The organism is Pseudomonas sp. B6001, assembly GCF_013386015.1.
In the GTDB taxonomy this organism is placed as follows: Bacteria; Pseudomonadota; Gammaproteobacteria; order Pseudomonadales; family Pseudomonadaceae; genus Aquipseudomonas.
Genome location: NZ_JACAOX010000030.1, coordinates 1 through 57,671, shown reverse-complemented (window position 1 = coordinate 57,671; position 57,671 = coordinate 1). Strand labels below are relative to the sequence as shown.

41 protein-coding genes (1 of these 41 running past the window's edge) are annotated in these 57,671 nt (G+C 61.5%); 15 read left to right on the top strand and 26 right to left on the bottom strand.

Going from position 1 to position 57,671, the window contains the following annotated elements:
* Window positions 1-425, top strand: the final stretch of a protein-coding gene (locus HX821_RS26800) for a methyl-accepting chemotaxis protein (RefSeq protein ID WP_177036901.1). The gene continues 1,201 nt to the left of window position 1, outside the view; the window shows 425 of its 1,626 coding nt (coding positions 1,202-1,626); its start codon lies beyond the left edge, outside the window; the stop codon is at window positions 423-425.
* Between the two features lie 148 nt (window positions 426-573).
* Here the strand turns inward: HX821_RS26800 and HX821_RS26795 are convergent, their stop codons facing one another.
* The 5 genes from HX821_RS26795 to HX821_RS26775 all read right to left on the bottom strand — a co-directional run bounded on the left by HX821_RS26795 (window position 574) and on the right by HX821_RS26775 (window position 5,768).
* The gene (locus HX821_RS26795; protein ID WP_177036899.1) at window positions 574-1,551 is read right to left on the bottom strand and encodes a D-glycerate dehydrogenase; all 978 of its coding nucleotides are present in this window, start codon (window positions 1,549-1,551) and stop codon (window positions 574-576) included.
* Window positions 1,551-2,846, bottom strand: coding sequence for an MFS transporter (locus tag HX821_RS26790; RefSeq protein ID WP_003214078.1), 1,296 nt, complete (start codon window positions 2,844-2,846; stop codon window positions 1,551-1,553). Before HX821_RS26790 ends, HX821_RS26795 begins: the two co-directional genes overlap by 1 nt.
* Window positions 2,847-2,901: 55 nt before the next feature.
* A complete protein-coding gene (locus HX821_RS26785; RefSeq protein WP_177036897.1) occupies window positions 2,902-3,846 on the bottom strand; it encodes a sugar kinase in 945 nt (314 codons plus the stop codon).
* A complete protein-coding gene (locus HX821_RS26780) occupies window positions 3,839-4,621 on the bottom strand; it encodes a sugar phosphate isomerase/epimerase (RefSeq protein ID WP_177036895.1) in 783 nt (260 codons plus the stop codon). The genes HX821_RS26785 and HX821_RS26780 overlap by 8 nt, the downstream gene beginning before the upstream one ends.
* A gap of 88 nt (window positions 4,622-4,709) precedes the next feature.
* Complete coding sequence (locus HX821_RS26775; RefSeq protein WP_177021196.1) at window positions 4,710-5,768, bottom strand: LacI family DNA-binding transcriptional regulator; 1,059 nt, start codon at window positions 5,766-5,768, stop codon at window positions 4,710-4,712.
* 277 nt (window positions 5,769-6,045) lie between these two features.
* On the opposite strand from HX821_RS26775, the gene HX821_RS26770 reads away from it, so the two are divergent.
* From HX821_RS26770 to HX821_RS26760, 3 genes are all read left to right on the top strand, one after another.
* A complete protein-coding gene (locus HX821_RS26770; protein ID WP_177023332.1) occupies window positions 6,046-8,037 on the top strand; it encodes a hypothetical protein in 1,992 nt (663 codons plus the stop codon).
* A gap of 144 nt (window positions 8,038-8,181) precedes the next feature.
* Complete coding sequence (locus tag HX821_RS26765) at window positions 8,182-10,215, top strand: hypothetical protein (protein ID WP_087694387.1); 2,034 nt, start codon at window positions 8,182-8,184, stop codon at window positions 10,213-10,215.
* A gap of 232 nt (window positions 10,216-10,447) precedes the next feature.
* The gene (locus tag HX821_RS26760) at window positions 10,448-12,715 is read left to right on the top strand and encodes an autotransporter outer membrane beta-barrel domain-containing protein (protein WP_177036893.1); all 2,268 of its coding nucleotides are present in this window, start codon (window positions 10,448-10,450) and stop codon (window positions 12,713-12,715) included.
* 87 nt (window positions 12,716-12,802) lie between these two features.
* Here HX821_RS26760 and HX821_RS26755 read toward each other — a convergent pair whose 3' ends face one another.
* The 7 genes from HX821_RS26755 to HX821_RS26725 form a co-directional block, all read right to left on the bottom strand.
* The gene (locus tag HX821_RS26755; RefSeq protein ID WP_177036891.1) at window positions 12,803-16,651 is read right to left on the bottom strand and encodes an Ig-like domain-containing protein; all 3,849 of its coding nucleotides are present in this window, start codon (window positions 16,649-16,651) and stop codon (window positions 12,803-12,805) included.
* A gap of 125 nt (window positions 16,652-16,776) precedes the next feature.
* Window positions 16,777-17,376: a LysE family translocator gene (locus HX821_RS26750; protein ID WP_008431228.1), complete on the bottom strand. Its 600-nt coding sequence runs from the start codon at window positions 17,374-17,376 to the stop codon at window positions 16,777-16,779.
* 188 nt (window positions 17,377-17,564) lie between these two features.
* Window positions 17,565-21,761: a YncE family protein gene (locus HX821_RS26745; protein WP_177036889.1), complete on the bottom strand. Its 4,197-nt coding sequence runs from the start codon at window positions 21,759-21,761 to the stop codon at window positions 17,565-17,567.
* A 125-nt stretch (window positions 21,762-21,886) separates the two neighbouring features.
* Window positions 21,887-22,726, bottom strand: coding sequence for an AraC family transcriptional regulator (locus HX821_RS26740; protein WP_008431232.1), 840 nt, complete (start codon window positions 22,724-22,726; stop codon window positions 21,887-21,889).
* 82 nt (window positions 22,727-22,808) lie between these two features.
* Window positions 22,809-23,450: a DUF1345 domain-containing protein gene (locus tag HX821_RS26735; protein ID WP_003214055.1), complete on the bottom strand. Its 642-nt coding sequence runs from the start codon at window positions 23,448-23,450 to the stop codon at window positions 22,809-22,811.
* 43 nt (window positions 23,451-23,493) lie between these two features.
* On the bottom strand, window positions 23,494-26,586 hold the full coding sequence (locus tag HX821_RS26730; RefSeq protein WP_177036887.1) for an efflux RND transporter permease subunit: 3,093 nt from the start codon (window positions 26,584-26,586) through the stop codon (window positions 23,494-23,496).
* A gap of 12 nt (window positions 26,587-26,598) precedes the next feature.
* Window positions 26,599-27,756: an efflux RND transporter periplasmic adaptor subunit gene (locus tag HX821_RS26725; protein ID WP_177036885.1), complete on the bottom strand. Its 1,158-nt coding sequence runs from the start codon at window positions 27,754-27,756 to the stop codon at window positions 26,599-26,601.
* Between the two features lie 305 nt (window positions 27,757-28,061).
* Here HX821_RS26725 and HX821_RS26720 point away from each other — a divergent pair, with 305 nt between their 5' ends.
* The 4 genes from HX821_RS26720 to nudC all read left to right on the top strand — a co-directional run bounded on the left by HX821_RS26720 (window position 28,062) and on the right by nudC (window position 31,938).
* The gene (locus tag HX821_RS26720; RefSeq protein ID WP_008430287.1) at window positions 28,062-28,763 is read left to right on the top strand and encodes a response regulator transcription factor; all 702 of its coding nucleotides are present in this window, start codon (window positions 28,062-28,064) and stop codon (window positions 28,761-28,763) included.
* A 3-nt stretch (window positions 28,764-28,766) separates the two neighbouring features.
* A complete protein-coding gene (locus HX821_RS26715) occupies window positions 28,767-30,062 on the top strand; it encodes an ATP-binding protein (RefSeq protein ID WP_003214046.1) in 1,296 nt (431 codons plus the stop codon).
* 223 nt (window positions 30,063-30,285) lie between these two features.
* Entirely contained in the window at window positions 30,286-31,098 is an 813-nt protein-coding gene (locus tag HX821_RS26710) for a crotonase/enoyl-CoA hydratase family protein (protein ID WP_177036883.1), read from the top strand.
* Window positions 31,099-31,104: 6 nt separating this feature from the next.
* On the top strand, window positions 31,105-31,938 hold the full coding sequence (gene nudC / locus HX821_RS26705) for an NAD(+) diphosphatase (RefSeq protein WP_008430294.1): 834 nt from the start codon (window positions 31,105-31,107) through the stop codon (window positions 31,936-31,938).
* On the opposite strand, the gene HX821_RS26700 is transcribed toward nudC, so the two are convergent.
* The 3 genes from HX821_RS26700 to HX821_RS26690 all read right to left on the bottom strand — a co-directional run bounded on the left by HX821_RS26700 (window position 31,906) and on the right by HX821_RS26690 (window position 34,672).
* The gene (locus HX821_RS26700) at window positions 31,906-32,685 is read right to left on the bottom strand and encodes a TSUP family transporter (RefSeq protein ID WP_003208505.1); all 780 of its coding nucleotides are present in this window, start codon (window positions 32,683-32,685) and stop codon (window positions 31,906-31,908) included. The two genes, nudC and HX821_RS26700, sit on opposite strands and share 33 nt — an antisense overlap.
* 195 nt (window positions 32,686-32,880) lie before the next feature.
* Window positions 32,881-33,597 carry a phosphatidylcholine synthase gene (gene pcsA / locus HX821_RS26695; RefSeq protein ID WP_003208507.1) on the bottom strand — a complete coding sequence of 239 codons (717 nt, stop codon included), beginning with the start codon at window positions 33,595-33,597 and terminating at the stop codon, window positions 32,881-32,883.
* A gap of 148 nt (window positions 33,598-33,745) precedes the next feature.
* A complete protein-coding gene (locus tag HX821_RS26690; protein WP_102369233.1) occupies window positions 33,746-34,672 on the bottom strand; it encodes a class I SAM-dependent methyltransferase in 927 nt (308 codons plus the stop codon).
* 191 nt (window positions 34,673-34,863) lie between these two features.
* Here HX821_RS26690 and mdeB point away from each other — a divergent pair, with 191 nt between their 5' ends.
* Complete coding sequence (gene mdeB / locus HX821_RS26685) at window positions 34,864-37,542, top strand: alpha-ketoglutarate dehydrogenase (RefSeq protein ID WP_177036881.1); 2,679 nt, start codon at window positions 34,864-34,866, stop codon at window positions 37,540-37,542.
* 124 nt (window positions 37,543-37,666) lie between these two features.
* On the opposite strand, the gene HX821_RS26680 is transcribed toward mdeB, so the two are convergent.
* Both HX821_RS26680 and HX821_RS26675 read right to left on the bottom strand, forming a co-directional pair.
* Entirely contained in the window at window positions 37,667-38,155 is a 489-nt protein-coding gene (locus HX821_RS26680; RefSeq protein WP_003208512.1) for a DUF1289 domain-containing protein, read from the bottom strand.
* Window positions 38,156-38,207: 52 nt separating this feature from the next.
* Window positions 38,208-39,458, bottom strand: coding sequence for a ribonucleotide-diphosphate reductase subunit beta (locus tag HX821_RS26675; RefSeq protein WP_008432895.1), 1,251 nt, complete (start codon window positions 39,456-39,458; stop codon window positions 38,208-38,210).
* 333 nt (window positions 39,459-39,791) lie between these two features.
* On the opposite strand from HX821_RS26675, the gene fae reads away from it, so the two are divergent.
* The 4 genes from fae (at window position 39,792) to HX821_RS26655 (ending at window position 44,327) form a co-directional block, all read left to right on the top strand.
* Window positions 39,792-40,304 (top strand): formaldehyde-activating enzyme, encoded by a 513-nt coding sequence (fae, locus tag HX821_RS26670; RefSeq protein WP_003212394.1) that lies wholly within the window; start codon window positions 39,792-39,794, stop codon window positions 40,302-40,304.
* Between the two features lie 10 nt (window positions 40,305-40,314).
* On the top strand, window positions 40,315-41,349 hold the full coding sequence (locus HX821_RS26665; RefSeq protein ID WP_102606526.1) for an aldo/keto reductase: 1,035 nt from the start codon (window positions 40,315-40,317) through the stop codon (window positions 41,347-41,349).
* Window positions 41,346-42,779, top strand: coding sequence for an NAD-dependent succinate-semialdehyde dehydrogenase (locus HX821_RS26660; RefSeq protein ID WP_177036879.1), 1,434 nt, complete (start codon window positions 41,346-41,348; stop codon window positions 42,777-42,779). The genes HX821_RS26665 and HX821_RS26660 overlap by 4 nt, the downstream gene beginning before the upstream one ends.
* Window positions 42,780-42,953: 174 nt before the next feature.
* Window positions 42,954-44,327 (top strand): MFS transporter, encoded by a 1,374-nt coding sequence (locus HX821_RS26655; protein WP_177036877.1) that lies wholly within the window; start codon window positions 42,954-42,956, stop codon window positions 44,325-44,327.
* Here HX821_RS26655 and HX821_RS26650 read toward each other — a convergent pair.
* The 8 genes from HX821_RS26650 to HX821_RS26615 form a co-directional block, all read right to left on the bottom strand.
* Complete coding sequence (locus tag HX821_RS26650; protein WP_008432889.1) at window positions 44,274-45,149, bottom strand: LysR substrate-binding domain-containing protein; 876 nt, start codon at window positions 45,147-45,149, stop codon at window positions 44,274-44,276. The genes HX821_RS26655 and HX821_RS26650 overlap by 54 nt on opposite strands.
* A gap of 143 nt (window positions 45,150-45,292) precedes the next feature.
* On the bottom strand, window positions 45,293-46,462 hold the full coding sequence (locus HX821_RS26645) for a hypothetical protein (protein ID WP_003218578.1): 1,170 nt from the start codon (window positions 46,460-46,462) through the stop codon (window positions 45,293-45,295).
* Between the two features lie 84 nt (window positions 46,463-46,546).
* Window positions 46,547-48,184 (bottom strand): ABC transporter ATP-binding protein, encoded by a 1,638-nt coding sequence (locus tag HX821_RS26640; RefSeq protein ID WP_177036875.1) that lies wholly within the window; start codon window positions 48,182-48,184, stop codon window positions 46,547-46,549.
* Between the two features lie 2 nt (window positions 48,185-48,186).
* Window positions 48,187-49,023, bottom strand: coding sequence for an ABC transporter permease (locus HX821_RS26635; RefSeq protein WP_177036874.1), 837 nt, complete (start codon window positions 49,021-49,023; stop codon window positions 48,187-48,189).
* Window positions 49,020-49,973 carry an ABC transporter permease gene (locus tag HX821_RS26630; RefSeq protein ID WP_087693498.1) on the bottom strand — a complete coding sequence of 318 codons (954 nt, stop codon included), beginning with the start codon at window positions 49,971-49,973 and terminating at the stop codon, window positions 49,020-49,022. The genes HX821_RS26635 and HX821_RS26630 overlap by 4 nt, the downstream gene beginning before the upstream one ends.
* Window positions 49,974-50,041: 68 nt before the next feature.
* On the bottom strand, window positions 50,042-51,667 hold the full coding sequence (locus HX821_RS26625; protein WP_177023318.1) for an ABC transporter substrate-binding protein: 1,626 nt from the start codon (window positions 51,665-51,667) through the stop codon (window positions 50,042-50,044).
* A 389-nt stretch (window positions 51,668-52,056) separates the two neighbouring features.
* Window positions 52,057-53,283 (bottom strand): Xaa-Pro peptidase family protein, encoded by a 1,227-nt coding sequence (locus HX821_RS26620; RefSeq protein WP_177036872.1) that lies wholly within the window; start codon window positions 53,281-53,283, stop codon window positions 52,057-52,059.
* Between the two features lie 50 nt (window positions 53,284-53,333).
* Complete coding sequence (locus HX821_RS26615) at window positions 53,334-54,215, bottom strand: hypothetical protein (RefSeq protein ID WP_177036871.1); 882 nt, start codon at window positions 54,213-54,215, stop codon at window positions 53,334-53,336.
* A gap of 114 nt (window positions 54,216-54,329) precedes the next feature.
* Between HX821_RS26615 and HX821_RS26610 the strand changes: the two genes are divergently transcribed.
* Window positions 54,330-55,244 carry a LysR family transcriptional regulator gene (locus HX821_RS26610; protein ID WP_134326764.1) on the top strand — a complete coding sequence of 305 codons (915 nt, stop codon included), beginning with the start codon at window positions 54,330-54,332 and terminating at the stop codon, window positions 55,242-55,244.
* On the opposite strand, the gene HX821_RS26605 is transcribed toward HX821_RS26610, so the two are convergent.
* Window positions 55,182-56,414 carry an MFS transporter gene (locus HX821_RS26605; RefSeq protein WP_177036869.1) on the bottom strand — a complete coding sequence of 411 codons (1,233 nt, stop codon included), beginning with the start codon at window positions 56,412-56,414 and terminating at the stop codon, window positions 55,182-55,184. The genes HX821_RS26610 and HX821_RS26605 overlap by 63 nt on opposite strands.
* 280 nt (window positions 56,415-56,694) lie before the next feature.
* On the opposite strand from HX821_RS26605, the gene HX821_RS26600 reads away from it, so the two are divergent.
* A complete protein-coding gene (locus HX821_RS26600; protein WP_003218560.1) occupies window positions 56,695-57,624 on the top strand; it encodes a LysR substrate-binding domain-containing protein in 930 nt (309 codons plus the stop codon).
* Window positions 57,625-57,671 lie beyond the last annotated feature (47 nt).

Sequence of the window (57,671 nt, the reverse complement as noted above, 5' to 3'; positions counted from 1 at the left end):
AAGCCGGGCGTGGTTTTGCGGTGGTGGCGGACGAAGTGCGGGCCCTGGCCCATCGCACGGCGCAATCGACCCAGGAAATCGAGAAAATGGTCGCCGGCATTCAGAGCGGTACGGGTGAAGCGGTGCAGTCCATGCAGCAGAGCAACCAGCGCACCCAAAGCACCCTGGAAATGGCGCGGGCTGCCGGTGTGGCCCTGGAGCAGATCACCCAGTCCATCAGCCTGATCAACGAGCGCAACCTGGTGATCGCCAGTGCCTCGGAAGAACAGGCTCAGGTGTCCCGCGAAGTGGATCGCAACCTGGTGAACATCCGCGACCTGGCGACGCAGTCGGCGGCGGGTGCCAACCAGACCTCAGCCGCCAGTCACGAACTGTCGCGCCTGGCAGTGGATTTGAACGGGATGGTGGCGCGCTTCGTCATCTGACCTGAAATACGATCAAAAATGTGGGAGCGGGCTTGCTCGCGAAAGCGGTGTGTCAGTTGATGCATTCGGTGGCTGACACACCGCCTTCGCGAGCAAGTCGAATCGTCGCACCGCCGCTCCCACATTGGCTTCTGTGGTGCTTCAGGAATCAGTGTTTCCAGGCGGCTGGGTTCACCAGGTTCTTCGGCTTCTCACCGGCCAGCGCCGCCAGCAGATTGTCCACCGCACACTTGGCCATCGCCTCCCGCGTCTCATGAGTCGCTGAACCGATATGCGGCGTCGCCACCACATTGCTCAAGCGCAACAACGGCGAATCATGCTGCAGCGGCTCGCGCACAAACACATCCAGTCCCGCCGCGCGTATCGTGCGCTGTTGCAACGCCTCGATCAGCGCCGCCTCGTCCACCACCTTGCCTCGGGAGATGTTGATAAAAATCGTCTCCGGGCCCATCAACGCGAACTCTTCAGCACCGATCAAACCTTCGGTTTCAGCCGTCAGCGGCAAGGTCAGGCACACAAAATCGGCCTCCTGGAGCAGGTCCGGCAGGCTGCGGTATTGCGCGTCAAACCGCGCCTCCACTGCAGGTTTTGGCGAGTGGCTGTGGTAGATCACCGGCATGCCGAACCCGAAGTGCCCACGCTGGGCCAATGCTTCACCAATCCGGCCCATGCCGATAATGCCCAGGGTCTTGCCATGCACGTCGCTGCCGAAATGCAGCGGGCCGATGTTCTGGTTCCAGTTGCCGGCGCGCACCATATTGGACAGCTCCACCACTCGCCGGGCGGTCGCCAGGATCAGGGCGAAGCCGGTATCGGCGGTGGTTTCGGTCAGCACGTCGGGGGTATTGCTGAGCAGGATGCCGCGCGCGGTCAGGTAGTCAATGTCGTAGTTGTCGACACCGACCGACACGCTGGCCACGGCCTCAAGGTTTGGCGCCAGATCCAGCAGTTTGGCATCCAGGCGCAGGCTGGCACCCAGCAACCCCTGGGCCGTCGGCAAGGCTTCACGCAGTTTGGCCAGGCCGCTTTCGTCCAGCGATTCAATAAGCGTGACCTCGGCCTGTTCATGCAGGCGGGCCATCAGCGGTGCAGAGAGTTTCTTGTAGAGCACGACAGACTTTTTCATCAGGTCTTTACCTTCAATTCAAGGGATTGCAGCGGGGCGCGTTCGCGGTCACTGGCGCCGGGCTTGAGAAAGATCGTCAACACCACCGACACCAGCAGCGCACCGCTCATCAGCAAGTACGAGGCGCCGGGCGATCCGGTGCTGCTGTTGAGGTAGCCCACCAGATACGAACCGCCGAACGAACCGAGGGCGCCCATGCTGTTGATCAGCGCCATGGCGCCGCCGGCGACGTTGGCCGGGAGGATTTCCGGGACGATTGCGAAAAACGGCCCGTAAGGCGCGTACATACAGGCCCCGGCGATCACCAGCAGGGTGTACGACCACCAGAAGTGTTCGGCGCCGAGCACGTAGGACGCATAAAACGCGATGGAGGCGATCAGCAACGGTGGCCACACAAAACGTTTACGTTTTTGCAGTTTGTCCGAGCCCCAGGACACCGCCAGCATGCCGATCACCGCCGCCAGGTACGGCAGCGCCGAGAGCCAGCCGGCCTCGACCATGTCCATTTTCAGGCCGGCCTTGAGGATCGACGGCAGCCACAGCACGAAGCCATACACGCCAATGCTCCAGCAGAAAAACTGCAGCGCCAGGATGATCACCTTGGGTGAGCGAAAGGCCTCGGCGTAGTTCTTTACCGCCTTGATGCCCACTTGTTCTTCGGCGAGGGCGGTTTCCAGGTCTTTTTTATGCTGGGCGCTCAGCCATTTGGCGTCTGCGGGTTTTTCATCCGCCAGCTTCCACCAGATAAACGCCCACAGCACCGCCGGCAAACCTTCGATGATAAACATCCAGCGCCAGCTGAAATGCTGTACCAGGTAGCCCGAGACCACCGACATCCACATCATGGTCACCGGGTTGCCGAGGATCAGGAAGGTGTTGGCCCGCGAGCGTTCCGCGCGGGTGAACCAGTGACACAGGTACACCAGCATCGCCGGCATCACGGCGGCTTCGACCACCCCGAGCATGAAGCGGATCACGATCAGCATGTAGGCGTTGGACACCATGCCGGTCAGGGTGGCCAGGCCGCCCCACAGGATCAGGCTGACGAAAATCAGCTTCTTCACGCTGCGTTTCTGCGCGTAGATCGCACCGGGCACCTGGAAGAAAAAGTAGCCGAGGAAGAACAGCGCGCCGAGCAATGACGACATGCCCGGGGTGATCATCAGGTCTTCGGCCATCCCGGAGGCGGCAGCAAAGCCGTAGTTGGCGCGGTCCAGGTACGCCAGGCTGTAGGTGATAAACACGATGGGCATGATGTACCACCAACGGCGGGTGGCGAGTTTCAACGGTTCCATAAGGTTGCTCCTGAGCTTGTTGTAGTTGTGGCAACAGGTAACTCGGTGATGCTGATTAACCGGCTTTCTGGGTGTGGGCCAGATCGGTCCTGAACGGCAAGCCTTCCATGTCGCCACGGCTCTGCACCGCGCGGCTGCCGATCCAGTTGCCGCGCTGCACGGCTTCGCTGAAGCTCAGGTTTTCCAGGAGCGCGCTGATCATGCCCACGGCAAATCCATCGCCGGCGCCGACCGTGTCGACCACCTTGGCCACTGGCACGGCGGCGACAAACCCCTGGTCCAGCTGGGTGCGGTAATACGCGCCGTGGGGCCCGAGCTTGATGGCCACGGCTTCCACGCCCTGGTCCAGGTAAAACGCGGCGATGTCGGCCGGGTCTTCAAAACCGGTGAGCAAGCGGCCTTCGCCCAAGCCCGGCAACACCCAGTCCGCCAGGCAGGCGAGGGCGTTGATTTCGCTGATCATGCGTTGCTCGTTCGCCCACAGGGACGGGCGCAGGTTCGGGTCGAAGGACACGCTGCGCCCGGCCTCGCGCATTTGCGTCATCAACTGGCGCGACAGGTCGCGGGTGGCATCCGACAGCGCCGGCGGAATGCCGGTGGCGTGCAGGTGCCGGGCTTGCAACAGCTCAGGCTTGATCGCCTCGACCGACAGATGGCTGGCGGCCGAGCCACGGCGGAAGTACTCCACCTGCGGATCATCGCCGGCTTCCTCGCGGGACTTGAGTTGAAAACCCGTGGGGTGCAGCGGGTCCACCGCCACATGGGTGCAGTCCAGGCCTTCGTTCTGCAAGGTGTCCACCACGAAGCGCCCGAGGGAATCGGCACCCACGCGGCTCAGCCATGCGACGTTGAAGCCCAGGCGTGACAGGCCGATGGCGACGTTGCTGTCGGCGCCGGCAATGCGCTTGTGAAACTGGGCAACCTGGGCCAGGTCGCCGGTCTGTTCGGCGACAAACATCGCCATGGTTTCACCAAACGACAGGATATCGATCTCAGACATGTGCGTTCTCCACGCGGGGCTGGCCGAGGACGGCGAGGGCGGCGACCTGCTGGGCGGTGACCGGCACCAGGTCATTGCCTTGCAGCGGAAATTCCACGGCCCGGGTAATACCTTGAGTCATGTGCTTGAGCAGTTGTTCCCACAGATGCAGGTCGGCGGCGCCCGGCGGCAGGGCCACCAGCTTGCCGTCGGCGCGGCGGGCCACGGCCTTGCAGTGCAGGTAATCCACGTGGCGGCCCAGCAGGCGTGCAGCGGTGGTCGCCGACTGGTCCTGCCATTGCCAGTTACCGATATCGAAGGTCATTTTCACCGGCACCGCCAACCGCTCGATTTCGTTGAAAAAGCGCTGCATCGGCTCGATGCGCCCGCCGTGCAGGGTCTGGTCGTTTTCCACCAGCAGCTTGACCGGATGCCGGTTGAGCAGGGCGCTCAAACTGTCGAGGTCGTTGGTGTCGGTGAAATAGCCCAGGGAGACTTTCAGCCAGCGGGCGCCGAATGCCTGGGCGCGGTCGAGGGTGACGGCCAGTTCGGCATTGGGCTGCGAGCGACCGGCCACCCAGAGTTCCAGGGGCGATGAGAACACGCACTCCAGGCCTTGATCGGCTGCAGCTTGCGCCAGCTCATGGGGTTGTTCGGTGGTCAGCAGCTCTTCGCGCCATTCGATGCGTTGCGCGCCGGCGGCAGCCAGCACCTCGACGAAACTCAACTGGCCTTGCTGGCGGACCAGGTCGGCGCCGTAACTGGAAAGGCTGATGGAGACGGGGTATTTATGCATTGTTGTGGACCTCTGAAACCGGTTTCATTTTTATTCGCAACATAAACGTGTGGGAGCTGGCTTGCCTGCGATGGCGGCGGTCAGCCGCCTACTGCTTCGCCGGAGAAACCGTTATCGCAGGCAAGCCAGCTCCCACAAGGGATTGGGTCGAGCCCCGGATAATCAGTTGTGGCAAGAAGTCCAGGGTGCGTGGGGGCTGGCTATCGCCGCGCAAGCGCTTGAGTAAACAGTCAAACGCACTGGCGCCGATGGCCTCGGTGGGCTGGGCGAGGGCAGTGATGCCGTTGCCCACCAGCGGGTACCAGTCGAGGTCATCCAGGGCGATCAGGCCCACGTCATCAAACAGGTCGCAGCCTAGATTTTTCAATGCACGGGTACACGCCAGTGCCGCGATTCCGTTGGCGCAGAACAACGCCTTGGGGCCGGATTTGCCTAGAAACTTTTGCAGACGCTGTTCCAGTTCGCCGTCCAACTCCAGTACGGCGCCGGTCAACGTCGGACGGTTGGTCATCTCCGCCTTGAAACTGTCCAGGCGCTCAAGCCGCGAGCTGGTGCCGTCGGTGGCTTCAGTCACCAACAGCAGGTCGCGATAGCCTTGCTGTTCCAGATGCTCCACGGCCATGCGCACCGCCACCCGGTTGTCCAGCCCTACCAGGTCGCTGTGCAGCGGTTCGACCTTGCGGTCCACCAGCACCAGGGGCATTTCCCGTTGCAGTTCCAGCAATTGGTCCAGGTGATGGCCGAGGGTATTCACGATCAGCCCTTCGATATTGTAGGCACGCAGGGCCGCCAGGTGCTGGCGCTCCTGCTCGTCATCGCGGTCGGTGTTGCACACCACCAGGCTGTAGCCGTGCTGGCGGCAGGCGGTTTCCACGCCATGCATCACGGCAATCGAATAGGGGTTGCGGATATCGGCTACCAGCATGCCGATCAGGCGGGTGCGCCCGCGTTTCAGGCCGCGGGCCATCTGGTTGGGGCGATAGCCCAGCTCATCGATGGCCTGCTCGATGCGCAGGGCGATGGCATCGGAGAGCAGGGCACGGTCGTCGCCGATAAAGCGCGACACGCTGGCCTTGGACACACCGGCGCGCTCGGCGACGTCCAGCATGGTCACGCGGCTGCGTTGGGCGGCGGAAAAAGTAGTCACGGCGGCGGGCCTTTCTTATTGGATTTATCTGGGTTCCAAGGCGAAACCAATTGCTGAAACCGGTTTCAGGAAACACCAAGTAGGAAATTTCGTCAAGCGCTGCTCAGTAACCGCCCTGGCAGCAAGGCCGAGCAAAAAGCGACGAATGGAGGGGGCTACCTGTTAATTCTGACAGTATCCGGCCGGAGGAATCGGGCGCTTAATTCTCTCAACGCCACTTGGTATACACACGCCGCCTGCCGGCAGGCCACTGTCCACCGTGTTGAGGATTAAACCCATGTCTGACGTCTCTGAATCCACTTACCTGATCAAACCCTTGGGCGCGGACGACGGGGGCACTGTGTTGCTGGACCCGATGGACATACCCGGCGTCGACAGTGGTGACCCCCGGGGCGTGATCCCGCGCTCGCGCCTGCAGGGCCCGCTGCAGGTCAACATTCCGATGTGGAACCCGCGACCCGAGCCGCTGCTGGATGAGCCGCACATCGTGCGCCTCCGCTGGGTGTGGGCGGGTGTCGATGAGGAGGTTGATTCGCGGCAGGTGTTTGGCCCGCCACCCCCTTTGCCAGCGATGATCTCACTGGAGGTGCCCCTGTCACGATTGACTGACGAGGGCTCCGGCACCGCGCAACTCTACTACACGGTTCAGGACTCCTTTGGCGGCGTCAGTGTGCTGAATCCCAGGAGAACACTCACCATCGATCTGGACTCGCCTGAGTTACTGAACCCTCTGGATACTGTGGATTTTGTAGTTGCCCCGACCCCGAACGTCGATGAGCAATACCTGCTCGATAACGTGCCGGTGGCGTTCAATATTCCGTTCTACACCGTGCGCGCGGACAGGGACCGGATTGAATTCTACCTGTCCAACCGGGATAACCCGCCGCTAAGCGCGGCGGACGCCGAGTACGTGATCGCGTTAGCCTCAGACCCGCTGGTTGCTTACGTGGACCCCGATATTTTTCGCAGGTTGAACAACGGTGACGCCTATATTTTCTACCGCATTTTTGACGAGGCAGGCAATTTCAGCAGCCAGAGTGCCGGACTGCTGTTTCAGCTGGCACTGACGCCGTTGCCGAGCAACTTGCCGCGTCCGCAAATTCGGCCACCGGCATACGACGACGGCCTGATCAAGCGCGATGATGCACGTCGTGGCGTGTTCATGCGCATTGACCCCGCCTACGACGATTGGGCGCCGGGGGACCAGGTAATCGCCTACTGGAATGCCCGTCCGACAGTCCCGCAGCCAGTACTGAGCTTCCCTTGTGATGTGGAAATTCCATGGCTGACCCTCAGGGGGCCTGCGCCTGTACTGATTCCCGAAGCGGCGGTGGTGCGCTACGAAATCATTCGCGGAGCCCTGCCTCCATTTCGTTCCTTATCGGAACGGTTCAATGTCGACCTGACGATTGCCGGCCAGGACCATCCCAATGCGCCCGCATTGCTTAACCCGACCCTGGCCAGCGTCACGGTGATAGGGCGCGGCTCCAAGACTCCCAATCAGCTCAATCATCTGGATCGTGGGCTGGCTGCCCAGGCATATGTTCCTTTGTTTGCAGATCCGGTTGCGGGTCAATTGCTCAGTCTGTTCTGGAACGGTGTTGGCCCGGTGGCCAGCCATCCCGTGCAGTTGGGGGAGGTAGGAGGGCAGTTGGTGTGGTTTACCGATATTCCCTGGAATCTGATCGAGGGGACGGTCAATCCACGTCTGCCGGTCCATTACCTCACCAGTAATGGGGTCAACGAACAACAGTCGCCGCCAACTTTTGTGAATGTCGATGTGACGGCGCTGATTGATTTTACTCCTCCGCAAGTTCAGCACACCCTGACTAGCGAGTATGTGACCTGTTGTTCTTCGCCTTCGCCTTTATATGGCGTGCATTGGTTGATTCCGGGCAATATCGGCCTGCAACTTAACGACGAGGTGCGTTTTCACTGGCAAGGCTATGCGCGTAATAACTGGGTTGATCCTATTGCTGGCACTGAATACGAAGAAACCATCCAAGTGCTGCAACCCCATATTGATAACGGTATTAAAGTTGTGGTGGAACCGTTCGACCGGACCTTGGAGCCTATGCGCGAATACGGTTCAGCTGTCGCCAGTTTCGAAGTGTGGCGCAACCTGGGCAAGGTGGGTGACTCCCGGCCAGACGTCAAGGGGAGCGGACATATCCGTGTCGACCTGACCTTTCCAACGGGTGGGTTTTGTAAACCCGGGGATGTCATTAGTTGCACCAGTGATGGAAAGGCAACGTTGGTCAAAGATTAAAGGACTGGATGTATTTGTTGTTGTGCAGGGAATAGTCGGCGTGTGATAGGCGTGCAAGCGCTTTGTCTCGCGACGCGAACGGCTACGTCAATGGTAGGGAAGTGTGGGTGAGATGTAATTCGTCTTAATATCTGGAGACACGTAATGAAAAAGGACACGCTCGACTTTATCCGTAACTATGCAAAGAATCGAAGTGCCAATACGAGTGATGACGCCTTGGCTGATGGTATTCTTGAAGGTGAGGTGCCTGGCTACCCTGGATTGCTTTCACGGGAGTACAACCTGCGTGAGAATTTGAATTTCTCTATTCCACTATGGCCTGACGCCGATACCCATCCGTTTTTTGACGATCAAGTCAGTGTTTGGTGGAAAAATTTCGATGACACCGAGTGGGGCGAGCCCATTTATAGGTTCACCGTTGCTGCCCCAGGGCCTGAGACAGTGGTGAACATTGCTCAAGGTCGGCGGCCCGCGGGGCGGTACCAAATCAAGTACGGAATTTACGTACGTGGCGTTGACAACCATTCCGAATCAGATCCGCAGACCATTGTCGTTGACCTGACACCACCGTATGCCATTTCCCCCGATGCACCGCCGGCGCCGATTCCGCCTGCCGACCTGCCGACACCTGCCGACCGCGACTACTTTGAAAGCAAGCCCAATGAGTCTGCAGTGTTTACGATCCCGGATTATGTGGCGCATGGTCGGGCAGACGGCGATTGGGCGTATCTTTACTATAATGGCTCCGATACGCCCTATGCACCCAACCCGCCCGATCCTTCGCCACGCTGGAATCTGCCTGCGGACCTGAGCTTTCCATTGCCATTATCCGTGGTTGACGCCAATCCGGATGGCCTGCGCAATTTGCGGTATGAGTTGTTCGACGCGGCAGGGAATTGGGCGCGGCTTTCGACTGCCTACGAGATGGACGTGGGCCTGTTTCCAGCGCCCGAGAACCTGCTGGCCCCCCTGGTTGACCGAACCTCTCCCCCCGGCGATGTATTGATTGATCGGGCGGACGTTGCGCTGGACGGCGGCATGATCGTGCGTATTCCTGAATATACGAACTTTCTGCGCGGCGTCGATGGAGATGAATTCCTCGTCACATTGAGGACAAGCATCACCACCGTTAACTTGGAGGCCCAGCCACTGGGCAACAGCCGTTTCCCGGCGGAGGTTTACGTTCCGTACAGGGTGCTGGAAATCCTGTATGGGGCCACTCGAGGGCTATTGCCGTTGACGGTTTCCTATGTGGTGCGGCGGCGGTCTGTCAACAACCCGGCGACACCGACCACCACCGTCAACCTGGACCTGTTTGTTGTCGGCCCCACTCCCATTGGCCCGGACCCGATCAACGATGACCTGCTGCCCGTAGTCGTGAACGGGGTGGACGCAACCGGTACCGAGGGCCCCGACGACGAACTGGAGCGCGACCACGCCAACCGGCCTGCAATTGCTCGGGTAACGTTATGGAGTACGGCACCCACACCGGATGCCAGCGACTTTACGATCCGCCTTTACTATTCGGGCGAACTCGTTGCTACCCAACCGGTGACCGGCGCCTCGGCTGGCCAGGTGATTCCGCTCTCAATCCCGTGGAGCTTCATTGAGCGTCATGGCAATGGCCGCAAGACGGTGTTCTACACCATTGCCCAAGGGGCCAGCACCAACCGCCAGTTTTCCCCTGACACGACGGTGACGGTGAATGCCAACTTCAAAGAGCTTGCCCCGCCGGTGGTACGACATCTGTCGGACGGAGGGGCGATCAACTGCGCTACGTTCAGGCCTGAAAATCCTCCCGGAAACGTTGTGGTGTTTATCCCGCCTTCGGAGCACTTTGAACTGAGGATGGTGGTTACGCTGCACTGGCAAGGCTACAGCGACAATGCAGGAATGGTAGCGGTCCCGGCAGCAGTGGGTCGTGTGGACTCCATACCGCTCACGCAAGCCATGATCAATTCTGGGTTCGAGTTGCTCCTGGGGCCCTATGAGACCATCTACAAACCCATCCAGCCCAACTCGGGTGCAAGGCTGGCCGGCTCCGCGCGGATCTGGTACACCATCAACCTGCCTGAAGGACCATTACCTTCCGATGAAGCGCATCCTCTTGTTCGCGGGGTTCGGATAGGTGGAACGAATGGCTTTTTCTGCGACGGTACTGCCGTCCCGCTTCCTTGATACTTGTTTGAGCCCTAATGCCAAAGAGGAGCCTTGCTCCTCTTTGGCATTTTTGCCGTTGGGTCGACTACAAACTGCATTCACTTTCAGCACAGCACCTTGGGATTAGTCCTACAGATGTTGGGAACAGCTCTGGGTACCTTGGGCGCCGCTTGATTGGCAGGGTCCACACGCTTTTCGGAACCGGCCAGTTTTTTTCCGTAAAGGAACGCCAACCCAGAGGTCCGTAAAGATGTCAGCTCCATTCAATTTCAAACCAACTCCCTTAAGCCTTGCCTTCAAGGCCAAGGCCGTCACACTGCTGATGCTCATGGCGCAGCTGTCCGAAGCGCGTGTCGTGACCGGCCCGGATGAAACGGTGGGGCCTGGCCCGCGCCCTGACACTTTTGAATTGCGTGCAGGTTCCCGCCTGACGGTTCATGGAGTGCCCACCCTGCAAATCACTGCCAATTCCGCAACCCTGATTGTCAATGCCGGCAGCAGCACCCGGGACATTGCCGCAATCAACTCCGACATCCGCATCGATGGTTCGGACGTCATTGCGCGGGATTCGGGAAGGGCCGGGGTTCATGTCACGGGCAGCAACGTGCTGATCACCAACAGCAACGTTACCCACAACAACGGAACCGGGCTGGCAGCGGCCCGTTCCCTGGGCGCCACCAATGGTTCCAGCGTCACGGTCCTCAACAGTCACATCACCGGCAGCACCCGCGGTGCCTCGGCCAGTGCCCACAGTGTGCTGGACCTGACCGATTCGCGTGTCGAGGCGACCGCAGATGATGGCGTGGGTATCGAACTGTTCAATGGCCAGGCCCGTGCGTTCAATACCAGCATCGTTGGTGGAGACATTGGCGTGAAGATGGGCGTGGATAACGACCCGACTTTGGCCAGCAGCCTGATCCTCGACCGCTCGAGCGTCGAGGGCAAGACCGGTTCGGCGATTCAGGTCGGCTCGTTCAGGCCCGGGGAATCCACCCTTGCTGATATTCATGTACTCAATGGCTCCACGCTGACCGGCGCAAACGGTGTGCTGCTGGAAGTCATGAACGGCGCCACCGCCAACATGAACGTCGACCGCAGCTTCCTGGTCGGTGACGTGGTGGTCGAAGACGGCAGCACCGCCAGGTTGCAGCTCAACAATGGCTCCTGGCTCACCGGCAAACTGCAGAACGTCGCCGAGTTGAGCGTCAATTCAGCGTCCCACTGGATGCTGGTGGATGACAGTTCAGTCGGCGACCTGGTCATGGGCGGCGGCACCGTGCACTTTGGCGGCGCCGATGAGTTCTTCCAGTTGGACGTCAACAGCCTGTCGGGTGACGGCAGCTATGTGATGCACACCGACTTCAGCACCGGCCAGACCGACTTGCTCAACGTCAACGGGGTTGCCACGGGCAACCACAGCCTGCTGTTGGCGGCGACCGGCTCCGAGTTGGCGAGTGCCTTGCCGATTCGTGTGGTGCACACCGAAGGTGGCGATGCGCACTTCTCGCTGGACGGCGACACCGTGGATGTGGGCGCCTATTCCTACGGGCTGAAGAAGGAAGACACCGACTGGTACCTCGACCCTAACCGTCGTGGCACCAGCAACAGCACCAAAACCGTGATGGCGTTGTTCAACACGGCCCCCACCGTGCTGTACGGCGAGATGTCCCTGCTGCGTACCCGCATGGGTGAACTGCGCTTCAGCGACGGCCAGAGCAACGGGTTCTGGATGCGTGGCTACGGCAACAAATACGAGGTAGCCGGGAACAAGGACGGTGGTGGCTACACGCAAAACCAGCGTGGCCTGAGCCTGGGGGCCGATGCGCCATTGTCGAGCGGAGATGGCCAGTGGATGGCCGGTGTCATGGCGGGTCACAGCACGTCCGACATCAGCGCCAACACTTCCGGCAGCGGCAAGGTCAACAGCTACTACCTGGGGGGGTATGCCACCTGGATCGACGACGAGAGCGGGCTGTACTTCGACGGCGTGGTCAAGCTCAACCGCTTGCACAACGAGGTCAAGGTGACCATGAGCGACGGCAAGCGTGCCAAGGGCAACTACACGCAGAATGCCGTGAGCGCATCGGCGGAAGTCGGCCGGCATATCAAGCTCGACGATGGTTACTTTGTAGAACCGTACTCGCAACTGAGCACAGCGATTATCCAGGCGCAAAGTTACGAGCTGGACAATGGCCTGCAGGCCAAGGGGGATCGCACCGCCTCCGTGGTGGGCAAGCTCGGCGTGACAGGTGGCAAGAATATCCAGCTGGAGAGCGGCGGGGTGCTGCAGCCCTACCTGCGTACAGCGTTGGCCCATGAGTTCAACCACAGCAACAAGGTCAAGGTGAACGACCAGCGCTTCAACAACGATGTGTTCGGTTCGCGTATTGAAGTGGCAGCGGGCGTGGCGATGTCGGTGTCGAAGAACGTCAAGCTGCACGCTGATATTGAACATGCCCAGGGCAAGAAGGTGGATCAGCCGTGGGGGGTTAATGTGGGAGTGCGTTACGATTTCTAGGAAACAGGGGTAAGAAAAAGGAAGCCGAGGCTTCCTTTTTTTGTGGGTGGGTTTTTGGGAGTTGAATAAAGCTGTCCCGGTTATTTGCTAAAACGGAGTGATGCACCATGCCGGCCAATTCGGCAGTCCGTTAATGGAGTAAATTGGTGTTCCGCTGTTTGACGCCTGAACAAAGTAATACCACCTGCCGCTAGCATCGAAATAACACAAGCCGTACGGAATTGAGCGAGCCGGAGGGGTGTAGCGTGTTTGCAGTAGCGTCCAACTGGAAACTATGCTGCCTCCAATTGATCTCATCCAATTTATTTGAGCTTGTGGAGATTGCTGTGTTTCGTTAATGCGTAGTTGAAAAATATTGGAAACAACCACTGCGTACGCTCGCGAGACGTTGTTCCTATCTCTCACAGTAATAGTCGCTTGACCGTTACGGAGGCCGGTTACTTTGCCTGTGTTGGCGTCCACAAAAGCAACATTAGGGTTGCTGGAAGCGTAGCTATAGTTACTCACGCCGCCGCTTGCTGTGCGGGTTGCTGTATTGCCTGGCCAGTCCAGCCCGGTTGCTGGCCAGTTAGTGATCACCTTAATACCATTCAAATTAAGCTGGCTTTGATCGATCCTCAGTGAAGAGATAATGCTGTAACTTGCAATGGGGAAGGTAATGGCGGCTGACTCAACACTACTGCCATCAAAAGCCACTTTGCAGGTTACGGTAATGGTGCTGTTGTTGGGTAGCCCATCCAGCCATGAGCGCAGCACAGGCTTATTCACCAAGCCGGTAGATACTTCTCCCGCCTGCAGGCTGTAGTTTGTCAGCACGTTCAAAGGCGCGCTACCGGACCTGGAGAGTTGTACCCAAACCTTCTGCCCTGCAACAGCCAACGGCCATGGTGCAACGCTGAGCGTGGCATTACCGCTGAAATTGTTCAGGTTCAGAACGCCGCCATTGGCAATCCCATTAATAGACGGCCGAGGCAGGGCCGACGACGGAACGCGGTTAACGCTCAGCTTCTGGGGCTCTGACGGGACAATATTCGTCCCTATCGTCGCCATATAACGGAGCTCGATCAATTTGCCCGCGCTATTGGCGAGGATGTCCCGGCTGATCTGAAAGTCGACGCGCTTATTGGTGTTACCGTTCTGCGCCGGGATGGTCGCCATGGTGCCGTTCGGGTAAATCCACTCGAGGGCGATGCGGTGGGCCGCGGTCATTTCGTTATAGGCCACCGCCACATAGGCGTTGTTCTGCCAGTCCTGTGGGTCGATGGTCAAGGTGGCGCCTTGTAGGTTGGCAAAGGCCGGGCGCGGCAATGTGGCGGGGATCGACTGGATAATATGCTCGCGTACACCAAACAATACTGCGGTGTTTTTATCAGTGCTTTCGGCCAGGCTGACCCAGAAGCGAATGGTCAGGTGCGACTCGTTCCTGAGACCTTGCAGCTCCGCCAACGGTATGGGTTGCGAGACACCCAGGGTGGCGCTTTCTCCAACGGGGGCGGCGATAAAAGTGTCCAGGTTGAACGCACTGCCGTCGGTGTTGGTACCCGTGTATTGCAGCCACATGAACTGCTCTTCAAAGGCCAAAGGCCAGGCCGCCACACGGATGCGGGCTTGAGCGACGAGCTCGTTCGTCGGCAGGATCACGCTGTTGCCGACCCCGTCGATGGTTGGTGTGGGTAAGCCACTCAACGGCAGCAGGTCCAGGTTCAGAGTATCCGACTCATGGAGAAACCCGCTGCGGGTAAAACTGTATTGCACACTGATGCGGTTACGCTCGTTGCGAATGCCCTTGGCAATGGTACGGGCCTCTATCGGCACACCCACTTCATTGGTGTCGGGGTTGCCCCAACCCGTTTCGACGGTGCTGCCCAGCAGATCGGCCGTCACCCATTTCACTGAAAACGATTCGCTCTCGCGCATGCGCCGGTATTTCACCAGCACCGTTGCACCCGATTGAGCCGCCAGCGGGTCAAGCCGGTCAGGGTACTGCTCGGCTTCCACGACTTCAGGCGCATCCAGTTCCACGCCACGGCCCACGGTCAGGAGGGTTGTAAACGAGCGCAAGGTGAGTTTCGGCAGCGGGGTTTCGCGTTCCAAGCTGTAGGTGATGCGCAGTTGGCCATCGAAGTTGTTATCCAGCACTGCACGGCTGACCTGCAGTACCAGTGGCTGGCCCTGTGTCGCACCGTTGATCGTCACCGAACCGCTGGCGGAACCGCCTGTGCCCGTGCCCACAATGTTCCATTGGATATGGTCGCGGCTCCTGGTTGCCGTATAGGGTAGCGTCAGCAGCACGCTGTCGCCCACTACGTCAACCGGGTCAACGTTGTCGTCAATCGCGCCCTGCAGGGTGGGGGCAGGCATGGTTTCGAGGCGTTCGTCGATGCGTACTGTCAGCACCCGTGATTTGCGTTCAATCAGCGCACCGTAGGCATGCAACTGGCTGTCTGCGCCGTCATCGACCAGGTAATACACCGCGACATCACCGAGCCCCTTGAACTGTTGCAGTATTTCGCTTGGAACCCGGCGCGTGCCACCCTGGTCCCCGGCCAGTTGCGGGTCGGAATAGCGCATTCCACCGCCCCCTGGAACGATCTGCTCGATGACCAGGGTTTCCATCGAATCGTAGGCGTGTGGCTGGTAGGACGGGATGCTGATAAACGCATCATCGTCCGGGTTGATCAGGCCCAACTCGCTCGGGGTCACGGTCACTGCCGGCATCGAGGTCGGTGTACCCACCACCGTCACGGTGACACTGCCAGACTGCCCGAGGTGCCCACCGGTGGCGGTGTGCCAGACGAATGAAGCCCTGAACGAGCCGCCGATGACGCGCTCGATCAAATCGCGGTCCACCGGGAAGATCTCTTCCCGACCGTTCCTGACTTCGACAGGATCAAGCACCAGTTCTTCGATCGTGCCGTCCGCCAGCGTGGCCGTCAGGGTAATCGTGACCTGGTTTGGGGGCAGCGGGGCCGGTGTCACCCGTGGGGTCTGCAACAGGATTTCGAACAGTGAATTACTTTGCGTGTCGTAATCGATTTGCCGGCTTTCCGCGTCATCCACCAGGAAAAACGGCGCGCTCATCAAGCTGGGGTCCAGTTCGGCGACCAGTCCATACGGCTTGGAGTACTGGTATTTTTCCCCTGAGTAATTCTGAACCACATCGAACACCCTGAAGCGCAGGGTGAGTGCGCCGTTGAGGCCGCCCTTGAGAATATTTTCCTGGCTGATAAATACCCTGATCGGCTGGATACCGGCGGCCTCGGCGGCCGTGACCAGGTGCCTGATCTCAACTCCGTCCCAATAGAACTCAATGGTGTCGTTCTTGCGCACGTTCGGATAGGGCGCAATCACGGCGTATAACCCGCGACTGATCGTCTCCATGTTGATCGTGCTGCTTTCGGGCAAGCCGTCGACACTCAGGCTGAGTTTACTGTGCCATTTGTCGTCACCATTGTTCTCAATCCCGCCGGGACGGGTGGTCTTGATCAATATGCTTTGCGGCGGCGAGGTGCTTTCCTGGCCGCTGCCTGCGCGCACTACCCGCGCGCGCACTTGAACTTCACCTTCAGGCATGCGTTCGGCGATGACGTACATGCCATAACGATCCTGGTCCATCTCGACGACACCAGACGCCTGAAGATCGTTATTGAGGTACAACTCAAAGGCGTCGAAGATGGCCCAGGTGTGCCATTTTTCCAGGACGAAATACGCATAGGGCTGAACATGCCGAATGCCCAGGCCATAGGCGTAAGGTTCATCGGGATACTGGTCAAGCGAGACCGGCGGGAACGCCGAATAGGGCGGGGCCAGGTCTTCAGCCGTGATCACCGGCAGGGGCGCGGGCTCAAGGAGGGCCAGGGGGCTGTCTGAAACAGGTACACCTGGGTCTTCAATGACCGAGGCATTGTCATCGGGGTCGATCGGTTGGTTGGGCATGCTGACCACTCCTTGCTGGAAGTCACGCACAGCGCTGGCTGTGCATATAGGCAAGGGAAATCAAACACCCGCAGCCCCGATAGCGGATAGCTGTGAAAACTGACAGTGCCGACGAATGGTTGTGTCTACACCCAGACGCTCAGCCAGCTTGAGACCAGCAACAACACCGCCATGCAGCGGTTGAACCGTTGCATGGCCTTGGGCGAGCGAAACACCCGGCTGCTTCCAACCCCCAGCAATGCCCACGCGCCGAGGCACGGCAAGGCGATCACAAAGAACGCCAGCGACAGGTACAGCACATGGCTCTGGCGTTCATCGCCATTGCCGGCAAACACGCTCACCACCGCCAGGGCCATCATCCAGGTCTTGGGGTTGACCAGTTGCAGGCTGGCGGCGCCGGCCAGGCCCAAGGGTTTTTGCACGGCAGCCGGGTCGATTGACTCGGCGGGGGCGCTGAAGATCTGCCAGGAAAGGTAGCTGAGCCAGGCGACCCCCAGCCATTGCATCGCTGCCTGCACCCGGGGCCAGTGCGCCAGCGACTGGCCAACGCCGCAGCCTACCAGCAGCACAATCCCCGCCGCCCCCGCGCATGCCCCCAGCACGATAGGCAGTGCGGCTTTGAAGCCATACCGTGCGCTGTTACTCAGCACCAGGATATTGGTGGGGCCAGGAGTGATGGAGGCTACAAAAGCGAATAGCAGGAAGGGCAACAGGGTAGGGAACATGGTGGGGCGACTCCGTAAGTGGGGCGATGGAGTCGATGGTTGCAGGGGCGTGGTGGCGTGTCTGGAAGGTTTGAGCAGGGGCGTGCGGACACGGGCAGGGGATAGTGGCGGGAGAGCTATAGGGGACAAAAAAAGGGACAAGTCCATGGTTTAGATGGACCTGTCCCGGTTATACCTCGGTTAGTTAATCAATAACGCATGACGTAGAGTCCTTGCGAGTCACTGTCGGTGAAATAAGCTTTTGAACCGTTTGGTAGTACTGCAATATTGCCAGATCCAAACCCAATGTCCACGGGTACAGTCGCTATAAGCCTGTCCGTATTTGTGTCAAATATGTTGAAGACCCTGTACCCTGCCGTATAGACATGAGGAAGTACCGGGTTGACTGCAACCGACCTTCCCCATCCCGCCCCAATCACGGTCACCAAACTGTTGGTGTTGGTGTTTATTATCGCCAAGCCATCAGTTCTCGCCAAATAGAGGCGAGGGGTGTTGGTACTTAAAGCCATGGGCCCAATCACTCCCTGAATGACAGTTACAACACTATTGTTTGCAGTATTGATAACAGTCGTATCAACCGCGTTGAAACCGCCGCCATAGGTCGTAAGATAGGCACGCGTATTATTAGGTGAGCGGGCGATGAAGCGAGACTGACCCGCTATTTGAGCTATCCGATTGCCGGTGGCGGCGTCGTAAGTATAAGCACCGCTCCTCGCAGTAACATATAGCCGAGTGCCTGCAGTATTGATCGCCAAGTCCACTATAATTTCATTTACGGTGGCATAGGTAGCAACTCTGGCGAAGGAGGTTGTACTGATTACCGCTATGCTGGTGCGGACCAGGTCCAGGTAGAGTCTTGATCCGTCCGGGTGAATTGCAAGGTGCCCACTGGACTGAATGTCATAAGAAGCCGAGTGAATAATGGCGTCCGTTGCTGTGTCGATAACGTAAATCGCAGTTCTACCACCCGCGCCAACAGCGACATAAACGCGGCGCCCGTCAGGGCTGACGACGACCCCGTTTGATGAGTGGAGGAGGGTAGGAATAAATTTGACCTCCGCTAGCCATGTCACGGTATAGGTACTTTGCAGGAGCGGGATGGCTTTTGACTCATCGTCACTGCCGTCATACGTCACTTTGCAGGTCACCGTGAACGTAGTGTTTTTCCCCAGGCTTGCCAGCCAGCTGCGGGAGACAGCTTGGTTGGTGATGCCGTTGGCCGCTTGAGCAGCAGTAATGGCGTGTGCCCTCAGCACCGACAAAGGTTCTACACCTGCCGCCTCCAGCGTGATCCATACACGTTGACCTTGCTTGCTCAATTCCCATTTGGCTATAGAGGCGTGTGCATCCCCGGTGAACGCCTGGAGGTCCAGGGTTGTGCCGCTGTTCATGTTATTGATTCGCGGTTGTGGCGGTCTGCCCGCCGGGATCCTGGCCACAGTCAATACCTGCGTTTCTGAAGGCACCGGGCTGCCATTGATGGTGGCGACATAGCGCAACTCAATGGTTTTGCCGACGCTGTCTGCCAGCACTTCATTGGTAATGACGAAATCCACACGACCGCCGTCCAGGCCGTCCTTGGCGCCAATATCCGCAACACCGCCATCCGGGAAAATCCATTGCAACTGGATGGAATGGCTTGGATTCATGCCGCCATACGCCACCGTGACACTGGCGTTGTCTACGTGGTCCAGCGGCTGAATGGTCAGCGTTGCCCCGGGCTGGTCGTTGAACCGTGGGTGCGGCAGCACGGCGGGCAGGGTTTGCACACGGTGTTCACGCACGCCAAACAGCACGGCGGTGTTCTTGTCGGGGCTTTCTGCCAGGCTGACCCAGAAGCGGATGGTCAGGTGCGAGCCATCCATCAAGCGCTGCAGTTTGTCCACTGGCGCGGGTGGCGAGATACCGTTGGCGGCACCGTTTTCGGTGACCAGGTTGGCGGTGTAGGTGTCCTCGCGGTACGGGCTGCCGTCGGCAAACGTGCCCTCCCAACTCATCCACATAAACTGCCCGGCATCGATAAACGGCCAGACGGATACACGGGCGCGGGCCTGGTCATTGAGTTTCGACAGGTCGAGCAGGGTGCTGTCGCCAATGCCGTCGATCGTCGGTGTGGGCAGCCCGGTGAGGGGAAGCAGGTGCAGGTCGACAGTGTCCGAGGGGTACGGAAAGGCGCCACGGTTGAAGTGGTATTGCACGCTGATCTGGTTGCCACCGGGGCGAATACCCCTGGCGATGGTGCGCGCCGGGATGGTCACGAATACTTCGTTGGTGGACGGGTTGCCCAGGGTGTACTCGGTGGCACTGCCCAGCCCGTCGCGGCTCAACCAGTCGACCTTGATCTGGTCGGTGGCCTGCATCGGCCGGTATCTCACGATGACCTTGGCGCCGCTCAATGCGGCCAGGGGGTTGAGTGCGTCGGGGAACAGGGTGGCGCCGTCGATAACCGGACGGTCCAGTTGCACGCCGCGGCCCACGGTCAGGTTGAGCACCTCGGAGCGCAATACCAGGCGTGGCGGGCCGCTGCGTTCGAGGCTATAGGTAATGCGCAGGCTGCCATTATTGTTGTTGTCGAGGATCGCCCGGCTCACCGGGAAAACCAGGGGCTTGCCTGCCGTGCCGCCGTTGATGCGAACAACGCCGCTGGCCGAGCCGTCAAGGCCGGAGCCGATGGCGTTCCAGTGGATCAGGTCACCTTCTTCGGTCTGCCCGTGCGGGGCGGGCAAGGTCAGGGGCAGGGTCAGCAGCAAGGTGGGCGTGGTCACATGGCTGGGGTCGATGTTGTTGCCCAGGGCGCCTTCCAGGTGTGCAGTCGGCATGTTGCCGATGCGCTCACCCACGTGGGCGAACAGCTCGCGAGACTTGCGAATGGTCAATGCGTTGCCGTCCAGGACGTGTCCGGCGCCATCGTTGACCAGGTAATAAAACGCGATGTCGCCCACGCCTTCAAACTGTTTCAGGTGCTCTTTGCTGACGTAGCGCGTGCCGCCCTGGGCGCCCGCCAGTTGTTCTTCCTCGTAGTCTTCGCCGCCGCCGCCCGGGCGGATATGTTCAATCACCAGGGTTTCCAGCCAGTCCGGGTTGTGGGGTTCGTAGAAGGGGATCTGCACGGTGATGTCCTGATCGGGCTCGATCAGCCCCACCTCGATCGGTGCGACCGTCACTGCCGGCATCGCCACCGGCGTGCCCACCACGCTGACGGAGGTACTGCCGGATTGCTCCACGCGGCCGTCGTTTTTCAGCCACTGGAACGAGACCCGGAAGGACCCGCCCACCAGTTGTTCGATAATCTCGCGGTCGACGGTGACAAATTCAACGCTGAGGTTTCTGTCCACCACCGGGGCCAAGGGGAACACCTGGGTCGAACCGTCGCCCAGGGTACCGAACAAGGTCACCGCCAATTGGTGCCGCGGCAGGGGCGCCGGGGTTTGCCGAGGCACCGTCACCAGCACTTCGAAGGTTGCCTCGCTCTGGGTATCGAAGTCGATCTGGGTCGCCTCTTCGCCATCCACCAGGAAGATCGGTGCAGAAAGCAGGTTCGGATCCAGCTCGCTGTCCAGGAAGTAGGGTTTGGAATACTGGTATTTATCCCCGGAGAAGTTTTGCACCACGTCCGAGACCCGGAACCGCAGGGTCAGCTTGCCGAAATGCCCCCCCTGCAAAATGATGTCCCTGGAGACAAAGACGCGAATCGGCCCTGAACCCGCGACTTCGGCCGGGCTGACGATATGCGTGACTAAAACCCCATCCCACGACAGCTCGATCTGGTCATTCTGGCGCAGGTTTTCATAGCGCTGGATCAGGCACCAGACCCCGCTGTTGGCATTATCTATATTAACGGTGGAGCCCTCAGGCAGGCCTTCCACCGTCATCACCAGGCCCGGGTGCCATTTGCTGCCGGGGTCGTTATCGCGGCCACCGGGGCGGGTGGTCTTGATCAGGATGGTTTGCAGCGGCGACGTACTCTCCTGGCCGCTGCCGGCCCGCACTACGCGGCCGTATATCTGGACGTCGCCTTCGGGGATGAATTCTTCGGGGACGAACAAGTCGTAACGGTCCCGGTCTTCAAGCGCAATATCGGCGGCGACTGCATTGACCAGGTCGTTGAGGTAGAGGGCGTAGAAGTCGTAATTGAAGTTGAACCAGCGTTCGAAGGTCCACTGGGCAAAGGGGCGCACGTGGCGGATGCCCAGGCCGTAGACCCCTCTTTCAGGATACAGCGTGGCATCCAGCGGGACCGACGGATAGGCTGACTTGGGTGGGTCGAGGTCTTCGACGCGGCGCGACGCCAGGCCTGACGATGGGGTATGCAGCACGAGGGCGTTGCCGGGCGGGTTGTTGTCGCCCAGCGGCGCATTATCCGGGGCTATGGGAAAATTGGGCATGGACAGGCTTCCTTGAATGAGGCGCGGCCCTGAGTGGCCGACTGCTGACAAGGAGATCAAACACCTATCGGGGGGCGTGGCGAACCTGTGAGAATTGACAGTGCCGACGAGTGGTGGTGGCGCAGCTAGCGCTGCAAAACGCTTGAACACCGCTTGCGATACGCCGCCGGCGTCAGGCCATACGCCCTCACGAACCAGCGCCCCAGGTGACTCTGGTCGGCAAAGCCCAGGGCAATCGCTACGTCGGCGGGTTGCTTGCCGTTGGCCAGCCAATGCCGGGCGCGGGCCAGGCGCAGTTGCACCAGGTAGGCATGGGGTGGCAGGCCGAAGGCGCTCTTGAAGGCGCGGGTAAGGCGAAAGCGATCGACGCCGCAGGCCAGCGCCAGTTCATCCATGCCCACGTCTTGCTGCAGGTGCGCATGCAGGTATTCCCGGGCCTTGTGCGCCACCCGTGGCAGGCGTGGGTCTTCATGGTAGCGGGTGCGCCAGTGCAGTTGCGCAGTGAGGCGTTCGAGCAGTTGGTCCATCGCCTGTTGCCGCACGATGCGCAGCTCACCTCCGTGCAAGGTCTGGAAGGCCCGGCTGGTGGCCAGGGCCAGGCGCGGGTCGCTGGCCAGGGTGCTGGCAAACCCCAGCTGGCTGTCGAGCGGCGCTTCTTCGAACACTGCGCTGACTTCCCGCGCCAACCACTGCGGGTCGAGGTAAAGCATGTGGTAGGTAAAACCGTCCGCCGTGGGCGCGTCGCCGTCGTGCAGCTCGCCGGGCTCCACCAGGAACACCTGGCCGGGCACGCTGTTATGGCGGGTGCGCCGGCAGTTGAACTGCTGCACACCTTGCTCCGTGACGCCCACCAGGTAGCTGTCGTGCCAGTGCGGGTCGTAGGCGTGGCCCTCGAAATGCGCGCGCAGGGTCTCGATGCCGGTGTCGGCGTCCTGAGCCAGGTCGATCCAGTTGTGGGCGGCCATAAAATACCTATGGGGTGGAACACTGCAAGAGCGAACAAGCTCGCTCCTGCAGGGGCTTAGCGTCTAGAAGGTTTGTGCAGCTTCATCCAAATAATCCGGCGGCAATATTGATCGAGAACCCCAGTATCGCCGTGTTGAACAGAAACCCGATCAACGATTGCCCCAGCACCACCTTGCGCATGGTACGCGTGGCAACCCCGACATCCGCCGTTTGCACCGCCACGCCGATGGTGAACGAGAAGTACAGGAAGTCCCAGTAATTGGGCGTGCGTAAATCCTCGGCAAAGCGCAGTGCCGGCTCGGGGCCGTCCCAGGTGTAATACAGGCGCGCATAGTGCACGCTGAAAATCACCCCGATCAGCAGCCATGAGCCAACCACCGTCAGGCCGGTAAAACCGTAGTGCAACAGGCGCTGGCTATCGCTCAGGTCTTTGGTGCCCACCAGGTTCAGGGTGATGGTCGCCAGGCTGGCAATCGCCGCAATGCACACCATGAACAACACCAGGCCGGCGTTCTCGTCCTCGATCTCGGCGATGCGTTTTACGTCGTCGGCCCGGGAATGGCTGGTGAGCCACAGCATCAGCACCAGGTAGGTCCAGACCCCGGCGTTCCAGCCGATGAGGATTTTGCTGATGATCGTGTCGGCGGGAGCCAGGAGCCCCACCGCCAGGCCCAGGACGGCGGCGGAGGACAGGCGAGGGTGGGTGCGTGCGAGGAAGGGCATGGCGCTCACAAATCAGGGATGTGTAAGCACCATAGCGCATTTATTACGTGTGGCGCTTGCGCACCAGCTTCATGACCACGACGAAGAACACCGGCACAAACACCACCGCCAGCGTCGCGGTAATCATGCCGCCGATCACCCCGGTACCGATGGCCTGCTGGCTGGCCGAGCTGGCGCCCGTGGCAATCGCCAACGGCACCACGCCGAGGATGAACGCCAGGGACGTCATGATGATCGGCCGCAGGCGCAGGCGTGCGGCTTTCAACGTGGCGTCGATCAGGTCTTCACCCTGGTCATACAGGTCCTTGGCAAACTCGATGATCAGGATCGCGTTCTTCGCCGACAGCCCAATGATCGTAATCAGGCCGACCTTGAAGAACACATCGTTGGGCATCCCGCGCAAGCTTACGGCCAATACCGCGCCGAGCACGCCGAGGGGCACCACCAGCAGCACCGAGGTCGGAATCGACCAGCTCTCATACAGCGCCGCCAGGCACAGGAACACGATCAGCAGCGACAAACCGAGCAGCAGCGGTGCCTGGGAGCCGGACAAGCGTTCCTGCAACGACAGGCCAGTCCATTCCTGGCCCAGGCCGGCGGGCAGTTGGCTGACCAGGCGCTGGATTTCCTCCATCGCCTCGCCGGTACTGTGGCCCGGTGCCGATTCACCGGAAATCGCGATGGCCGGGTAGCCGTTGTAGCGGGTCAACTGGGCGGGGCCCTGAATCCAGCGCGCCTCGACGAAGGCCGACAGCGGCACCATCTTCCCGGCATTGTTGCGCACATGGATCTTCATCAGGTCGGCCACCTGGCTGCGCTGATCACCTTCGGCCTGCACCACCACCCGCTGCATGCGGCCCTGGTTGGGGAAGTCGTTGATATAGGCCGAACCGATGGCCGAGGACAGCACATTGCCGATATCGGCAAAGGAAATGCCCAGGGCATTGGCTTGCTTGCGGTCAACTTCCAGCTGTACCTGAGGTGCCTCGGCCAGGGCGCTTTCACGCACGTTGGCCAGGATCGGGCTTTTCTCGGCGGCGGCCAGCAGTTCGGTGCGGGCCTCCATCAACGCGGCATGGCCGACGCCACCACGGTCCTGCAGGCGGAACTCGAAACCACTGGAGGTGCCAAGGCCATCCACCGGCGGTGGCAGGATTGCATAGGCAATCGCGTCCTTCAGCTCACTGAAAGCCGCGTTGGCACGGTCCGCAATGGCCGAGGCGGAATCCTTGCTGCTGCGTTCCGACCAGTCCTTGAGCGTGGTAAACGCCAGCGCGGCGTTCTGCCCCGAACCGGAGAAGCTGAAACCCATGATCATCGTGGTATCGCCCACGCCTGGCTCGCCGGCGTTGTGTGCCTCGATCTGCTCGGCGACCTGCACCGTGCGGTTTTTGCTGGCACCCGGCGGCAGCTGGATATCGGTGATGGTGTAGCCTTGGTCTTCCACCGGCAGGAAGGACGAGGGCAGGCGGGCGAACAGCACCCCAAGCCCCACCACCAGCACCAGATAGATCAACAGGTAACGCCCGCTGCGCTTGAGGGCGTAGGCCACCCAGCCTTCATAGCGGTCGGTGAACTGCTCGAAGCGCCGGTTGAACCAGCCGAAGAACCCGCCTTTCTCATGGTGCTCGCCCTTGGCAATCGGCTTGAGCAAGGTCGCGCACAGGGCCGGGGTCAAGGTCAGGGCGAGGAATGCCGAGAACAGGATCGAGGTGGCCATCGACAACGAGAATTGCTGATAGATCACGCCCACCGAACCCGGCATGAACGCCATCGGCAGGAACACCGCCACCAGCACCAGGGTGATACCGACAATCGCCCCGGTAATCTGGCCCATGGCCTTGCGCGTGGCCTCCTTGGGCGACAGGCCCTCGGTAACCATGATCCGCTCGACGTTCTCCACCACCACAATCGCATCGTCCACCAAAATGCCGATGGCCAGCACCATGCCGAACATGGTCAGCACGTTGATCGAGAAGCCCAGCAACAGCATCGTCGCAAAGGTACCCATCAAGGCGATCGGCACCACCAGCGTCGGGATCAGCGTGTAGCGGATGTTCTGCAGGAACAGGAACATTACCGCAAACACCAGCAACATCGCTTCGCCCAGGGTGTACACCACCTTGGTGATCGAGACCTTCACGAACGGCGAGGTGTCGTACGGAATTTTGTATTCGACGTTGGCCGGGAAGTAGCGCGCCAGTTCGTCCATCTTCGCCCGCACCAGGGTTGCGGTGCTCAAGGCGTTGGCGCCCGGTGACAGCTGCACGCTGACGGCGGTGGACGGCTTGCCGTTCAGGCGGGTGGAGAACTGGTATTCCTGGCTGCCGATTTCCACCCGCGCCACGTCACCGACGCGCACGGTGGAACCGTCCGGGTTGGCCTTGAGCACGATGTCGGCAAATTCGGCCGGGGTCGACAGTTGGCCTTTCACCAGGATCGATGCGGTGATCTCCTGGGTCTTGGTGCCTGGCAAATCGCCGATGCTGCCGGCCGACACCTGGGCGTTCTGCGCCGCAATCGCCGCGTTGACGTCGGCCGGGGTCAGGTTGAAGCCGATCAGCTTCTGCGGGTCGATCCAGATGCGCATTGCGCGTTCGGCGCCGTATAGCTGGGCCTTGCCCACACCGTCGAGGCGCTTGAGTTCGTTCATCACGTTGCGCGCCAGGTAATCGCTGAGCGCCACGTCATCGAGCTTGCCATCACTGGAGGTCAGGGTCACCAGCAGCAGGAAGCCGGCGGAGACTTTCTCCACCTGCAAGCCTTGCTGCGTCACGGCTTGGGGCAGGCGCGGCTCCACCGCCTTGAGACGGTTTTGCACGTCAACCTGGGCCATCTCCGGGTCGGTGCCCGGCTGAAAGGTGGCGGTGATGGTGGCCGAACCGAGGCTGCTCTGGGATTCGAAATACAGCAGGTGATCGGCGCCGTTAAGCTCCTGCTCGATCAGGCTGACCACGCTTTCGTCCAGGGTTTGCGCGGAGGCACCCGGGTACACCGCATAGATCTCGACTTTTGGCGGCGCGACGTTGGGGTACTGCGCCACCGGCAACTGCGGGATGGCGAGGGCGCCGGCCAGCAGGATAAACAGGGCGACCACCCAGGCGAAGATCGGGCGGTCAATAAAGAACTGCGGCATGTTTAACGATCCTTATTGGCCGGATGCCTGGGCGATGGGCGCGGGGCTGTCGTCGACCTGGACTTTCTCGCCAGGGCGGGCGTGTTGCAGGCCTTCGACGACGATACGGTCACCGGCCTTCAGGCCGCGGGTCACCACCCAGCGGTCATTGACCACCGAACCCAGTTCTACCGGCTGCTGGCTCACGGTTTGCTCGGCGTCCAGCAGCAACACCATCGGGATCCCGGCGCTGTCGCGGGTGATCGCCCGTTGCGGCACGCTGATCCCTTGCTGGTCGACGGCTTGCTCCAGGCGCACGCGGATAAAGCTGCCGGGCAGCAGGTCGAGGTCCGGGTTGGGGAACTCGCTGCGCAAGATGATCTGCCCGGTGCCCGGGTCGACGCTGATCTCGGCGAACAGCAACTTGCCCGGCAGCGGGTACAGGCTGCCGTCATCCTGGATCAGCGTGGCCTTGGCCTGGTCCTGGCCGACTTGCTTCAAGTGCCCGGCGCGAAAGGCCCGGCGCAGGTCGTTCAGCTCGCGGGTGGATTGGGTCAGGTCGGCGTGGATCGGGTCCAGTTGCTGGATCAGCGCCATCGGTGTGGCTTCGTTCTGGCCCACCAGCGCACCTTCGGTCACCAGCGCACGGCCAATCCGACCGGAAATCGGCGCAGTCACGGTGGCATAACCCAGGTTCAATTTGGCGCGCTGCACGGCGGCCTGGTTGGCGGCCACATCGGCGGCGGTTTGCCGGGCGGCGGCGCGGGCGTTGTCGTATTCCTGGCCGCTGATGGCGTTGCCTTCCACCAGTTGGCTGTAGCGCTGCTCTTGCAGGCGCGCCTGGAATGCATTGGCCTCGGCCTTGCGCAGGCTGGCCTGGGCGCTGTCGAGGTCGGCCTTGAACGGCGCCGGGTCAATCCGGAACAGCACATCGCCCTGTTTGACGTCATGGCCTTCCTTGAACACCCGTTGCAACACCACGCCGGCCACCCGGGCGCGCACTTCGGCGATGCGTGGCGCGGCAATCCGTCCGCTCAACTCGCTGGTGATGGAGAGGGGCTTGGCTTCCAGGGTTTCGATCCGCACCTTGGCCAGCGGCGCCTGGGCGGCGTCGTCCGCCGACTTGCCACACGCGCTCAACGCCAGTGTCAGGGCCAACAGGCAAAACGGCGCAAACAGATTCTTCGACATGCTCATATCCCAATATTGACTGGCGCATCCTACGGGCGCCCCCGCCACAGTGCTGTGAAGCTCTGTAGGTGGTGTGTGAAGAAATGTAAGGTGCGACCCACAGATGCACGCGGGCGTATATCCTTCATAACCGCCGAACCTTACACGATCTTCCTGACACCGAAGATCAAATGTGGGAGCGGGCTTGCTCGCGAAAGCGGTGTTTCAGTCAACGCATACGGCGGCTGACACACCGCCTTCGCGAGCAAGCCCGCTCCCACATTGGATTTGCGTACTACTCAGAAATTGTATTATTTGGAAATACCATGCCCAACATTCTTCTGGTGGAAGACGACGCCGCGCTCTCCGAATTGATCGCCAGTTACCTGGAACGCAACGGCTATCACGTCAGTGTGCTCAGCCGTGGCGACCACGTGCGTGAGCGTGCGCGGCTCAACCCACCGGACCTGGTGATTCTCGACCTGATGCTGCCGGGCCTCGACGGCCTGCAGGTCTGCCGGTTGCTGCGGGCCGACTCGGCCACGCTGCCGATCCTGATGCTGACCGCCCGCGACGACAGCCACGACCAGGTGTTGGGCCTGGAAATGGGCGCCGACGACTACGTCACCAAACCCTGCGAGCCGCGGGTATTGCTGGCGCGGGTGCGAACCTTGCTGCGCCGCAGCAGCCTCACCGAACCCCAGGTGGCCAACGACCAGATCCTGATGGGCAACCTGTGCATCGACCTGTCGGAACGCACCGTGACCTGGCGCGGCCAGCCGGTTGAGCTGTCCAGCGGTGAATACAACCTGCTGGTGGTGCTGGCCCGGCACGCCGGCGAAGTGCTCAGCCGCGACCAGATCCTGCAACGCCTGCGCGGCATCGAGTTCAACGGCACCGACCGTTCGGTGGACGTGGCGATTTCCAAGCTGCGGCGCAAGTTCGACGACCACGCGGGCGAGGCGCGCAAGATCAAGACGGTGTGGGGCAAGGGCTACCTGTTCAGCCGTTCCGAGTGGGAATGCTGAGCCATGTTTCGCGTCCTGATTCGGCTGTACCTGATCACCATCGTCACCTTCGCCGCCGCGATTTACCTGGTGCCCCGGGCGGTGATCCAGCTGTTTGAACACCGTTACATGAACTACAACATCGAGCAGTCCCGAGGCATGCAGAGCCTGATCGTCAAGGAGTATCGACGGGTGCCGATGGAGCAGTGGGCCAATGTCACCGTGCGCCTGTCGGCGGATTTCGCGCCGCTGAAGGTGCAACTGCTGCGTATCCAGGACGCCAGCTACACCCCTGAAGAACAGCGCCTGCTGGAAAAAGACCAGATGGTGATTCGCCTGGGCGAGTGGGGCTGGGCGGACGACGTCAGCTCGGCCCTGGACGACCAGTTGGTGGTCAAGGTCTCGGTACCGCCGGACCCGCTGGACATGAACCTGCTGTACTGGAGCATGAACGTGCTGATCGGCGCGGCGCTGCTGGCATGCCTGCTGTTCTGGCTGCGGCCCCACTGGCGCGACCTGGAGCGCCTGAAAAGCACCGCCGCGCAACTCGGCCAGGGCAACCTTGCGGCCCGCACAAAAATCCCGCCCAGCTCCAACATCGGCAGCCTGGCGGCGGTGTTCGACACCATGGCCAACGACATCGAACAGCTGCTCAACCAGCAACGCGACTTGCTCAATGCCGTCTCCCATGAACTGCGTACGCCGCTGACGCGCCTGGACTTCGGCCTGGCCCTGGCGCTGTCCGACGACCTCCCGGCGGCCAGCCGTGAGCGGCTGCAAGGGTTGGTGGCGCACATTCGCGAGCTGGATGAGCTGGTGCTGGAGCTGCTCTCCTACAGCCGTTTGCAAAACCCGGCGCAAACACCCGAGCGGGTGGAAGTGGTGCTGGATGAGTTCATCGACAGCATCCTGGGCAGCGTCGACGACGAACTGGAAAACCCCGATATCGTGATGGACGTGGTGCTGGACTGCGCCGTGGAACGCTTCACCCTGGACCCGCGCCTGACCGCCCGGGCCCTGCAAAACCTGCTGCGCAACGCCATGCGGTATTGCGAGCGGCGAATTCAGGTGGGGGTGAAGGTGTGTCCCAGGGGGTGCGAGATTTGCGTGGATGATGACGGCATTGGCATTCCGGTTGACCAGCGGGAGCGGATTTTCGAGCCGTTCTACCGGCTGGATCGCAGCCGGGATCGAGCCACTGGCGGTTTTGGCCTGGGATTGGCCATCAGCCGGCGGGCGCTGGAGGCGCAGGGCGGAACATTGACGGCCCAGGCTTCGCCATTGGGTGGTGCACGCTTCCGGCTCTGGCTGCCGAGTTAAAGAACACCACAAAACCATTGTGGGAGCTGGCTTGCCTGCGATGGCGGTGGGTCAGCTTGCATCTTTGCTAACTGATACACCGCCATCGCAGGCAAGCCAGCTCCCACATTTGATCTTCATTGTTCTTCAGTCCCGAATTTGGCGTTTGCACAGCCTTACCACCTCACGCGGTGCCTTGTTATAGTTCGGCCCCTATTCCAGCCGCCAGTCAAGGATCACTGCCATGTCCGAATACCAAGCCTTTGTCGTCGAACTCAGCGGCAACGTCGCCCATGTGCAGCTCAATCGCCCGGAAAAGATCAACGCGATGAACGCGGCGTTCTGGACCGAGATCATCGACATCTTCCAATGGGTCGAAGACACTGACGCGGTGCGTGCCGTAGTCATCAGCGGCGCCGGCAAGCACTTCTCCTCCGGCATCGACCTGATGCTGCTGGCCTCGGTGGCCAATGACTTCGGCAAGGACGTGGGCCGCAACGCGCGCCTGCTGCGGCGCAAGATCCTCGAACTGCAAGCCTCCTTCAACGCCGTCGACAACTGCCGCAAGCCGGTACTCGCGGCGATCCATGGCTACTGCATCGGCGGCGCCATCGACCTGATCAGCGCCTGTGACATGCGCTACGCCGCCGAAGATGCGCAATTCTCCATCAAGGAAATCGACATCGGCATGGCCGCCGACGTCGGCACCCTGCAACGCCTGCCGCGCATCGTCGGCGACGGCATGCTGCGCGAGCTGGCCTACACCGGCCGCCAGTTCGGCGCCGAAGAGGCCCGCAGCATCGGCCTGGTGAATCGGGTGTACAGCGATCACCAGAGCCTGCTGGCCGGCGTGCTGGAAATCGCCCGGGAAATCGCCGCCAAATCGCCGATCGCGGTCACCGGCACCAAGGCGATGATCAGCTACATGCGTGACCACACGATCAATGACGGTTTGGAATACGTTGCCACCTGGAACTCAGCTATGTTGCAATCCAACGACCTGCGCGTGGCCATCGCGGCCCATATGAGCAAGCAGAAACCCGACTTCGTGGATTGACTGAACATGACCCCAGGCTGGATTACCACAACGCTGCTGGACAACGACGCCCCGGGCGGCTGGGCCGTGGCCCGCAGCCGTGAAGGCTTTTTACACGACCAGAACGGCCCGCTGTTTCCCCGGGAATGGCTCAAGCGCCAGGACCTCTCGGTGTTCGCCGAGCATGGCATCGGCCACCTGGACGGCGAGCCGGTGTACCTGCTGGAACTCAACAGCCCCGCCGACGTGCCGGGCTGCGGCTGGCAGGGCCTGCGGGCATTCATGCTGCAGGGCGATCACACGCTGTACAAAGTCCTGGGCTACGCCGCGCAAATCGGCACCTGGGCCCGGGAGCATCGTTTTTGCGGCAGTTGCGGCCAGGCGATGGTGCAGGTGCCACGGGAGCGGGCGATGTTCTGCCAGGCCTGTGACCTGCGCAGCTACCCGCGGATCTCGCCGAGCATGATCGTGTTGGTGACCCGTGGCGACGAGATCCTGCTGGCCCGTTCGCCGCGCTTTGTCACGGGTGTCTACAGCACCCTGGCGGGGTTTGCCGAGCCGGGCGAGTCGGCCGAGGACTGCCTGATTCGCGAGGTGCGTGAAGAAGTGCAGGTGGAGGTCAAGAACATCCAGTACATGGGCAGCCAGTGCTGGCCGTTCCCGCACTCGATGATGCTGGGCTTTCACGCCGAGTACGCCGGCGGCGACATTGTGCCCCAGGCTGACGAGATCGAAGACGCGCAGTGGTTCAACATCCATGAACTGCCGCCGTTGCCGGCGTCGCGCTCGATTGCGCGCTACCTGATCGACCTCTACCTGGCCCGTCGCCTAGGTCACGCTGAACCAGTGCTGCCAGGCTAGGCGCACCGTCAGGCCGAGCACCACGGTGATGAACACCGGGCGAATGAACTTGGCGCCGCCGCTGATGGCGCTGCGTGCGCCAAAAAAAGCGCCGCACATCACCGACACGCCCATGCACAGGCCGACAATCCAGTCTACCGAGCCATTGAAAATGAACACCGTCAGCGCCGCCGCGTTGCTGACGAAGTTCATGCTGCGCGCCACGCCGCTGGCCTTTACCAGGTCGATGGGGTGCAACAGCATGGTACTCACGGTCCAGAAGGCCCCGGTGCCCGGGCCGGCGACGCCGTCGTAGAAACCCAGGCCAAAGCCCTGGGTGGACTGCCATTTCTTCTTGATCGGTGCGTCGTTGTCCAACGCCGCCTTGGGCGTGCCGCCGAACAGCAAATACAAACCGCAGCCGAACACAATCACCGGGAGCATCTTGTTCAGGGTTTCTGCCGGCAGGTAATGGGCCACGACCGCGCCGGTGAGTGCACCGACCAGGGTGCCGACGATGGCATGCACCCACTGGCGCGGATGAAACAGCTTGCGCCGGTAGAAGGTAAAGCTGGCAGTGGCCGAGCCGAAGGTGGAACTGAGCTTGTTGGTGCCCAGCACCAGGTGGGGCGGCATGCCGGCGGTCAGCAGGGCGGGCGTGGTGAGCAGGCCGCCACCGCCGGCGATGGCGTCGATGAAACCGGCGATAAAGGCAACCACGGCGAGGATCGCCAGGGTGGTGAGGTCAACGCTGAGTTCGAAAGGCATGGGCAAGACTTAGTCGGCAGGGCGCAGCAAGGGCTGCGCGAAAGGCCGGTATCTTACCCATAACCCTGGGTCGAGGCGATCCAAATGTGGGAGCGGGCTTGCTCGCGAATGCGCAGTGTCAGTCACTGGATAGAGTGGCTGATCCACCGCATTCGCGAGCAAACCCGCTCCCACATTTCAACCTTGCCCGCTTGGCTATTTATGTGTTTCGACCCACTCCAGTGCGGTCCGCCAGATGCAGATCCCCAGGAAGTACGCCGACATCAGCAACCACAGGCCCAGGGTCAGGCGATTGGTGTACGGGAAGTCGATCACCAGCAGCAGGCTGCACAGCAACCAGATGGTGGTCACGGCAATATTGATCGGCATGAAGCGCTTGACCCGGAACGGGTGCAGGAACTTCATCGGCGTCACGGTCAGCAACGCCAGGCCGATCACGGTGAGCAAGGTGACCCAGGCTTCCGGCTGGATGATATAGACGCACAGCGCCACCACGTTCCATGCGGCGGGGAAGCCGACGAAGTAGTTGTCCTTGCTCTTCATGTTGACGTTGCAGAAGCAGAACAGCGACGACACCAGAATCACCGACACCGTAAACAACGGGGTGAAGTCCGGCAGGGCGATATAGCGATAGATAAACAGCGCCGGAATAAACACGTACGTCAGGTAATCAATCACCAGGTCCAATACCGAGCCATCGAAGCTTGGCAGCACTGTTTGCACATTCACCCGTCGCGCGAGAGAGCCGTCGACCCCATCGACGATCAAGGCCAGGCCCAGCCACAGCAGGCAAGCCTTGGGCTGGTTGTCGAGCAGTGCCAGGGTGGCCAGGAAGGCCAGCACCACGCCGGTGGCGGTAAAACCATGGGCGCCCCAGGCCTTGAGACGGGCTACATGCAGGGTCGATATCACAGGGGCGTTCTCCAAAAGGTGAAACAGGGCAGCCGACGGGGTAGCGCCGTCGAATCTGGCCAGAGTGTGCAGGTATCGACCGGGAAGGGTGGGATAAGGTTCACCACCCGGCGTAGGTTAAGCGTAGCAAGCGCAGGACGTTTCGGCATCAGCCTTGGCGAAACACCAGTGCCTTTAATCCGCTTTGCGGGTCGATATCGGGGAATTCCGGCGGGTTTTCCAGCCGCTGGTCAAAGCGCAGGCCAGGCGCTTCGCGGGTTACGCCGTCGATCAGGAAGTCTTCGCCGAACGCCGGGTCGTTCATGCACGCCAGCACCGTACCCTGGGCCGTGAGCAAATCCGGCAGGCGACGCAGCACCCGCTGGTAGTCTTTGGTCAAAAGGAAACTGCCTTTCTGGAACGAGGGCGGGTCGATGATCACCAGGTCGTACGGGCCGCTGTTGGTGACCTTGGCCCAGGACTTGAACAGGTCGTGGCCGAGGAACGTCACCTTGCTCAGGTCGTGGCCGTTCAGGCGGTGATTGTCACGACCACGGCTCAGGGCGCCTCGGGCCATGTCCAGGTTCACCACATGCTCGGCGCCGCCTTCGATGGCCGCCACGGAGAAACCACAGGTGTAGGCGAACAGGTTCAGCACCCGCAGGCCATGAGCCTGTTCGCGTACCCAGTTGCGGCCGTAACGCATGTCGAGGAACAGCCCACTGTTCTGCTTTTTGCCCAGGTCGATCAGGTAGCGCAGGCCGCCTTCGGTGATGGTCAGTTCGTCGACCACCTCGCCCAGCAGCCATTCGGTGGTGCTTTGCGGCAGGTAGCGGTGTTGCAGCGCCACGGTATGGGCGCCGAATGACCGCCAGTCGATCTGCACCAGCATCTGCTTCAAGGCCTCAAGCTCCGCGGCTTCAGGCTCCTTGAACAGCGAGACCAGCACCACGCCTTGCAGCCAGTCCACTGTCAGTTGCTCCAGGCCCGGCCAGCAGCGGCCACGCCCGTGAAACAGGCGCCGGGTCTCGGCGGGGACGGTTTGCAGTGCATTCAGCAAATGGGTGTGCAGGGTGGCGAGTGCGTCTGGGTTCATCGGGCAACGTCGGTCATTGAGCGGGCGGCATTTTAAACACAATTGCTGGGTGTTCGGGAGTTGAAGCACAACGTGCTTTGAATTTGCTGATTGGCAGTGATTTATGCTCAAAAATCCCTGAGAGGCGGCGCACAACAGTCAAAAAATCCCTTGGCACCGACATAAACTGGAAAAAAAGCCCGGAGGTGCCCATGAACGGTTTCGCGAGTGCAGTGAGTCAGACAGCGATGGACCAGGAAGAACTGGCCGAATGGCGCGATGCCCTGGCCTCCCTGGTGGCCAACGCCGGCGCGGCGCGCGCACGGGAGATCCTCGACATGCTGGCGGATGCCGGCGGCGCGCCGCACATCGCCTGGAAACCCCGGCATGGCACGCCCTATATCAATAGCATCGCCGTGGAGCAGCAACCGCCGTTTCCCGGCGACCTGGCCACCGAAGAACGCTTGGCCTCAGTGGTGCGCTGGAACGCCCTGGCCATGGTGGTGCGCGCCAACCAGGCCTATGGCGAACTGGGCGGGCATATCGCCAGCTACGCCAGCGCGGCGGATTTGTTCGAGGTAGGCTTCAACCACTTTTTCCGTGCCCGAAGCGACAGTTTTGGCGGCGACCTGGTGTTCTACCAGCCGCATTCCGCCCCCGGCATCTATGCTCGCGCCTTCCTTGAAGGGCGCCTGACCGAGGCCGACCTGGCCCACTATCGCCAGGAAATCGGTGCCGGCAAGGCGGGTGCCCGAGGTTTGTCCAGCTATCCCCATCCGTGGTTGATGCCGGACTTCTGGCAATTTCCCACCGGGTCCATGGGCATTGGCCCCATCAGCTCGATTTTCCAGGCGCGGTTCATGCGCTACCTGCAACACCGCGGCTTGCAGGACACCACCGACCGCCACGTATGGGGCGTATTCGGCGACGGCGAGATGGACGAACCGGAAAGCATGTCGGCCCTCACCCTGGCCGCCCGTGAAGGCCTGGACAACCTGACCTGGGTGGTGAACTGCAACCTGCAACGGCTCGACGGCCCGGTGCGTGGCAACGGGCGAATTATCGACGAGCTGGAGGCGTTGTTCGCCGGTGCCGGCTGGAACGTGATCAAGCTGGTCTGGGGCTCGGACTGGGACGCCTTGCTGGCCAAGGACACCGACGGCGAGCTGGCGCGCACCCTGTCGCAGACGGTGGACGGGCAATTCCAGACTTTCGCCGCCAAGGACGGCGCCTACAACCGCGAACATTTCTTCGGCCAGAGCGAGGCGCTGTCCAAACTGGTCGAGGGCCTGAGCGACGAGCAGATCGACCGCCTCAAGCGCGGCGGCCATGACATGGTCAAGATCCACGCCGCCTATCACGCCGCACGCCGGGTCACCGGCAAGCCCACGGTGATCCTGGCCCAGACCAAAAAGGGCTTTGGCATGGGCGAGGCCGGGCAGGGCAAGATGACCACCCACCAGCAGAAGAAGCTCGACCGCGAGGCCTTGATCGCCTTCCGCAATCGCTTCCAGTTGCCGCTGTCGGATGAACAGGCCGAATCCCTGAGCTTCTACAAGCCCGCTGAAGACAGCCTTGAAATGCGCTACTTGCACCAGCGCCGCGCCACCCTCGGCGGGTATGTGCCGAGCCGTGGCCAGCAGGCGCCCACCGTGACTGTCCCGCCGGTATCGGGCTACGGCGCGTTTGCCACCCAGGCGGAGGGCAAGGAAATGTCCACCACCATGGCCTTTGTGCGCATGCTCACCAATCTGCTCAAGGACAAGGCCCTCGGCCCGCGCATCGTGCCCATCGTCGCCGACGAAGCGCGCACCTTCGGCATGGCCAACCTGTTCAAGCAGATCGGCATCTATTCCAGCGTCGGCCAGCGCTACGAGCCCGAAGACATCGGCTCGATCCTCAGCTACCGCGAAGCCACCGACGGGCAGATCCTTGAAGAAGGCATCAGCGAAGCCAGCGCCATCAGTTCCTGGGTCGCGGCGGCCACCAGCTATTCGGTGCATGGCCTGCGGATGCTGCCGTTTTACATCTACTACTCGATGTTCGGTTTCCAGCGCGTGGGGGACCTCATCTGGGCCGCCGCCGACCAGCGTGCCCGAGGTTTCCTGCTGGGCGCCACTGCCGGGCGCACCACCCTGGGTGGCGAAGGCTTGCAGCACCAGGACGGCAGCAGCCACCTGATGGCCGCCACCGTGCCCAATTGCCGTGCCTACGACCCGGCGTTTGCCGGCGAGTTTGCGGTGATCCTCGACCATGGCATGCGCCAGATGCTGGAGCACGATGTGGACGAGTTCTACTACGTGACCCTGATGAACGAAAACTACCCGCAGCCGAGCCTGCCGGAAGGCGTCGAAGCGGCGATCATCAAAGGCATGTACCGGCTGAGCGGGCAGCCTGGCGGCAAGGTCCGGTTGCTCGGCTCCGGCACGCTGGTGCGCGAAGCCCAGGCAGCGGCGCAATTGTTGGCGGAGGATTGGCAGGTTGACGCTGAAGTGTTCAGTGTCACCAGCTTCAGCGAACTGGCCCGGGACGCCCGTGACGTGGAACGCTGGAACCGCCTGCATCCGCAACAGCCGGCGCGGCGCAGCCACCTGGCGGAGTGTTTGCCCAAGGGCGCGCCGGTGGTGGCGGTATCTGACTATGTAAGGGCGGTGCCGCAGATGATTGGGTCATACGTGGATTCGGCTTACACCGTGCTGGGGACGGATGGCTTTGGTCGCAGCGATACCCGGGCGGCGTTGCGGGATTTCTTCGAGGTGGACCGCCATCACATCGTGCTGGCGGCGCTGACGGCATTGGTGGAGCAGGGGAGTCTGGACAAGCAGGTTTGCCAGCAGGCGATAGAGCGTTATGGGGTGCAGACCGATCGCGAGCCGTCCTGGACCTCCTGAGCGACAAAGATCTAAATGTGGGAGCGGGCTTGCTCGCGAATGCGGTGTGTCAGTCAATATATCCGGCAACTGATACACCGCTTTCGCGAGCAAGCCCGCTCCCACACTGGTTCTGTGTGGTTGTCTAAATACTGGCTATCAACGGCGCCCCAAACGATTCCCGCAGAAACCCCGGCGCGATATACCGCTCGTAATGCGCCTCGGACAACAGGAAAAACTCCCGGTCAATCGCATCCCGCAAATCTGCCAGATTGCGCTCGCGAAACTCCGGCAACAGCGCCAACCCATACGCATCCAGCTTCGAAATCACCCGCGCGCCCCGGGCAATCAACTGGTACGCCCAGCAATACGGCGACTGGTGGGGCACAAAGCGGATCTTGCGATCTTCCAGTTGCTGGCGCAGGCGCTGCGGGTCCAGTACCTGCAGCTTGCTGGTCATCACCTGCACCAGCAGTTGTTCCAGGCGCAGCCACACCGCCTGTTTCTCCTCGGCGTTGTAGCCGTTCCACTGAATCACCTCATGGTGATAGCGCTTGCAGCCCCGGCATACCAGGTCTCCGTAAACGGTGGAGCACAGGCCGACGCAGGGTGTCTTGATGGTTTGATTGGGCATAAAAAAACATCGACAGGTGAAACAACACGGCCCCCGAAGGGGCCGCTTTAAATCAATCCCAGCTCAGCGCGCCGCCAGTCTGGTACTCGATCACACGGGTCTCGAAGAAGTTCTTCTCTTTCTTCAAGTCCATGATTTCGCTCATCCAAGGGAACGGGTTAGTCGTCCCTGGATACTCTTCCTTCAACCCAATCTGCGACAGACGACGGTTAGCGATGAACTTGAGGTAATCCTCCATCATCGCCGCATTCATCCCCAGCACCCCACGCGGCATGGTGTCACGCGCATATTCAATCTCCAGCTGAGTCCCTTGCAGGATCATCTGGGTTGCTTCTTCCTTCATCTCGGCATCCCACAAGTGCGGGTTTTCGATTTTGATCTGGTTGATCACATCGATGCCGAAGTTCAGGTGCATCGACTCATCCCGCAGGATGTACTGGAACTGTTCCGCCACGCCGGTCATTTTGTTGCGACGGCCCATGGACAGGATCTGGGTGAAGCCGCAGTAGAAGAAGATGCCTTCCAGGACGCAGTAGTAGGCCACCAGGTTGCGCAGCAGCTCTTTGTCAGTCTCAACGGTACCGGTTTCGAACTTCGGATCGGAGATCGAACGGGTGTACTTCAAGCCCCAAGCCGCTTTCTTCGCGACCGATGGAATCTCGTGGTACATGTTGAAGATCTCGCCTTCATCCATGGCCAGCGATTCGATGCAGTACTGGTAGGCGTGGGTGTGGATCGCTTCTTCGAAGGCCTGGCGCAGGATGTACTGGCGGCACTCCGGGTTGGTGATCAGGCGGTACACGGCCAGTACCAGGTTGTTCGCGACCAACGAATCCGCAGTGGAGAAGAAGCCGAGGTTGCGCATCACGATGCGACGCTCGTCGTCGGTCAGGCCTTCCGGGTTTTTCCACAGGGCGATGTCGGCGGTCATGTTGACCTCTTGCGGCATCCAGTGGTTGGCGCAGCCGTCGAGGTACTTCTGCCAGGCCCAGTCGTACTTGAAAGGTACGAGTTGGTTGAGGTCGGCGCGGCAGTTGATCATGCGCTTTTCGTCAACGGCGACGCGGGCGGCGGAGCCTTCGAGTTCGGCGAGACCTTCGGCGACGTCAAGCTTGTCGAGGGCGGCCTTGGCCCGGATGATCGCGGCGGAGTCGCTGGCGGTCACGTTGCGGGCTTCAAGGGCGGCGGCAGCGCCGGCACCGTCGAGGCGGTCCATGTTGGCTTCGGTGGCGTGGCCGGCGTTGGCGCCCCGGATGACTACGTCACCGGTGTCTGGTTGATCTGCTTCATCCCAACTCAGCATTGAATTGCTCCTTCGTGGTCCGTCTGACGGCGTGGGCTTCGATTCACCCAGCGTGTTCAAAAATGTGCGTTTTGCAGGCTTCAAGGCATTGAAATACTGCGCATAGTGTGGTCGGTGTTCAGCGTTCTTGCACACTATGTAGTGGTTGTCTGTGTTTGTGGGCACACTATATGGGGTGTAACAACGTTGGTCAACGCACAAGACCAGGCCGATGGTCGCAGGGCCATGACTAAAACTCACAGCCCCATGACTTTTAATGGTTACGGCCGCTACCCGGGCCAGTGCTAAAAATTCGCCAACCAGCTCCCCATAACAAAAAAGAGCGTTTGCGAAATGAAAGCACTTGATCTGTACATCGGCGAAGGCTTCGAAGGCCCAGGCGTCAATGCTGCCCACATCAACATCCTCATCGGCCCGCGCAACGGTCCGGCCGGCCAGGCGTTTGCCAACAGTTTGGCGTCGCCAAGCCAGGGCCATTGCCCGTTCATGGTGATTGCCCAGCCGAACATCCCGGTCAAACCCATGACCCTCTACGTCAACAAGGCCGCCATCGGCAGCGACCTGCACGGCAATGCCACTTGGGGCGCGTCCCAGGCCGGGATCGCCAAGGCGGTGCTCGAAGCCCTGCTCGACGGCACCCTGCCGCCGGAAGCCGAGGACGAGTGGGCGATTGTCACCGCCAACTGGGTCAACCCGGCCTGCGACGACCTGGATGCGGTCTACCTGAACAACTACAACGCCTGCCGCACCGCGATCCGCGCCGCCCTCACAGGCTTGCCGCACACCGCGCAACTGGCGGATGTGGTCAACCACATCAGCAACCCTTTCTACACGCCAAAAGCCTGAGGACATTCCCATGCAATACATCCGTTTGGGCAACTCCGGCCTGCAAGTCTCGCGCCTGTGCCTGGGCACCATGAACATGGGCACCCCGGACTGGAAGCCGTGGATTTTCGACGAGAAACAAAGCGAACCCATCGTTGCCCATGCCCTGGCCAACGGCGTCAACTTCATCGACCTGGCGGACTTCTACTCCGCAGGTGTCGGCGAAGAAGTGGTCGGGCGCATCCTCAAGCGCGTTGCGCGCCGTGAAGACATCGTGGTCACCACCAAGGTCGGCTACGGCACCCGCAGCGGCATCAATGCCAGCGGCCATTCGCGCAAGCACATCATGGACAGCATCGACGCGTCCCTGAGCCGCCTTGGCATGGATTACGTCGACGTGTTCATGCTGCATTACTTCGACGTGAACACCCCGGTGGAAGAAACCATGGGCGCCCTCAACGACATCGTGCGTTCCGGCAAGGCGCGCTACATCGGCGTGTCGACCATGCTCACCGGGCAACTGGCAAAAATCCTCATGGCCTGCGAGCGCAATGGCTGGGTCAAGCCGATCAACATGCAGCTGCAACTGAACTGCGCCTACCGCGAGGAAGAGCGCGAGATGATCCCGTTCTGCCGCGACCAGGGCCTGGGCGTGTCGGTGTTCAGCCCGCTGGCCCGTGGCTTGCTCACCGGCGAAGTGCAGTCGACCCGCAACCAGACCGACTTCTTCACCCAGCAGATGTACAGCGACCAGGCGTCGTTCGACATCGCCCACTCGGTGCAACGTGTGGCCCGTGCCCGTGGCGTGTCCAACGCACAGATTGCCCAGGCCTGGGTGGCCAATCATCCGGGTGTGGACGTGATGCTGGTGGGCGCCGACACCACCGCACAATTTGATAGCGCGCTTGCAGCCCTCGACACCCAACTGGATGCCGAAGAACTGCACGAGCTGGAACGCAACTACACGCCGTGCGATGTGATCAACGACTACACCGCCGGCAAACGCATCTTGCGCAGCGCCCGTCCGGGCCTGGACCGTTTTAACCTGATAGAGGCCGTGGCATGAACCCGCTGATTCGCACAGGCAATTTCATTGATGGCCAATGGTCCAGCGGTGGGCCGGTCTACCCGGTGCGCAACCCGGCCAATGGTGCGCAGATCGCCGAAGTCCAACGCGCCGGTGCTGAAGAAACCAACCTGGCCATTGCCGCCGCCAACCGCGCGTTGCCGGCCTGGCGCAAGCTCACCGCCAAGGAGCGCAGCCAGCGCCTCAAGCGCTGGAGCGAGTTGATGCTGAGCAACCAGAAGGACCTGGCCCACCTGCTCAGCCTGGAACAGGGCAAACCTCTGGCCGAAGCCATGGGCGAAGTGGTCTACGCCGCGAGCTTCCTCGAATGGTTTGCCGAAGAAGCCAAGCGTGCCTATGGCGACGTGATCCCGAGCCACAAGGCCGACGCGCGGATCATCGTGACCAAGGAAGCCATTGGCGTGGTCGCGGCGATCACCCCGTGGAACTTTCCCCTGGCCATGGTCACCCGCAAGGTCGGCCCGGCGCTGGCGGCGGGGTGCACGATGATTCTCAAACCGTCGGAAGAAACCCCGCTGTCGGCCTTTGCCCTGGCGGTGTTGGCAGAACAGGCCGGGATTCCGGCGGGCGTGTTCAACATCGTGTCCGGCGATGCCGTGGCCATCGGTGGCGCACTGCAAGCCTCCAGCATTGTGCGCAAGCTGTCCTTCACCGGCTCCACCCGCACCGGCAAGCTGCTGATGCGCCAGGCCGCCGACACCCTGAAAAAGGTCTCCCTGGAACTGGGCGGCAACGCACCCTTTATCGTGTTTGACGATGCCGACCTGGACGCTGCCGTCAAAGGCGCCATGGCTTCCAAGTTTCGCAATACCGGGCAGACCTGCGTCTGCGTCAACCGCTTCTTTATCCAGGACGGTGTGTACGATGCGTTCACCCGCAAGCTGGCCGAAGCGGTCTCTGCGATGCGCGTCGGCAGCGCCCTCGAGGGCGAAACCGAACAAGGCCCGCTGATCAATGCGGCCGCGTTGGCCAAGGTTGAAGCCCACGTCGGCGACGCCCTCGAGAAAGGCGCCAAGCTGCTGTGCGGCGGCCGTCGCCATGCCTTGGGCGGGACGTTCTTCGAACCGACCATCCTCACCGAAGCCCACGGCGAGATGCTGATTGCCCAGGAAGAAACCTTCGGCCCGGTGGCGGCCTGCTTCCGCTTCAAGGACGAAGCCGAAGTGCTGCAACAGGCGAATGACACGCCGTTTGGCTTGTCCGCCTACTTCTACAGCCGCGACATCGGCCGCGTATGGCGCATGGCCGAAGGCCTGGAAGCGGGCATGGTCGGGATCAACGAAGGGATCATCTCCACCGAAGTCGCACCGTTTGGCGGGATCAAGGAGTCGGGCCTGGGCCGTGAAGGTTCCAGGTACGGCCTGGAGGATTACCTGGAGATCAAATACCTGTTGATGGGCGGTCTCTGACCCCACTCTCCCAAACAACACCGATCCAATGTGGGAGCGGGCTTGCTCGCGAAAGCGGTGGGCCTGCCACCACATGCATTGACTGACACACCGCCTTCGCGAGCAAGCCCGCTCCCACAGGGAAATGGGCTTGCCCGCTGTTACTCCGTCAAGAACAAAAATATGGAGAACACCATGTCCACTCAACCCATCAAAATCGACGACCTGCCCATCGGTCGCTTCCACCTTAAAATCGCCGGCCTGACCTTCGGCGCCCACTTCACCGACGGCTACATCCTCGGCCTGATCGGCATTGCCTTCACCTTGCTCAGCCCACAGATGCAACTGGACGCCTTCTGGCAAGGCCTGATCGGCGCCTCGGCCCTGATCGGCCTGTTTATGGGCAGCCTGTTCTTTGGCTGGATCTCCGACACCCTCGGCCGGCAGAAAATCTTCCTGGTCAGCTTCGTCCTGATCACCGTTGCCTCGGTGATGCAGTTCTACGCCGAAACCGCCATGGGCCTGTTCCTCTGCCGGGTGTTGATCGGTATCGGCCTGGGCGGCGACTTCAGCGTCGGCCACGCGATGCTCGCCGAGTTCTCGCCCAGGAAACATCGCGGGGTACTGCTGGGCTCCTTCAGCGTGGTGTGGACGGTTGGTTACGTGGCCGCGACTTTCGTCGGCACCGCCATGCTCAGCCTCGGCGATGATGCCTGGCGCTGGATGCTCGCATCGTCGGCAATTCCTGCCGGGCTGATCCTGATCGCGCGCATCGGCACGCCCGAATCGCCGCGCTGGCTGATCAACCAGGGCCGGATTGCCGAGGCCCGAGCCATCGTCAAGAAACACCTCGGCGAACACGTGGCCCTCGATGAAGAACCGTCGACGCAAACCCGTTCCGGCTACGGCGTGCTGTTCAGCCGTGAATACCGCAAGCGCACCGCGTTCAACTGCCTGTTCTTCGTGTGCATCGTGATGCCGTACTTCGCCATCTACACCTTCCTGCCGTCGATCCTGCAGAAGATGGGCCTGGCCGAAGGTTTTGGCACCGAGCTGATGCTCAACCTGCTGCTGATCATCGGCGCCTTGATCGGCATCTGGTGCACCGTGAAATTCTCCCGGCGGGGCTTTCTGATCAACTCGTTCATCATCCTGGCGGCGGCGCTGTTCCTGCTGGCGGTATTGCCGGGCAGCATGGCGTGGTTGATGGTGCTGACGTTCGGCGTATTCACCCTGGTGCTGTCGGCGGTGAGCAACCTGGTGGGCGTATTCCCGGCGGAGAGCTTCCCGACCGAAGTGCGGGCCAGCGGCATCGGCCTTGCCACAGCCGTCAGCCGCCTGGGTTCGGCGGTGAGTACCTTCCTGTTGCCGGTGAGCGTAGCGGGGATCGGCCTGAGCCCGACCATGGGCATCCTCGCCGCTATCCTGGTGCTGGGCGCGATCATCTCCTGGGCCTGGGCGCCGGAAACCAAGGCGTTGACCTTGAGCCAGGCGTGCAAGGCCGAGCCTGCGGTGTCAGGGATTGCTCACCCGGTTCAACCACTGCGTAAACAACCGAACCTTGGATAAACCCTGCTTGTCACTTGCCACATCCAGCCAATAGCCATACGGGCCGATCACCTCCACCGGGGTGATCGGCAGCAGGCTGCCATTCGCCAGTTCACGCTCGATCATCTGCCGGTCGATCACCGCCAGCCCACCGCCGGCCAGGGCGGTGTGGATCACCTGGTCCAGGGTGCTGAATTCCAGGCCCTGGCCTGCATCGATATCTTCCCGGCCCATGGCCGCCAGCCAGTTCTCCCAGACCTTCAAGCGCTTGCCGTCGTGCAGGATGTGCAGCAGCGGAAAGCGCCGCAGGTCGGGCGGCTGACCGTCGCTGAACAGTTCCGGGCTGGCGACGGCGATGTGGCGTTCCATCACCAACAGTTCACTGCTGCACTGCGTGGCCGCTTCCAGGCCGAAGCGGACCTGGCAGTCGATTTCCGCCAGGCTCGCGTGAGTGTTCTGGTGGGTGACGCTGAGGTTGATGTCCGGGTAACGCTCGCAAAACCTGCGCAGGTGGGCGGACAGCCAGCGGGTGGCCCAGGTGGGTGGCGCGACGATGCGCAGGCGCTGGCGCAGGTTGGGCACGCGCACGGCGTGCAGGGCGCGCTCGATATGGTCGAAGGCGTCGCTCAGGTGCGGGGAGAGGGCGAAGCCGGCTTCGGTCAGGGACAGGCCCTGGGGCGTGCGGATGAAGAGGGCGACGCCGAGGTAGTCTTCCAGTTGTTTGATCTGGCGGCTGACGGCGCCCTGGGTGACGTTGAGGCCCACGGCGGCCTGGCTGAAGCTGCGGTGGCGGGCGACTTCTTCGAAGACACGGAGCATGTTGAGGGAGGGCAGTTGGCGCATGAAATGGATTCCACACCTGTTGTTTTTATGGTGTTTTTGGCGGCCTCTTCGCGAGCAAGCCCGCTCCCACATTTGATCGGCGCCGCGGTCAAAATGTGGGAGCGGGCTTGCTCGCGAAGGCGTCAGTGAAGACGCCGCCTATTTTAGAAGTAGTAGCCAATGTTCATATACAACTGATTCTCCCACTGGTTACTCCCCCCAGCTCCCAAGCTCTCGGTATAGCTGCTCCCACCAATATACGGATCGTTCTTGCCGATCAACCACTCCGTGGCCACCCACAGTTTACTCACCGAAAACGACGTGCCCAGGATCACCCGCTGCGAGGTCTTGAACTGATCCTCGGACTTGTCAAACGCACTGTAGTTGGCATACAGCTTAACGCCGCTGACCTGGTCAAACAGGTACTTGCCACCCACGTCGTAGCTCAAATCCGCCACATACAGATTGCCGCGGCTGGCCACGTTGAACGTGCCGTCATACCCGCCCAGGGTCACCACGCTGTCGGTGCCCGGGTTGCGCGGCGACATCTGCTGCCGTGCCGCCTGCAATTGCACGCCCCACGGGCCGTTCTTGCCCAGGTAGTGGATCGCCACCGCGTTGCGCCGGCCATCGTCGTTGGTGTCCTTGTTCTCCAGGGTGGAGGTCAGGCCGGACAGCCCGACTTCCGATTTCCACCCGCCCAGGTCCATGGCCTTGGCTACCCGCACCACCACGGTGTTGCGTTCCTGGTTGTTGCTGCCGTCGCCCACGTAGCTGTCGGCCTCGGAGATCACGCTGGAGTAGGTCACGCCCTTGCTCGTGCCTTTGCCTTGCCACGCCGGGCGCAGGTAGTAACCGGCCTGGATGTTCCAGTCGCCGCTTTGCTGGATGTACTTGGCGCCCACCTGCTGCACATCTTCCAGGCCGATCACGTTGCCCAGGGTTTCGTAGAAGGTGCTGCCGAAGTACGGCTGCAAGCCAAACGGCACTGTGTTCAGGCCCACTTGCACCTGCTGGTCGGGGTTGAACTTGTAGCCCACCCAGGCGAACTTCGCGAACTGGATATCGCCGTAGTTCTTGGTGTACTGGTACGGGTAGGAGCGCCCGTAGAAACGGTACTGCGCCTCGCCGATCCAGGTGTCGGAGTTGTACTTGGCGCTGAGGTACGCGGTGTCGAGGCCGAACTTCTGGATGTCGCGATCCGGGTCGTAGTCCCAACGGGCGCGCACGGCGCCGCCGAGGTCGAGGTTGTCGGTGACTTGAATGGCCATGGCCGGTGCCGCAAGGGCGCCAAGCACAGGGACCAGAGCGATGTAACGGAAGGTTGGTCGCATGGTTTTGCTCTCGTTATTGGTTATTTTTTGGCAACAGCAGCCCCTTGCCGCAACGAACGCTGCGACGCGGGGTAAAGGGTTGACTCAGTGCGCTTGCGGGCGAATCAGCCGCAGCGGCGGGCCGGCGGCGGGCAGTTCCGAGGCGCCGGGGGCGGCGGCCAGCAAGGTCTGGGTGTAAGTGTTCTGAGGTCGCAGCAACACTTGCTCGGCAGTGCCGTATTCCACGACTTCGCCCTGGCGCATCACCGCGATGTAGTCGCTGATCTGCGCCGCCACCCGCAGGTCGTGGGTGATGAACAGGATGCTCAGGTTCAGCCGCTGCTGCAGTTCGGCCAGCAGTTCCAGCACCTGTTTCTGCACCGAGACATCCAGGGCCGACACGCTCTCATCGGCGATCAACACTTCCGGGCGCATCGCCAGGGCGCGGGCAATGCCGATGCGCTGGCGCTGGCCGCCGGAGAACTGCCGGGGCTTGCGCTTGAGGGCGTCGCGCTTGAGGCCCACCTGTTCCAGCAAATCACCGGCTTCAGCCCACGCATCCTTGGCCGACAACCCGCGCAATTGCGCGGCGCGGGCGATGATGTCGCCCACCCGGTGCCGAGGATTGAGCGAGCCATACGGGTCCTGGAAAATCATCTGGATGCGCCGACGATTCGCCGCCAGCGCCGAGCCGCGCAGGGCCAGGAAGTCGGTGTCACCGACCCATACGTGGCCGCTGTCGCTGTCCACCAGGCGGATCGCGGCTTTCACCAACGTGCTTTTGCCCGAACCGGACTCGCCGACAATCGCCAGGGTCTTGCCCCGTGGCAGTTGCAGCGAGACATTGCGCAAGGCCGCCACCGAGCTGCCGCCGACGGTGTAGGTCTTGGTCAGGTGCTCGATGCGCAATGCCAGCTCGCCGTCGGCACTCGGCTTGTGCAGCTCCGGGTGCAGCGCCGGCACGGCCGCAATCAGCTTGCGGGTGTAGGCGTGGGCCGGGGCATTCAGCACCTGGTCGCGCTCGCCGATTTCCACCAGCCGGCCGCCTTCCATCACCGCGATACGGTCGGCAATCTGCGCCACCACGCCGAAGTCATGGGTGATAAACAGAATGCCGTGTTGCCCGCGGCCGCGCAGCTCGCGCACCAGCTTCAGCACTTGCGCCTGGGTGGTCACGTCCAGCGCCGTGGTGGGTTCGTCGGCGATCAGCAGGTCCGGGTTCATCGCCAGCGCCATGGCAATCACCACCCGCTGGCATTGCCCGCCAGACAGTTGATGGGGAAAGCTGTTGGCGATGCGTGGCGGGTCCGGCAGTTGCGTCGACTCCAGCAGCGCCAGCATGCGCTCGCGGCGTTCAGCGCCAGGCATCTGCGGTGCGTGAATATCGAAGATCTCTTCCACTTGCTTGCCAATGCGAATCGCCGGGTTCAGCGCCGCCATGGGCTCCTGGAAAATCATCGCGATACGGTTGCCCCGCAGCTGGCGCAAACGCTCCTCGTCGAGGGTGCAAATGTCATCGCCGAGGAAGTCGATCACGCCTTCGGTATGCCGCAAACCCTTGGCATAGTCGCCCATGATCGCCGCCGACAGCACGGACTTGCCGGAGCCGGACTCGCCGATCACGCAGAGGATTTCGCCCTTGCGCACTTCCAGGCTGATGCCTTGCACCGCGTGGCTGCGGTCGGCGCCGGCGGGCAATTCGATGGACAGGTTCTGCACCCGCAGTACTTGCGTGTGGTTCATGCTCAACTCCTTGCGCCTTTCTGGGCGTGTTCATCCAGGCCGTCCGCCAACAGGCTCAGGCCCAGCATCAGGGTGGAGATGGCGATGCACGGGAAGATCACCAGGTGCGGGAAGGCGATGGCCATGGCGCGGCCGTCATTGATCATGCCGCCCCAGTCCGGTGTGGGCGGCGGCAGCCCGAGGCCCAGGAAGCCGAGGGCGCCGATCATGATCGCGGTGTAGCCGATGCGCAGGCAGAAATCGACAATCAGCGGCCCGCCGCAGTTGGGCAGGATTTCCACCAGCATGATCCGCAGCGAGCCTTCGCCCTGGGTGATGGCGCTGAGCACGTAGTCTCGCGAGCGAATATCGATGGTCAGGGCGCGCATGATCCGGAAGATCGCCGGCGCGCTGGTGAAGGTCACCGCAATCAGGATATTCAGCGCCGAAGCACCGAGGGCGATGATGATCACGATGTACAGCACCAGCACCGGGAACGACAGCACCGTGTCGGCCACATACGACAGCACGCCGTCGACCCAGCCGTTGAAGTAGCCGGCGCACAGGCCCATGGCGATGCCCACGGCAAACGCGGTGAGCGTGGCGAGGATCGACCAGAACAGCACGGTACGGGTGCCCCAGATCAGCCGCGAGAGAATGTCGCGGCCAATCATATCGGTGCCCAGCAGGAAGCTCTGGCCGTTGTCGCCGACGGTCATTGGCGTCAGTAAGGGCGTGAAGCTTTCCAGCGGATCATGGGGCGCGATCCACGGTGCGAACAGCGCGATCACCACCCAGCCGCCCACCAGCAGCAGGCCGAGCAATGCCAAGGGATGTTTGAACGAGTGCAGCAGGTTCATTGGGCACCTCCGCCGAGGCTGCGCAGGGTGATGCGCGGGTTGAGCCAGGTGTAGGCCAGGTCCGAGAAAATCTTGGTGATGCCCACCACCACGGCACTGACCATCGCGCAGGCTTCGATCAGGTACACGTCATGGTTCAGCGAGGCGGTGTACAGCAGCGAGCCGAAGCCCTTGTAGGCGAAGAACACCTCCACCACGATCACGTTCGACAGCAGCCACGGGATGTACAGCATGATCACCGTGACCGGCGCGATCAGCACATTGCGCAGGGCATGCTGCAGCACAATGCGTGAGGTCGATGCGCCCTTGAGTCGCGCCGTGCGGATGTACGGCGCCTGCATCACTTCCACCATCGAGGCCCGGGTGATGCGCGCCAGGTAACCGATGCCGAACAGGCACAGCACCATCAGTGGCAGCACCAATTGCACGACGCTGAAGCCTTCGCTCATGCTGCTCACACCGGGCAGCCAGTTAAGCCAGAACACAAAGATCGCGGAGACGAAAACCGCGCTGGCGAAGTCGGGAATCGAGGTGGTGACGATCGACAGGAACGACACCAGGCGGTCCAGCGCCGAGCCCTGGCGAATCCCGGCCAGAACGCCGAGGGTCAACGCCACCGGCACCATCACCAGCAAGGCCAGGCCGGCCAGGGTCAGGGTTTGCGCAAGGTTCGGCAGCAGCAGCTTGATCACTGATTCGCGAAAGTACACCGAGGTGCCCCAGTCGCCGCTGACAAAGTCCTTGAGCCACACCAGGTAGCGCCACACAAAGGGTTGGTTATAGCCATGTTCCACCAGCCACGCGGCGCGCTGGTCGGCGGCGGAGTAGGGGCCGAGGACGTTGATCGCCACGTCTTCGATATTCAGTTCCAGGGCCAGGAACACGATCAATGACACCGACAGCAGGGTCGCCACCAGCGCCAATAACTTGCGCATCAGAAAATGAGCCATGGGTGCATGCTCCGACTGTTCAAGGGATGCCTGCCCGTGTGCGGGCAGGGAGGAGGGCGTGCGCTAGATCAAGCGCTCATCCACACACTGTCCATCGGGTAGAAGTCGGAAGGGTGCACCTGGAAGCCCTGGACCTTTTTGCTCACGGCGGTGAACTTGTCGCCCCAGAACGGCTGCACGATCACGCAGGCGTCCTGCAGGATGCGTTCGACATCTTCCATCGCCACGGCGCGCTGTTTCGGGTCGATGATGCCCATGGCCTTGTCCAGCGCGGCATCGAACGCCGGGTCGCTGTAATGGCTTTCGTTCCAGGCACCACCGCCACGGTAGGCCAGTTCCAGGGACATTACGCCCAGCGGGCGGTGGGCCCAGTAGGTCAGGCTGAAGGCGGCCTTGTCCCAGATCGGCCAGTACTGCGCGGCGGGGATCACCTTGAGGTTGATGCGGATCCCGGCTTCCAGGCAGTTCTGTTGCAGGATCTGCGCGCAGTCCTGTTCATAGCGGCCCTGGGTGTTGCCGACGATCAGGTCAATGTCGATGCCGTTGGGGAAGCCGGCTTCGGCCAGCAGCTTCTTGGCCGCCGCCACGTCGCGGTTGCGCTTGGGCAGCGGGAAATATTCGGGGTGGGAAGGCGCCACATGATGGTCTTCGCCGAGGGTGCCCATGCCGCGATAGGCGATCTTCAGCATCTGCGCATTATCGGCGCACAGCACCACCGCCTTGCGGATGCGCAGGTCGGTGAACGGCTTCTGGTCGCAGGCCATGCGCATCACCACGGTTTGCGCCGACTTGCAGGTCAGCAACTGGGCCCCGGGCAAGCGCTTGGCCAGGTCCAGTTCAGCCACCGTCACTCGGTACAGCACGTCGACTTGCCCGGCTTGCAGGGCGGCGAGGTGGGTGGACACGTCGGTGCCCATGTCGATGTAGCGCAACTCGTCAAGGTTGGCTGGTTTGCCCCAGTAATCGGCGCGCTTGGCGAAGGTCGCCTGCTTGTTCACGGCGAATGAAACCAGCTTGAACGGCCCGGTGCCCAGCGGGTTTTTCGCCCAGTCGTCACCGGCCTTGAAGCTGCGGTGCACGATGGCGCAGGTGAAGGCGTTGAGCATCTCCGGGATCGCCAGGATCGGCCGCTTGAGCACCAGGCGGAACTGGAACTCGCTGACTTTTTCGAAGGCCTTGATGTCCTGGAACGCGGTGCGGTTCACCGACTTGGAATCGGCGGCGATCCAGCGTTCGATATTGTGCTGCACGTCGTCGACGTTGAAGGTGTCGCCGTTGCTCCACTTCACGTTCTGGCGCAGGTTGAAGGTCCACGTGGCGAGGTCTTCCGACGGGCTCCAGCTCTCGGCGAGGTAAGGGTGGGTGATGTTGTCGGCGTCGACCCAGGTCAGGTATTCCACCGAGTTGCGCAGCAGGTTCGAGGCTTCGATCCAGGTGATCAGCATCGGGTCCTGGATTTCCTGGATCGCGCAGGCAAACCGCAGGCTGCCGCCCTGGCGTGGCTCGGCGGCCTGGGCGTGATTGCCCAGCAGTGCGGAACCGAGAAAGGTGCTGGCACTGGCGACGGTGATGCCCAGCAGCGCGGCCGTGCGCAGGAATTGGCGACGGTTGATTTCGCCGCTTTGCACTTGGGCACACAGATCATTTACGGCTGGATGCGGCGCGGCGCCGTCCAGGGTAGTCAACTCTTTCATAAGCCTCTCCGGTACTTGCGAATATGCGTTTTTTTGTTGAACCGCAAGGGTCAATGGCAAGCGCCGCGAAGGCGCGACCGTGACCGCTGTGAAGCCGGCAGAAGAACAAGGCGCAACGAAGTCGGGAGGGTGGCAATGGGACAGGACATAGGGCAGCTCTCATGTTGTTTTTATTAGAGATGCCCGCAGTTTTGTCATTTGCGCAAAGATCGACAAACGACAAATTCTGCGTTGGAACGTTCTATAAACGCATGTTACATGTCGCTCCCCACCGACCGATCGTTCCCACGCTCTGCGTGGGAATGCCGCCCCGGACGTTCCGCGTCCCCTCTGCGAAACGGTGACGCAGAGCGTCACGGGATGCATTCCCACGCAGAGCGTGGGAACGATCAGTACCTCAACAAGCGCGGGTCGAACGGGTAGTCGGAGAGCAACTCGATGCCGTGTTCGTGGATGTAGATCTGCTCTTCGAGCTTGACCCCTTCGCCGCCGTCGTCGTGGCCGATGTAGCTTTCCACGCAGATGGTCATGCCGGCTTCGAACACGCCGTCGTAGCCCAGGGCATCAATATCTTCGCGATGCACCACGTAGGGGTATTCACCGGTCATGCCAACCCCGTGCACCAGGGCGAAGTAACGGTTGTTTTTGTAATGCTCGGGAATCTTCCAGGCCAGTTCCGCGTACTCCTTGAAACTGCGCCCGGCCTTGAGCATTTCCATGTTGGTCTGCACTTGCTCGTAGGCCAGTTTGTACAGCTCCTGCTGCTTGGCGGTGGCGGCTTGTTCACCGCACAGGAAGGTCCGCGAGAAGTCGGCGTAGTAGCCGAAACGCCCGACCACGTCAGTGTCCAGCGCTACCAGGTCGCCGGCTTCGATGGGCCGGGTGCTGCACTCCTGGAACCACGGGTTGGTGCGTGGGCCGGAGGACAGCAGGCGGGTCTCGACGTAATCACCGTCGGTGGCGATCACGTGCTGGTGCAGGTGCGACCACAGCTCGTTCTCGCTGATGCCGGGGGTGAGTTTGCTTTCCATCAGGCGCACCCCGGCTTCAGTGGCACGCAGGCTGGCGCGGATCATCTTGAGTTCGTTCGGCACCTTGATGCAGCGCGCACGTTCCAGCGGTTCCTGGGCATCAAATATCTGATAGCCGAGCTTTTGCAGTTCGAAGGCCGCAGCGGAGGTGGCGCTTTCAATGGCGATGCGTTTGCCGCCGCCGCATTTGCGCACCAGCTCATCGATTTCCGCGGCCCAGCCGGCGGTGACATTGCCCAGGAAACTTTCGCAGAAGTAATAGGAGATGGCTTTGGCCGGGCGCACTTCATCGACGGTGTTGAGGGTTTCGGCCAGGTGCAGGCAGCCGCCGAACTCGAACACCACCACCGGGCCTTCTGCCGGGATAAACGCATAGCGGGCCGGGTTGCGCGCCGAGTACACCTGCATGTTGCGTGAGCCGGTGGCGTAGCGCATGTGGGTAGGGTCGAACAGTACGCAGGCGGCGTAGTCGCGTTTTTTCAGCTCGTTGCGTACCCGTTGCAGACGGTCCAACTGGATCTGCTGGATCTCGTCATGGGTAGGTTCGCAGTCAGCGGGGTTGCGGTTGGGGCCGGACAGACTCATGGGGTGTTCCTCGCAGGGCAAATACGGTTTCAAGGTTTCTTAGGTGTGAATCAGTCGAGCAACTGGTCGCTGCGGACCAGGTTGCGTTCGGCTTGCAGATGGGCTTCGGACAGGCGTCCGTAAAGCTGCTTGGTGCGCTGGGCACGGCCAATGATTCCGGGCTTTTCGGAGTAGGCGAAGATCGCCGTGTTGCGCTCGGTGGCGCCTTCCACGCGGGTCACCCGGTGCACCGAAAAACGCCCTTTGAATATCTGCAAATCGCCGGGATTCAGCTCCAGTTCCTGCACCCGCGAACGGTCCTCGCCACGCACCACCTTGCCGACGGCGCCGAGGTTCTCCTGGGTGCGCGAGCGAATCATCGGCGCGTACTCGAACAGGCCGCCGGCCTCGGGCTTCTGGGTCATCATGCTGACGATGAATTCGTTGGTATCGAAGTGCCAGGGCTGCTCGGTGCCGTCCGGCATCACGTTGATCACCAGCCCGGCGAACGGGTCGGCGTACTCGAAGATTTCCGGCTCATTCAGGCAGGCACCGATAAAGCGTTTCATCATCGGCGACACGTACAGCCGGTGGATGATCGCGTCCGGGGCGATCATGTCGCGGGTCACAAAGCCGCTGGTGCGCTCCATGAACGTGCGGCGCGGGTCATCGTGGGGCAGGGAGGTGTCGTCCTCGGTGAAGTAGGCGTTGACCTTGCGCACCGAATAAAACGTCTTGCCCGACAGCGCCAAACCTTCCAGGCGCGCCTGCTCAAGCGCTGCGGGGCGCAGGAAGTTCTTCAGCAGGCAGCAGCCGTCTTTGGCCAGTTCGGCCCGGGCGTGTTCGATCAGGGCCTGTAATTGAACATGGCCCGAATCATGTATGGGATACAGCTCGGTATTAATAATGTCGCTGATATCGCCCACTTCAGCGTCAGCAAGTTGAAGGCTCATGCAAGACTCCCGGAACTATCAGTTGGTGTTTTTTGGCTGACCCGATAGTTGCTGAACGAGGTGCAAAGTGGAAATTACAAGTTGTGATCGAATCCATCGGCGAGGGCGATAGTTATGTCGGGCGAACTGGATGGCACCCTGCTTAAAGTGTTTGTGGCAATTATCGAGTGCCAGGGGTTTTCGGCGGCCGCCGAGCGCCTGCACAAGACCCAATCCACCGTCAGCCAGAGCCTGCAACGCCTGGAAGACATCGTCGGCACGCCACTGATCCGCCGTACCAGCCGCTCGGTGGGCCTGACCCCCGGTGGCGAAACCTTTTTGATCTACGCCCGGCAGATCCTCAAGCTGCACAGCGAGGCCGTCAGCGCCGCGCAATTGCCCAATCAACAGGTGTGTATCCACCTCGGCATGCCCGAGGACTACGCCGAGTACTGCCTGGGCGGGATGCTCAAGGACTTCCAAGCGCAGTTCTCCCAGGTACGGCCCGATGTGTGCTGCGAGATGTCGACGGCCCTGGTGGGGCGCCTGCAACGGGGCGAGCTGGACCTGGTGCTGGGGGTGGAACACGCAGGTTTGCACAGCGGGGAATACCTGTGCGACGAGCCGTTGGTGTGGGTCGCGGCGCCCAGCTGGAGTTGCGTGGGGCGTCAGTCGGTGCCGTTGGCGGTGTACGCCGAAGGCTGCGCGTTCCGTGCGAACGCCGTGCAGGCGCTGGCCCAGTCCGGGCGCTCGTGGCAGGTGGTTTACACCAGCCAAAGCCCGCGCGGCATTGCGATTGCGATCGAGCAGGGCTTGTCGGTGGGCGTGATGGCGCGGCGCCTGGTGCCACCCGACTGGCAGATTCTGGACGAGCGCCAGGGCTTCCCGCCGATTGCGCCGGCACGCCTGATGTTCTGGCGTTCAGCCGGTTGCCAGGTGCCGGAAGTGGATGCCCTGGTGGAGATTCTGCGTCGGCAACTGGGCCACTCAGGGCATCTGGGCGGCCAGCGCTTCGCGGGTGTGTCGCTGGGCCATGCGCTTGAGCAATAACAGACTGGCCAACACCCAGGCCGCGATCCAGCCGTGCACCACCGCAAATTCGCCAGTGACTTGCATTAGCCAGCCGCACAAGGCATTGCCGGTGGCACTCGCCAGGCCGTAGCTGACCATGCTCAGGCTCACCACTTGCAGGCTGTGCACCGGGCTGAGCCGGGCACCGACGTAGGCGGCCATCAAGCCCCAACACGGGAAATAGAACAGCGCGAACAGCCCGGCCGCCAGCCAGCTCAGTACCAGGCTCGGGTGCCCGAGCAAGCCGAGCATGCTCAGACCAAACGCGCCGATACTCAGGGCCATCACCCGCAACGCCCCCCAACGATCTGCCAGCGTGCCCAGCAGCAAGCCGCCGATCACACCGCCGATCCCGATCAGCGTCCACATCGAGCCGGTGACGGAGGCGCTGGCCTGTAGCTGCTCGCTGACGAACGCCGACAGGAAATTCAGAAACGGCCCGCTGATGGCGCCGATAAACGCGCTGAGCAAGACGATCTGCATTGCCACCGGTTGTGCCACGCACAACTTCAGCCATTGGCGCAGCACTTGGTTCAGCGCCGGCGCCATGGTCTCGCGTGGTGTCGGTTGCTTGATCGGGGCCAGTGCCCACAGGGTCAACAGCGTGACAACCAGCGTCAACCCGGCGCAGATCAGCCAGAACTGGCGCAACGACAACCCCTGCAACAGCGCGATCAACAGCCCGTTCAAGCACAGCGCAAAGGCTGAGCCCGAGGACGCCAGCCCGAGCACCCGGCTGCGATGTGTAGTCGGGATCACCTCTTGAGCGAGGGCCGAAATCGCGTTCCAGTTCGACACCGCGCACGCCGACACCAGTGCCAGGCACAGGGCAAACGGCAGCACCCACGGCGTGGCGACGGCCAGGGCCAGCAGGGCGGGGCTGAGGACGATGGTCAGGCGCACCATATTGCGCGGGCTGATCCACGCCGCCGCCAGGCCGCTGGCAATCGAGGCGCCCATGTAGAACAGCTGCAACAGCGCGGCAATCAACGCGGCCTGGCTGTAACTGAGCTCAAAGGCCAGGCGGATCTGCGGCAACAGCGCCGAATACAGGAACACACTGAAACCGTGGGTGGTGGCGTTGCAGGCGGTAAACACCAGTGCCAGCAAGCCAATACTTCGCCGGGATGAAACGGGGGCGTTGGACATGGCGATGACTCGATAAGTTAATCGCGAAAGAGAGGGGCGAAGTTACAGGAAGTACATCGGCAGACTAGCGTTTATAGCCTGGCGACGACCAATGCTTAATTGTCTTAGTGTGCATGCGTTATACGCAGGCTATTTATTCGTGAGCGACGGTCTGTAGCGATAAACGACACTTTCAGCGTTTGCGACGATTAATTGTTTGTCAGGCTGGAGTGCTACCGCTGACCCAATACAAAAAGGTATGTTGTGCAGGTTATTTCCCCTGTGCTCCCGAGTGTCGTCCATGAAACGCAAAATGCCCGGTCTCAACGCCCTCAAAGCTTTCGAAGTCGCCGGCAGTACCGGCAGTTTTACCCGGGCCGCCGAGCTGTTGAACGTCACGCAGAGTGCGGTCAGCCGCCAGGTGCGCCAGCTTGAAGAACAGTTGGGCGAGGCCCTGCTGGAGCGTCGTCACCATCACCTGGAATTGACCAGTGCCGGGCGGGTGTTGCTGCGGGCGTTGCACCAGTCGTTCGACAAGATCGAGCTGACGGTGCGCAGTATCCAGCAGAAGTCCCATGCCAATCGGCTGCACATCAATGCGCCGCCGACGTTTACCAATCGTTGGTTGATGCCGCGGTTGGGGCGCTTGCGCGAGCAGCATCCGGAGTTGGAGCTGAGCATTACCACGCGGTTGCAGGACAGCCTGGCGGAGACCAGTACGCTGGATTGTGCGATTCGGTTTGGCGATGGGGAATGGGATGGGTTGGACAGCTCGTTGTTGATTCAGGAGCGGCATATCGCGGTGTGTGCGCCGTCGTTGTATGCCCGGGAGTGGAGTGACGGGATTGATCTGAATCGCATGACGTTGCTGCATGTGCTGGCGCGGGAGGATCAGCGGTATCTGACGTGGAAGCATTGGCTGGATGCGGCGCGGATCAGTGGGGTTGATATCGAGGGGGGGTATGAGTTTGACCTGCTGGATTTGGCGATTCGGGCGGCGATCGATGGGTTGGGGATTACCATTGCGGATTGGCATATGGTCGCTTCGGAGTTGGCCAGTGGGCAGTTGACGCAGGTGCTGAATGTGCATGTGGAGGGGCATCAGTCGTATTGGCTGGTGACCCGGCCGGAGCAGACGGATACGCCGCAGTTGCAGGTGTTTGCGCAGTGGCTGCAGGAGGAGATTTGGTTGGCTCAGCGGCAGTTGGAGCCTTCTTTGGCGGCTGGGTGAGGAGTGGGGTTTGTGTACATATCCATTGCTGCGGTAACGGCCACTTA

What these genes read in the sequence shown, in the direction of transcription:
- HX821_RS26680 (WP_003208512.1), bottom strand. Translation starts at nt 38,155, where the DNA reads ATGCCCAATCAAACCATCAAGACACCCTGCGTCGGCCTGTGCTCCACC.
- HX821_RS26750 (WP_008431228.1), bottom strand. Translation starts at nt 17,376, where the DNA reads ATGTTCCCTACCCTGTTGCCCTTCCTGCTATTCGCTTTTGTAGCCTCC.
- HX821_RS26630 (WP_087693498.1), bottom strand. Translation starts at nt 49,973, where the DNA reads ATGGCTCATTTTCTGATGCGCAAGTTATTGGCGCTGGTGGCGACCCTG.
- HX821_RS26635 (WP_177036874.1), bottom strand. Translation starts at nt 49,023, where the DNA reads ATGAACCTGCTGCACTCGTTCAAACATCCCTTGGCATTGCTCGGCCTG.
- HX821_RS26645 (WP_003218578.1), bottom strand. Translation starts at nt 46,462, where the DNA reads ATGCGACCAACCTTCCGTTACATCGCTCTGGTCCCTGTGCTTGGCGCC.
- mdeB (WP_177036881.1), top strand. Translation starts at nt 34,864, where the DNA reads ATGAACGGTTTCGCGAGTGCAGTGAGTCAGACAGCGATGGACCAGGAA.
- HX821_RS26615 (WP_177036871.1), bottom strand. Translation starts at nt 54,215, where the DNA reads ATGAGCCTTCAACTTGCTGACGCTGAAGTGGGCGATATCAGCGACATT.
- HX821_RS26655 (WP_177036877.1), top strand. Translation starts at nt 42,954, where the DNA reads ATGTCCACTCAACCCATCAAAATCGACGACCTGCCCATCGGTCGCTTC.
- HX821_RS26650 (WP_008432889.1), bottom strand. Translation starts at nt 45,149, where the DNA reads ATGCGCCAACTGCCCTCCCTCAACATGCTCCGTGTCTTCGAAGAAGTC.
- HX821_RS26725 (WP_177036885.1), bottom strand. Translation starts at nt 27,756, where the DNA reads ATGTCGAAGAATCTGTTTGCGCCGTTTTGCCTGTTGGCCCTGACACTG.
- nudC (WP_008430294.1), top strand. Translation starts at nt 31,105, where the DNA reads ATGACCCCAGGCTGGATTACCACAACGCTGCTGGACAACGACGCCCCG.
- HX821_RS26795 (WP_177036899.1), bottom strand. Translation starts at nt 1,551, where the DNA reads ATGAAAAAGTCTGTCGTGCTCTACAAGAAACTCTCTGCACCGCTGATG.
- HX821_RS26765 (WP_087694387.1), top strand. Translation starts at nt 8,182, where the DNA reads ATGAAAAAGGACACGCTCGACTTTATCCGTAACTATGCAAAGAATCGA.
- HX821_RS26665 (WP_102606526.1), top strand. Translation starts at nt 40,315, where the DNA reads ATGCAATACATCCGTTTGGGCAACTCCGGCCTGCAAGTCTCGCGCCTG.
- HX821_RS26755 (WP_177036891.1), bottom strand. Translation starts at nt 16,651, where the DNA reads ATGCCCAACCAACCGATCGACCCCGATGACAATGCCTCGGTCATTGAA.
- HX821_RS26760 (WP_177036893.1), top strand. Translation starts at nt 10,448, where the DNA reads ATGTCAGCTCCATTCAATTTCAAACCAACTCCCTTAAGCCTTGCCTTC.
- HX821_RS26770 (WP_177023332.1), top strand. Translation starts at nt 6,046, where the DNA reads ATGTCTGACGTCTCTGAATCCACTTACCTGATCAAACCCTTGGGCGCG.
- HX821_RS26720 (WP_008430287.1), top strand. Translation starts at nt 28,062, where the DNA reads ATGCCCAACATTCTTCTGGTGGAAGACGACGCCGCGCTCTCCGAATTG.
- HX821_RS26675 (WP_008432895.1), bottom strand. Translation starts at nt 39,458, where the DNA reads ATGCTGAGTTGGGATGAAGCAGATCAACCAGACACCGGTGACGTAGTC.
- HX821_RS26735 (WP_003214055.1), bottom strand. Translation starts at nt 23,450, where the DNA reads ATGCCCTTCCTCGCACGCACCCACCCTCGCCTGTCCTCCGCCGCCGTC.
- HX821_RS26700 (WP_003208505.1), bottom strand. Translation starts at nt 32,685, where the DNA reads ATGCCTTTCGAACTCAGCGTTGACCTCACCACCCTGGCGATCCTCGCC.
- HX821_RS26790 (WP_003214078.1), bottom strand. Translation starts at nt 2,846, where the DNA reads ATGGAACCGTTGAAACTCGCCACCCGCCGTTGGTGGTACATCATGCCC.
- HX821_RS26745 (WP_177036889.1), bottom strand. Translation starts at nt 21,761, where the DNA reads ATGCCCAATTTTCCCATAGCCCCGGATAATGCGCCGCTGGGCGACAAC.
- fae (WP_003212394.1), top strand. Translation starts at nt 39,792, where the DNA reads ATGAAAGCACTTGATCTGTACATCGGCGAAGGCTTCGAAGGCCCAGGC.
- HX821_RS26710 (WP_177036883.1), top strand. Translation starts at nt 30,286, where the DNA reads ATGTCCGAATACCAAGCCTTTGTCGTCGAACTCAGCGGCAACGTCGCC.
- HX821_RS26600 (WP_003218560.1), top strand. Translation starts at nt 56,695, where the DNA reads ATGAAACGCAAAATGCCCGGTCTCAACGCCCTCAAAGCTTTCGAAGTC.
- HX821_RS26625 (WP_177023318.1), bottom strand. Translation starts at nt 51,667, where the DNA reads ATGAAAGAGTTGACTACCCTGGACGGCGCCGCGCCGCATCCAGCCGTA.
- HX821_RS26715 (WP_003214046.1), top strand. Translation starts at nt 28,767, where the DNA reads ATGTTTCGCGTCCTGATTCGGCTGTACCTGATCACCATCGTCACCTTC.
- HX821_RS26730 (WP_177036887.1), bottom strand. Translation starts at nt 26,586, where the DNA reads ATGCCGCAGTTCTTTATTGACCGCCCGATCTTCGCCTGGGTGGTCGCC.
- HX821_RS26610 (WP_134326764.1), top strand. Translation starts at nt 54,330, where the DNA reads ATGTCGGGCGAACTGGATGGCACCCTGCTTAAAGTGTTTGTGGCAATT.
- HX821_RS26780 (WP_177036895.1), bottom strand. Translation starts at nt 4,621, where the DNA reads ATGCATAAATACCCCGTCTCCATCAGCCTTTCCAGTTACGGCGCCGAC.
- HX821_RS26620 (WP_177036872.1), bottom strand. Translation starts at nt 53,283, where the DNA reads ATGAGTCTGTCCGGCCCCAACCGCAACCCCGCTGACTGCGAACCTACC.
- HX821_RS26785 (WP_177036897.1), bottom strand. Translation starts at nt 3,846, where the DNA reads ATGTCTGAGATCGATATCCTGTCGTTTGGTGAAACCATGGCGATGTTT.
- HX821_RS26640 (WP_177036875.1), bottom strand. Translation starts at nt 48,184, where the DNA reads ATGAACCACACGCAAGTACTGCGGGTGCAGAACCTGTCCATCGAATTG.
- HX821_RS26690 (WP_102369233.1), bottom strand. Translation starts at nt 34,672, where the DNA reads ATGAACCCAGACGCACTCGCCACCCTGCACACCCATTTGCTGAATGCA.
- HX821_RS26660 (WP_177036879.1), top strand. Translation starts at nt 41,346, where the DNA reads ATGAACCCGCTGATTCGCACAGGCAATTTCATTGATGGCCAATGGTCC.
- HX821_RS26740 (WP_008431232.1), bottom strand. Translation starts at nt 22,726, where the DNA reads ATGGCCGCCCACAACTGGATCGACCTGGCTCAGGACGCCGACACCGGC.
- HX821_RS26605 (WP_177036869.1), bottom strand. Translation starts at nt 56,414, where the DNA reads ATGTCCAACGCCCCCGTTTCATCCCGGCGAAGTATTGGCTTGCTGGCA.